This is a genomic window from Hydrogenophaga sp., assembly GCF_051860785.1.
In the GTDB taxonomy this organism is placed as follows: Bacteria; Pseudomonadota; Gammaproteobacteria; order Burkholderiales; family Burkholderiaceae_C; genus Hydrogenophaga.
The window spans coordinates 163797-218672 of sequence record NZ_JBIMLB010000006.1; the positions used below are offsets into that span (position 1 = coordinate 163797).

A 54876-nucleotide genomic window follows, 5' to 3' on the forward strand; every position below is an offset into this window, starting at 1 on the left:
GTGGCCCGTCCTGCACGGCCTGCACCTCGGTGCGGTGGCCATCGTGGAACACCTCCATGCGGGGCGTGCGGCGCGCGTCGGCAACGGGCTCGCCCTCGGTGCCGCGCAGCAGAAGCGCATGCGCGCCGGTGAGCGTCCAGGTGTCGGCCATGGACGTGGCGTATTCGGGGTGCGTGTAGCTGCCGACGATGAAGGCACGGCCCGCGCAAGGGTTCATGAGCTTGACCAGGCTGTGCGCCGGGTTGCGCAAGCCCACCGCGCGGCGCACGTCGAGCAGCCGCTTGAGGCTGGCCAGGTGCACCTCGGTCGGCACGAAGACGAGTTCGCCGGCTGGCAGCGCGGCCAGGTGCAGGGAGGGCGCGATGCCGAGTTCGGCGAACACCGCTTCGGCCGGTACGCGCTTGTCTTCGGTGGCGGTGCCGTGCACCAGCACCGATGCACCCCGACGGGCCAGCAACAGGCCGAGCAACGGCGTGAGCACCGGCAGCTTGCGAGCGCCGTTGTAGCTGGGCAGGACGACGGTGGGGTGGCCTGCGTCGGGCAGGCGCAGCAGGCGCGCATGGACAGCATCGAGAAAGCCGGCCATTTCCTCGGGCGTTTCCCCCTTGATGCGCATGGCCAGGCAGAAGCCACCCACCTCCAGATCGCTCACCGCGCCATCCAGCACCTGACCCAGCAGGTCGGCCGCCTGCTCGCGCGTGAGCGAGCGGGCGCCTTCCTTGCCGCGGCCAATGTCCTTGATGTAGTGGCTGATACCCATGGTGGCGATGTTTCGCGAATTGTCCGGCAAGTTTGATGACTTCGCGTTATATGGTGGTTGCCAGGGGTGCGGTCTCGCGCACCAGGCGTTTGAGTTCGGGCACGCACGAGCCGCAGTGGGTGCCGCAGTGCAGGCTTTCCTGCAGGGCAGCCAGCCGCTCGGCCTCGTTCCCCTCGCAGGTTTGCAGGCGGCTCTGGATCGTGTCCTCGGTCACGTTGAAGCAGGTGCAGACCTGCCTGCCTTTGGCCGCGATCGCCACCGGGGCCTTGGCACCGGGCATGAGCAGCAGGCGGCCGTAGGCGCCGGCGGGCAGCTCGTCCTGCAGCAAGGGCTTGATCCAGACCTCCGCCCGCGTGTCGCCCGCGAGCACGAAACCTTCGAGCCGCGTGGCATCGCCCTGGCGAACCAGGCGTGCGGTGCGGCGCTGGCCCAGGCGGCGGTCGGCGTAGCGCAGCGCGTCGGTGGTGTTCAGGCCGAGCAGCGCTTCGATGCGCTCGATCAGCAAGGGTTCGGGCGCCTCGTGCGCAGCAGCGCGGAACAGCACGCCGGTTCGCTCTCGTCCAAATGGCACACAGGAAGCGAAAGGAAACCGCGCCATCAGCACACGCAGGCCTTCGCGCGCATCCAGCGCCTGCGCTTCAGGCAGCCAGGCCACGGCCAGCAGCGCCCAGGGCAGTTCGACCTTGAGCACCTTCACCGCCGCGTGCTTGAGCTCGGGCTGCTTCGAGGTGGGGCAGAACGCCGAGGTGGTGATCGCGTTCACACCGGCCAGCACCTCGCCGGTGCTGCTCTGGCCGCTGAGGAATTCAGAACCCCAGTGCATGGCGATGAAGGCCTGCGACAGTCCGATCTCGGGCGATGCCTGCACCGGCACCACTATGGAGCCGCGCTTGCTGGTCACGTACACCAGATCGCCGTCGTGCAGGCCACGGCGTTCCATGTCCTGCGGGTTCAATTGCACGGCGGGTTCGGCCACGTGGCCGAACAGGCGGCCCAGCGTGCCGGTGCGCGTCATGCCGTGCCACTGGTCGCGCAGGCGGCCAGTGGTGAGCGAGAAGGGGTAGCGCGATTCGCGCGGCTCGGCCAGCGGCACGAAGGGCAGGGCGGCGAAGCGGGCGCGGCCATCCGGCGTGGGGAAGACGCTGTCTTCGTACAGGCGTTCCTTGCCCTGGACATCGCCTGGCCTGATGGGCCATTGCTGCGGGCCTTGCTGTTGCAGCATGGCGTAGGAGAGGCCGGTGATGTCGAGGTCGCGACCCCTGGTGCATTCGCGGTGTTCGAGCCAGAGACTCTCCGCGTCCGGATACGGAAACAACGTGGCCTCGCCAGGGCGCAGGCGGGTTTCCAGGCGCTGCGCGAAATCGACCACGATCCGCCAGTCGTGACGCGCCTGCCCGGGCGCCGGCACGGCCGGGCGCACGCGGCTGATGCGGCGCTCGCTGTTGGTCACGGTGCCGTCTTTCTCGCCCCAGGTGGTGGCGGGCAGCAGCAGGTCGGCGTAGTCGCAGGTGGCGGCGGTGGCATAAGCCTCCTGCACCACCACGAACTCGGCGCGTTGCAGCGCGCGGCGTACGGTGGCCTGGTCGGGCATGGACTGGGCCGGGTTGGTGCAGGCGATCCACAGCGCCTTCACCTGACCATCGGCGGCCGCCTGGAACATCTCCACGGCGGTGAGGCCCGGGGTTGAAGGCACCGAGGGCACACCCCAGAGCGCGGCCACCTCGGCGCGGTGCTGCGGGTTGGCCAGGTCGCGGTGGGCCGACAGCAGATTGGCCAGGCCACCGACCTCGCGCCCGCCCATCGCGTTGGGCTGGCCGGTCAGGCTGAACGGGCCGGCGCCGGGCTTGCCGATCTGGCCGGTGGCGAGGTGCAGGTTGATCAGCGTGGCGTTCTTCGCCGTGCCGCTGCTGCTCTGGTTCAGGCCCTGGCAGTACAGGCTGAGCGTGGCCGGTGATGTGGCGAACCACCGTGCGGCGGTGAAGAGGTCTTCTTTCCTGAGACCGCAGACCTGCGCCACACGCTCGGGCGTGCATTCGCGAACCAGTGATTTGAGCGCGTCGAAGCCGGTGGTGTGTGCGGCGATGTAGTCGGCATCCAGCCAGCCTTCCCACAGCATGATGTGCAACAGACCGTGGAAGAGCATCACGTCGCTGCCTGGCTGCAGCGGCAGGTACAGGTCGGCGAAACCGGCGGTGTCGGTGCGGCGCGGGTCGGCCACGATCACCTTCATCGCCGGGTTCCTTTCCTTCGCTTCCTCGATGCGACGGAACAGCACGGGGTGGGCGAAGGCGGCGTTGCTGCCGACGATGAACAGGCACTGGGCGTGGTTCACGTCGTCGTAGCAGGTGGGTGGCGCGTCGGCGCCCAGCGTGAGCTTGTAGCCGGCCACCGCGCTGCTCATGCACAGGCGCGAGTTGGTGTCGACGTTGTTGGTGCCGATCAGGCCCTTGGCCAGCTTGTTGAAGGCGTAGTAGTCCTCGGTGAGCAACTGGCCGCTGATGTAGAAGCCCACCGCGTCCGGGCCGTGCTGCTCGATGACCGAGGCGAAACGGTCGGTGGCGAGGTCGAGTGCGGCGTCCCAGGACACAGCCTGCGTTGGCGTACCGCGCTGCTGGCGCTGCATGGGTTGCAGCAGGCGCGTCTGTTGCGAGATCGCTGGCGAGGCGGTGAGGTGCAGCGTCTGGCCTTTGGTGCACAGCCGGCCGAAATTCGCCGGATGCTGCGGGTCGCCTCGCACGCCGGTGATCTGGCTGCCCTGGCTTTCGATCAGCACCCCGCAACCCACGCCACAGTAGGGGCAGGTGGAACGGGTGGTGATCGGGTTCATGCGGGCTCGGTGCGTCTTGCAGGACCTGCGACAGGGCGGGTGAGGTCGGTCGCGAGATGTTCCAGTTCTTCGGCATCGAGGTGCACCACGCCTTCTTCCACCATCACCGCGAACCTTGGTGCACAGCCCTCATCGGGTTCCTTCGCACATCCACTGTCCAGACCGATCGTCCAGTTGTGCAGCGGGCAGGCCACGTGCGTGCCGAAAACAATGCCCTGGCTCAGCGGGCCGCCCTTGTGCGGGCAGCGGTCGAGCAGGGCAAACACTTCGTTGCGGTCGTTGCGGAACACGGCCACGTCCAGTCCGAACTCCCGTTTCACGCAGCGGGAGCCGAGCACCGGTATGTCGTCCACCCGTGCGATGGGGATCCATTCGCTCATGCCAGGCCCCCTTCCAGCGCCACGGCCTGGATCGGAATGAACTGGCGCGTGTCTACCGACGCCTTCTGGTGCTCGAACCAGGGGTCGGGTTCTCCGTCGAGCGCGAATTGCAACTGATCCCACAGCGCCTTGCGACCTTCGTGGTCATCCAGGATCTTCTTCTTCACGTAGTCCAGTCCGACACGGTTGACGTAGTGCACCGTGCGTTCCAGGTACCAGCCTTCCAGGCGGTAGAGCTGCATGAAGGCGCCGGTGTACTCCAGCACCTCTTCGGCGGTCTTGAGCTTGGTGAAGAACTCGGCTACTTCGGTCTTGATGCCGCCGTTGCCCGCGATGTACATCTCCCAGCCCGAATCCACGCCGATGATGCCCACGTCCTTGATGCCGGCCTCGGCGCAATTGCGTGGGCAGCCGCTCACCGCGAACTTCACCTTGTGCGGTGCGTACATGCGCCACATGGCGCGCTCCAGGTCCTTGCCCATCTGCGTGCTGTCCTGCGTGCCCATGCGACACCACTCGCTGCCCACGCAGGTCTTCACGGTGCGCAGGGCCTTGGCGTACGCGTGGCCGCTGGGCATGCCGATGTCCTTCCACACCGCCTGCAGGTCTTCCTTCTTCACGCCCAGCAGGTCGATGCGCTGGCCGCCGGTGACCTTCACGGTGGGGATCTTGTATTTGTCCACCGCGTCGGCAATGCGGCGCAGTTCGTCGGCCGTGGTCTCGCCGCCCCACATGCGCGGAATCACGCTGTAGGTGCCGTCCTTCTGGATGTTGGCGTGCGCGCGCTCGTTGATGTAGCGGCTTTGCGGGTCGTCCTTCGCCTCTTTCGTCCAGGTGCTGATGAGGTAGTAGTTGACGGCCGGGCGGCAGGTGGCGCAGCCGTTGGGCGTGCGCCAGCCCAGGCCCTCGAATACCGCGCCGATGCTCAGCAGCTTGCTGTCACGGATCGCGTCGCGCACGGCCTGGTGGCCGTGGTCGGTGCAGCCGCACATGGCCTTCAGTTTCGGCGTGGCGGAGTAGTCGCCGCCCGCGGTGAACATCAGGATCTGTTCGACCAGACCAGTGCAAGAACCGCAGGAAGCGCTGGCCTTGGTGTGCTTGCGCACCTCTTCCAGGGTGAACAGGCCTTTGTCCTTGATGGTCTTGCAGATGCTGCCCTTGGTGACGCCGTTGCAGCCGCAGACCTCGTCGCTGTCGGCCATGGCGGCGGCCTTGCTGTGGCCCTGGTGCCCGACGTCGCCGATGTTCGATTCGCCGAACATCAGGCGGTCGCGGATGTCGGCCACGCTGCGGCCATCGCGCAGCAGCTTGAAGTACCAGCTGCCGTCCACGGTGTCGCCGTAAAGGCAGGCACCCACCAGCTTGTCACCCTGGATCACCAGCTTCTTGTAGACACCGCCGGAGGGGTCGCTCATCACGATCTCTTCGGTATCGGTGCCGCCCATGAAGTTGCCAGCGGAGAACAGGTCGATGCCGGTGACCTTGAGTTTGGTCGAGGTGAGTGAGCCGCTGTAGCGGCCGATGCCGAACTCGGCCAGGTGCGTGGCCAGCACCTTGCCCTGTTCGAAGATAGGCGCCACCAGACCATAGGCAATGCCACGGTGTGCTGCGCACTCGCCGACTGCGTAGATGCGCGGGTCGGTCACGGTCTGCAGCGTGTCGCTGACCACGATGCCCTTGTTCACGTGCAGGTGCATGGACTCGGCCAGCGCGGTGTTGGGTCGGATGCCCACGGCCATCACCACCAGATCGGCCGGCAGTTCGGTGCCGTCCTTGAAGCGGATGGCCTTCACGCGCCCTTCGTCATTGCCCACCAGTTCCTGCGTCTGTGCGCCGATGAGAAATCTCATGCCACGCTGCTCCAGCGACTGCTGCAGCAGCTTGCCCGCCACGTCGTCGAGCTGCCGCTCCATGAGCCAGGGTGCTACGTGCACCACGCTGACCGTCATGCCACGCTTCATCAGGCCGTTGGCCGCTTCCAGCCCCAGCAGACCGCCGCCGATCACGATGGCGTGCCGGTATTGCGTGGCGGCGTCGATCATGGCCTGGGTGTCGGCAATGTCGCGGTAGGCCAGCACACCTTGGAGATCCTTGCCCGGGATGGGCAGCATGAAGGGGTTGGAGCCGGTGGCCATGATGAGGCGGTCGTAGGATGCCTCGATCACGCCACCGTGGCCATCGCTGGCACGCACGATGCGTTTCACCCTGTCCACTTCGGTCACGGTCTTGCCTGCGTGCAGGGTGATGCCGTGCTCCGTGTACCAGGCCCAGTCGTTGAGCACGATCTCGTCCAGCGTCTGCTCACCGGCGAGCACGGGCGAGAGCAGGATGCGGTTGTAGTTCGGGTGCGGCTCAGCACCGAAGACGGTGATGTCGTACAGGTCGGGTGCGATCTTCAGCAGCTCTTCGAGTGTGCGAACGCCGGCCATGCCGTTGCCGATCATCACGAGTTGATTTTTTTTCATCGCGGCGACTCCAGGACAGGAAATTCAGGGTGGGGATGCGTCGGCGCTGCGTGCTCCAGCGCACAGATGCAAGCAGCGGCAAAGCGCAATGTCCGTGTCACCAGAGTGAAAAAGGTCGGGTACGCGGCGTTTGTTACAACAAAAAAGAGAGCAGGCTTTCGATATTTCGCCGCGTGTTTGGTATGGTCCCGCACACGCGCAAGCACTTCACCCCTATCTTTTTTCTGATTTGCACACTCTTCATGTTCGACAACATTCGCGCGGACTACCGCGCCCATGGAAGCAAACTGGGCGCTCAAGGCTTCTGGGTGATGACCATCTACCGGCTCGGACGATGGCGTTACACCTTGCGGCACGTGTTGTTGCGCAAGTTCTTTTCCCTGGTCTACCGGGTGCTCTACAAGATCGTGCAGATGGTCACGGGCATCGAGTTGCCGTGCGAAGTGAAGATCGGACGCAACTTCGTGATCGACCATTTCGGCGGCATCGTGGTGAGCGGGTACACCCAGTTCGGTGACAACTGCCGCATCCGGACCGGGGTGGTGGTGGGCCTGGCCCGTGTGGAAGATCCCTGCGCGCCGGTGTTCGGCAACAACGTGGACATCGGCGCGGGCGCCAAGGTGCTCGGCCGCATCGTCATCGGAGACAACGTGAACATCGGTGCCAATTCGGTGGTGACCACCGATGTCCCCTCCAACTCGATCGCTGTCGGCGTGCCGGCACGGGTGATGCCGCGCAAACCGCGCGATGCCGCCATCTCCCCGACAGGCACGGCGCTCAACGAAGAGGGCTACGAGCCCGAAGCGCGGAGAGCGTGAGTCTCGCTCGCTGCGGGGCTGTGGAAGCATGGAAGCGTGGGGGGCCAAGGGGACCTCAGGCTTTCAGTGCCAAGGCAACCGGTGCCAGGCGCGCGCTGGCGATCGGCTCTACCTTGCGCTGCTTTTCGTAGAGGAAGGTCAGGATTTCCTGGCGGCAGTGGTTGTAGGCTGGGTTCTCGGCCAGGGCGATGCGATTGCGCGGGCGTTCCAGCGGCACGTCGAGGATCTGGCCAATCGTGGCCGAAGGCCCGTTGGTCATCATCACCACGCGGTCCGACAGCAACACCGCTTCGTCCACATCGTGCGTGATCATCATCACCGTGTTGCCCAGTTCACCCTGGATGCGGATCACTTCGTCCTGCAGGTGCGCCCGCGTCAGGGCGTCCAGTGCACCGAAGGGTTCGTCGAGCAGCAGCACCTTGGGCTCCATGGCCAGCGCCCGGGCAATGCCCACCCGTTGCTTCATGCCGCCTGAGATTTCCGAGGGCAGGTGGTGCAGCGCGTGTGACATGTTCACCATGTTCAGGTTGTGCAGGATCCAGTCCTTGCGTTCGGCCGCTGTCTTGCTGCCGCCGAAGATCTTGACCACGGCGATCTCCACGTTCTGGTAGACCGTGAGCCAGGGCAGCAGCGAATGGTTCTGGAACACCACGGCGCGATCCGGGCCTGGTGCATTGACTTCGCGTCCGTCGACGATGACACCGCCCGTGGTGGCCCGAAGCAGGCCCGCAACGATGTTCAGCACGGTGGATTTGCCGCAGCCCGAGTGACCGATCAGCGAGATGAATTCGCCGCGCTGGACGTCGAGGTCGATGCCGCGAAGCACCGGATTGACCACGCCGTTGTTGCCGGTGAAGGTCATGTCGACGCGCGAGAGCGTGAGGTAGGCGTTGCTCATGGTGTATTCCCTTGGGGATGGTTCAGCTGGCCGATGTGCCGCGGGTGACGGCGCGGCCGATCCAGGCGACGATGCGATCGAGCATGAACCCGATGACACCGACGTAGATGAGCGCCAGGATGATGTCGCTGATGCGCGAGGAGTTCCAGGCGTCCCAGATGAAGAAACCGATGCCCACGCCGCCGATCAGCATCTCGGCCGCGATGATGGCCAGCCACGACAGGCCCACACCGATGCGCAGTCCGGAGAAGATGAACGGAGCTGCCGCTGGGAGCATGATCTTGATGAAGTACTCGATGCCGTTGAGGCGGATCACGCGGGCGACGTTGCGGTAGTCCTCCGGGATGTTGCGGATGCCGATGGAGGTGTTGATGATGATCGGCCAGATCGAGGTGATGAAGATCACGAAGATGGCCGAGGGGTTGCCGTCCTGGAAGCCCGCCAGCGAGATCGGAAGCCACGCCAGAGGCGGCACGGTGCGCAACACCTGGAACAGGGGATCGAGACCGCGCAGCGCCCAGGTGGACTGGCCCACCAGCACACCCAGGCTCACACCAGCCACCACCGCCAGCGAATAGCCGTAGGCCACGCGCTGCAGGCTGGCCAGCAACTGCCAGGCCACGCCCACATCGTTGCCCCCGTTGTCGTAGAACGGGTGGATGATGAGTTCCCAGGTGTCTTCCACCACCTTGCTCGGGGGGGGCAGCGCCGCTCCCGACCGAGACCCGAGCAATTCCCAGATGATCAGCAGCATGCCGATGACCAGCAGCGGTGGCAGCACATGGGTCATGAAGCTGCTCGAGGCAGACTTCAGCCAGGTGGGCATGAGCGTGGGTGCCGCAGGCGTTGCCAGGCGGATCGGCTCGATGGTGTCGGTGGAATTCATGGCGGCGGCTCCGGTGGTCGGTGGCAGTCAGGGTCGCGCGTCAGGCGCTCTTGATGTACTTGATGCTCAGGCTGTCGAGGTACTTCTGCGGGTTGGCGGGGTCGAACACCTTGCCGTCGAAGAACTTCTCCACACCACGCGAGGTGGAGGTGGGGATGTCCTTGGCGGCCACGCCGAGTTCCCTGGCAGCGGCGCGCCAGAGGTCCTCACGGTTCACCTTCGCCACCAGGGCCTTCATGTCCGTGTTCGCGGGCAGATAGCCCCAGCGGATGTTCTCGGTCAGGAACCACATGTCGTGGCTCTGGAACGGATAGCTCGCGTGGTCTTTCCAGAAGCGCATCTGGAACTTGCTGTTGGCTTCCACGCGGCCCGTGCCGTAGTCGAAGTCGCCTTTCACGCGGTCGATCACATCGGCCACCGGCGCGTTGATCCAGCGTCGACGCGAGCAGATCTCGGCCACCTCGGCGCGGTTCGCTGGATCCTCGCACCACATCTGCGCCTCCATCACGGCCTTGAGCAGTGCTTTCGTGGCAACGGGATTGGCCTGCACGTAGTCGGCACGCATGGCAAACGCCTTCTCGGGATGGTTCATCCAGAGCTCACTGGTGGTGAGCGCGGTGTAGCCGATCTTCTGGTTGATGAGCTGGCGATTCCAGGGCTCGCACACGCAGAACGTGTCCATGCTGCCCACCTTCATGTTGGCCACCATCTGCGCGGGTGGGACCACGATGGTGGTGATGTCCTTGTTGGGATCCACGCCGCCAGCGGCCATCCAGTAGCGGATCCACATGTCGTGCGTGCCACCAGGAAACGTCATGGCGGCATTCACCGGTTTGCCCGTCTTCAGGCGCTTGGCCAGCAGGGCCTTGCCGAATTCCCGGGTGTCCAGCCCCACCTTCATGTCCTTGTATTCGTCACCCACCGAGATGCACTGCCCGCCCAGGTTCAGGCGCGCAAGGATGTTCATGGGCACCGGCACGTTGTTGGCCGTGACCGCGCCGGTGCTGATGAGGTAAGGCATGGGCGTGAGGATGTGCGCACCGTCGATGCCGCCCTTGCCCGAACCCAGCACCAGGTTGTCGCGCGTCGTGCCCCAGGACGATTGCTTGAGCACTTCGACCTCGGTCATGCCGTGCTTCTTGAAGAAGCCCTTCTCGTCGGCCACGAACAGAGGGGCCGCATCGGTGAGGGCGATGAAGCCCAGTTTGGCCGCTCGCGTTTCGGGTGCGCCTGCAGCTTGCGCCTGGGCTCGGCTGGCCCACAGGCCGCCGGCCACGGCGGCGACCCCCAGCGCCGACGCCTTCTGCAGCACGGCACGGCGCGAGGGGGACAGGGTGTTCGACGATGTCTTCATGAGCAACTCCTTGAAAGAACGGGAAAGGCAAAGAAAAAGCGAGACACAAAGCAAAACGGCGCCCATTGCAGAACCAGCCGAAGCCGGAAATGCAATGGACGCCGTTGTCCGTGTCTGGGAAGACGTTGAGAAAACCCACCGCCATTGGTCGGCTTTCTCTTTCAACTCAATAAAGCAGGTCCCGTGCCAGTTGGGCCTTTGCCGCGCCGCATGGGGTGCGCCCAGGCACGCTTCTGATTGATTTCATTGGAAAAATCAGCGCGATCGTGCGGAGAAGGCCGACGCGCGAAGACGCAGGCCGGAATTTTGCGGGCTTCAATCTGGTGCGCAGGAGCGTGCAGGCACACATTTTGTGCGCCGCAGCACCGCGCGGTGGTCATGTCTGGCGCTGCGGCAGCACGTCGGCCATGGCCAGCACCGCCTCGGCCACCTCGATCAACCGGCGGTTCTGGTTCATGGCCATCTGGCGCATGGTCTTGTGCGCTTCTTCTTCCGTGAGCTGGCGGTGGGCCATCAGCAGACCCTTGGCGCGCTCGATCAGCTTGCGCTCGTTGAGGCTGGCGCGCACGGTGTCGAGTTCTTCGCCCATGGTCTGCAGTCGGCGGGCCTGTTCCTGCACCAGATCCAGGATCGAACGCTCCAGCTGGAGGCCGTAGCCCGAGGCCGCCGGCGCGGGTGGTATTTCGATGCTCGCGTCGCGGAAGAAGGAGAGGGTGTCCACCTCGTGCGGGGGCTGAGGATTCAACGCGTGAAATGACTCGAGTTCTCGCGTGGCGGCGGCCGTCTTGTCTTCGCACGCGCGCAGGAGATCGAGCGCCAGGCGGTCTTCCACCGATTTCATTCGGTCGATGCGGCGCGTGCAGCAGTCGAACCACGCCTGGCTGAGCTGGGCGTTGAGTGGCGATCCGTTGGCGGCGGTGCACAGCACCCGGCGCAGGCGCTCGAGCTCGGCCAGCATCGCGCTGGCCTGGCTGTTGACCCAGAGGTCGGCCACCTGTGGCGTGGCAAATTCGCTGAACACCTGCAAACAGCGTTCTTGCGACTCGATGAAGTGCAACAGGCGCTGCTGCTCGATCATCTCGGCACGGCCCGAGGCAAAAAGCGCCGAACCCGCCGCCCGCTCCTGGCCCGCGAACTCCTTGCCCTGCATGAAATTGAACAGGGCCACCAGCAGGCGCGATATCTCCGGGTCGCTGGCGCTGTCGGCGGCTTCGAACACCACCGCCAGCAAGCCCGAAATGAGCCGCACGTAGGCGTCGGTGGACTGGCGCATGGTCCATGCCAGGGTATCGACCCGTTCACGCAGTCCCGTCAGGGCGTCCAGACCATGAAGCACATAGGCGATGCGGCTGAAGAGCCGCGCACCGTGCCCCAGCCGCGCGGTTTCGGTGTCCAGGCTGTCAAAGCAGGCGCGCAGTTCGGCCTCGATCTGGCGGCACTCCTGAATCTGCTGCGCGCGCATGCTGGCGAACATCGTGCCCTGCGAGCCGAGGTAGAGGTTGGACAGCCCCCGTTCGCGCTGCAGCCCATGCACCAGGCGCCCGGTCACATTCACCAGCGCGCTGGTGAGCGCGAGCTGCCGCAGCTCGGCGATTTCGCAGCGCTTGGCGGCGACGAGGAAGTTCAGGCCCGTTTTCATTCTTTCGTGGGGGATTCCGAGTACCGAAGCACTACTGAGCAACAACCATGCCGCCCGTACACTTGGCGCCATGCTTGTCCTGGGAATCGAATCGTCTTGTGACGAAACCGGCGTGGCGCTGGTCGATGCCAGCGGCAGCGCCACACCGCGCCTGCTGGGCCACGCCCTGCACAGCCAGATCGACATGCACCAGGCCTATGGCGGCGTGGTGCCCGAACTGGCCAGCCGCGACCACATCCGCCGCGTGCTGCCACTGACCGACGCCGTGCTGGCACAGGCCGGGCTGCCGCTCGCTTCGATCGACGCCGTGGCCTACACCCGGGGTCCGGGACTGGCCGGCGCGCTGCTGGTGGGCTCGGGCGTGGCGTGCGCACTGGGCTTCGCGCTGGACAGACCGGTGCTTGGCGTCCACCACCTCGAAGGCCATCTGCTCTCGCCGTTCCTGAGCACCGACCCACCCGAATTCCCGTTCGTGGCGCTGCTGGTCTCCGGTGGCCACAGCCAGCTCATGCGCGTGGACGGTGTGGGGCGCTACGAACTGCTGGGCGAAACCATCGACGACGCGGCCGGTGAGGCTTTCGACAAATCGGCCAAGCTGCTCGGCCTGGGCTACCCCGGCGGGCCGGCCCTGGCCCGGCTCGCCTTGCAGGGTGACCCGCAGGCCTACAAACTCCCCAGACCGCTGCTGCACAGTGGCGACCTGGACTTCTCGTTCGCCGGCCTCAAGACCGCGGTGCTCACCCAGGTGAAAAAGCTGGCGCACGCGCGGCCCGAAGGCCCCGCCACCACCCACCTGGCCGATCCGCTGACCCTGCAGCAGAAGGCCGACGTGGCCGCCAGTGTGCAGGCGGCCATCGTCGAGGTGCTGGTGAAAAAGTCCATGGCCGCGGTGCGCCACAGTGGCCTGCGCCGCCTGGTGGTGGCCGGTGGCGTGGGCGCCAATGCGCTTCTGCGCGAGCAGTTGAACGCCGCCTGCCAGAAGGCCGGCGTGCGCGTGCACTACCCTGAACTGCACCTGTGCACCGACAACGGCGCCATGATTGCGCTGGCCGCCGGCATGCGGGTGCAGGCGGGGCTGGCGTGGGAAGAGGGCGCCGCGTCGACGGGCTACCAGTTCGACGTGAAGCCACGCTGGCCCCTGGCCGATCTCCGGTTGGACAGAGCGTCATAATTATGAATTAGACTCCTGATTCTGTCGCCTATGTGACTCATCTGATGGGTTGCGGCCGTCCGGCCCAGGCACCAACTGGAGCAGTTTTCCGAATGAAATCCATGTCATCCCTTCGCCGCCGTTCCCTTGCCGCCTTGTTGCTGGGCGGCCTGGTCACCACGCTCGCCACTGCTCAAGCTCCCGCGCCTGCCATGGGCGCACCGATCCGCATCGCCATGATCGAGGGCCTGTCGGGGCCCATCGCCAACACCGGCGAGGCCGTGTTCCGCAACCTCGTCTGGGCCACCGAACGGGTCAACGCCCGCGGCGGCGTGAAGTTGCCCGGCGGCCATCGGCCTCTGGTCATCGAACGTTTCGACAGCAAGGGCCAGGCCGAGGAAGCCCTCTCGTCCTTGCGCGCCGCCACCGACCGCGGCATCACCCTCATCACGCAGGGCAATTCCTCGGCGGCGGCCAGCGCCCTGATCGAGGCCATCGCCAAGCACAACGAGCGCGAACCCGCGCGCCAGATGCTGTTCCTGAACTACTCGGCGGTGGACCCGGTGCTCACCAACGAGAAGTGCAACTACTGGCACTTCCGCTTCGATGCCCACGCCGACATGCGCGTGAGCGCGCTCATGAGCGTGTTGCGCGAAGACAAGGCGCTCAAGAGCATCTACCTGATAGGGCAGGACTACAGCTTCGGCCAGGCGGTGCTGCGCGAAGCGCGCACCCAGCTCGCCACGCAGCGGCCCGACGTGACTATCGTCGGCGACGAACTCCATCCCATGGCGCGCGTGAAGGACTTCCTGCCCTACGCTTCCAAGATCAAGGCCAGCGGAGCGCAGGCGGTGCTCACTGGCAACTGGGGCAACGACCTCACCCTGCTGGTGAAGGCCGCACGCGAAGTGGGCTTTGAAGGCAGCTTCTACACGTTCTATGGCAACGCGCTGGGCGCGCCGGCGGCCATGGGCGAAGCCGGCATCGGCAAGGTGATCGCCGTGGCCGACTGGTTTCCCAACGTGCCCACGCCCGAGTCCGAAGCCTTCTACCAGTCGTTCCGCCAACGCTTCCCCAATCCGGCCGACGACTACGTGCACATGCGCATGCAACTCATGATCGAATCGCTGGCCCAGGCCATCGAGCGTGCCGGTGCCGCCGGTGCGGAGATCAACGCCGCGAACATCGCCGCCCAGCTGGAAAAGGCGGAAGTGACGCTGGCTGGCCAGACGGCACGCATGCGCGCGAGCGATCATCAGTTCCAGCAGCGCCTGGCCGTGGCGGTGATGGACCGCCAGGGCGCGCCCGGCGTGAAGTTCGACGTCGAAGGTTCGGGTTATGGTTTTCGCGTCATCCGCAATCTCACTCCGCAACAGGCAGAACAACCGCACCGATGCAACATGATCCGACCCGGGTGAAACCACCCTCACATCTTCCGCATCCACGCCAGGTCGTCGCCGATCTGGAGGCCTCACGCATCCGTGAAGTGGCCAACGAAGGCCTTGGCCGCGAAGGCGTGCTGAAGTTCTGGTTTGGGGAAAGTGACGAAGTCACGCCCGCCTTCATCCGCGAAGCCGCCATCGCTTCGTTGCAGGCCGGCGAGACCTTTTACGCGCACAACCTGGGCCTGCCCGAATTGCGCGACGCGCTGGCGGCGTACACCGATGGTCTGCATCCGGGGCGTGGCGTGGCGCACTGGCAGGAACGCCTCGCGGTCACTTCCGGCGGTGTCAACGGGCTCATGCTGGCCTCGCAGGCGATCGTGGAAGCGGGCGATGAAGTGGTGGTGGTCACGCCGGCCTGGCCCAATCTGGTGGCGCAGCCGCTCATCATGGGTGCGCGCGTGAAGTCGGTGCCCCTGAAAGTGCTCGCCAGCGGCCCGCGAGCCGGCGCCTGGGCGCTCGACATGGACGCGCTGCTGGCCGCCATCACCCCGGCCACGCGCATGCTGATCGTCAATGCGCCCAACAACCCCACGGGCTGGACACTCACGGCGGCCGAGCAGCGCAGCATCCTCGCGCATTGCCGGCGCACCGGCACCTGGATCCTGGCCGACGAGGTGTACGAGCGCCTGTATTTCGCGGGCGACACGCCCAACGGCGCGGCCAGCAGCTTCCTCGATGTCGCCGAACCTGAAGACCGGGTGATCGTCGCCCACAGCTTCTCCAAGAGCTTCCTCATGACCGGCTGGCGCCTGGGCTGGCTGGTGCTGCCTGCCGCGCTCACCGCTGCCGTGGGCAAGCTCATCGAATACAACACCTCGTGCGCGCCGGTCTTCGTGCAGCGCGCCGCCACGCAGGCACTGCTGCGCGGTGCCGAGGTCACGCCGGCCCTGGTGAACCACCTCAAGGCCTGTCGCGACACGCTGGTGCCCTTGCTGCGCGGATTGCCGGGCGTGACCCTGGCGGAGCCGCTGGGCGGCATGTACGCGTTTTTCCGGCTGGAAGGGCAGGCCGATTGCCTGGACACCGCCAAACGCCTGGTCCGCGAGGCCGGCCTGGGCCTGGCCCCGGGCAGCGCCTTCAGCCCCGAGGCGGCGGGCTGGTTGCGCTGGTGCTTCGCCAGCCGCGACCGGGAGCGCCTGACGCAGGGCGTCGACCGGCTGAGCCAGTGGCTCCTGGCACAGCCCCGCTGACGCCTTCTGGTCTATAATCGCCGGTTGCTGTCTTCACGGACGGCATTCACGCCCGCTGCGGCCCATGGTTCCGGGAAAGCACTGAAAGGTGCCGGAAAGCCTGCCAGCTGCGACGGGACGCAAGTCAAAACCAAGGAATTTCATGATTGCCCAATCCATCAAGGCCGAGGTCGTTTCGGCCAACGCACGCGCTGCCAACGACACCGGCAGCCCCGAAGTGCAGGTTGCCCTGCTGACCGCTCGCATCAACGAGCTGACCCCCCATTTCAAGACCCATGCCAAGGATCACCACGGTCGCCGTGGCCTGCTGCGCATGGTGAGCCGCCGCCGCAAGCTGCTCGATTACCTCAAGTCCAAGGACGCTGATCGCTACCTGGCCCTGATCCAGAAACTGGGCCTGCGCAAGTAATTGGGCCGGCTGTGACACGCAAAACGCCTGAGTTGGTTCGCCGGCTTGGGCGTTTTTTGCTTGTCGCCCGCCATTTTTGATTCCGGAGCATCGACAACAGAGCGAAGCTGTGTCATTCCAGGCGGTTTGTGAGCGCATGCAGCGCCCACAGCCCATCTGGAATGGCATCGTGTTCTGGGTTGTGTTTCCGGGTTTTTGTGCAGCCACACGCTGCACGTTGAGCCTTCCGCCGCTGGCGGTGGCATTTAACGGAGAGACAACATGAGCATGTTCAACAAAGTCACCAAGACCTTCCAGTGGGGCCCCCACACCGTCACCATGGAAACCGGCGAAATCGCCCGCCAGTCCACCGGCGCCGTGCTGGTCAACATCGACGACACCGTGGTGCTCGCCACCGTGGTGGCCAAGACCGAAGCCAAGGCAGGCCAGGACTTCTTCCCCCTGACGGTCGACTACACCGAGAAATCGTACGCAGCTGGCAAGATTCCGGGCAGCTTCTTCAAGCGCGAAGGCCGCCCCAGCGAACTCGAAACGCTGACCTGCCGCCTGATCGACCGCCCGATCCGCCCGCTGTTCCCGGAAGGCTTCTACAACGAAGTGCAGGTGATCGTGCACGTCGTCAGCCTGAACCCCGAAGTGCAGGCCGACATCGCTGCCATGATCGCGACCTCTGCCGCTCTGTCCGTGAGCGGCATCCCGTTCAACGGCCCCATCGGTGCGGCCCGCGTGGGCTACATCAACGGCCAGTACGTGCTCAACCCGGGCCAGACGCAATTGAAGGACAGCCAGCTCGATCTGGTGGTCGCCGGCACCGAAGCCGCCGTGCTGATGGTGGAATCCGAAGCCGACCAGCTCTCCGAAGAAATCATGCTGGGCGCCGTGGTGTTCGGTCACGAGCAAGGCAACATCGCCATCGCCGCCATCAACGACCTGGTGCGCGACGCCGGCAAGCCGGCCTGGGACTGGCAGCCGCCCGCCAAGGACGAGCCGCTGATCGCCAAGATCGACGGCCTGGCCAAGGCCAAGCTCGAAGCCGCCTACCAGATCCGCAACAAGCAGGCCCGCACCCAGGCTTGCCGCACCGCCTACGCCGATGTGATGGCCGCCTTGAAGGCCGAAGGCGTGGAGTTCGACAGCGTGGCCGTCGAAGCCCTGCTGTTCGAGATCGAAGCGAAGATCGTGCGTGGCCAGATCCTGGCCGGCGAGCCCCGCATCGACGGCCGCGACACGCGCACCGTGCGCGCCATCGAGATCCGCAACGGCCTGCTGCCGCGCACCCACGGTTCGGCCCTGTTCACCCGTGGTGAAACCCAGGCGCTGGTGGTGGCCACGCTCGGCACCGACCGCGACGCGCAGCGCATCGACGCGCTGGCGGGCGAGTTCGAAGACCGCTTCATGCTCCACTACAACATGCCTCCCTTCGCCACCGGCGAAGCCGGCCGCTTCGGTACCCCCAAGCGCCGCGAGATCGGCCACGGCCGTCTGGCCAAGCGCGCGCTGATCGCCGCCTTGCCCAGCAAGGAAGACTTCCCCTACACGATGCGTGTGGTCTCGGAAATCACCGAGTCCAACGGCTCCTCGTCGATGGCTTCCGTTTGTGGCGGCTGCCTGGCACTGATGGACGCTGGCGTGCCCATGAAGGCGCACGTGGCGGGCATCGCCATGGGCCTGATCAAGGACGGCAACCGTTTCGCCGTGCTGACCGACATCCTGGGTGATGAAGATCATCTGGGCGACATGGACTTCAAGGTGGCCGGCACCACCAACGGCATCTCGGCGCTGCAGATGGACATCAAGATCCAGGGCATCACCAAGGAAATCATGCAGGTCGCGCTGGCCCAGGCCAAGGAAGCCCGCATGCACATCCTGGGCAAGATGCAGGAAGCCATGGGCGAAGCCAAGACCGAAGTGTCCAACTTCGCGCCCAAGCTCTTCACCATGAAGATCAACCCCGAGAAGATCCGTGACGTGATCGGCAAGGGCGGCTCCGTCATCCGTGCGCTGACCGAAGAAACCGGCACGCAGATCAACATCGACGAAGACGGCACCATCACCATCGCCTCGACCGACTCGGCCAAGGCCGACGAAGCCAAGCGCCGCATCGAGCAGATCACGGCCGAAGTGGAAGTGGGCAAGGTCTACGAAGGCCCGGTCACCAAGATCCTGGACTTCGGTGCCCTGATCAACCTGCTGCCCGGCAAGGACGGCCTGCTGCACATCAGCCAGATCGCCCACGAGCGCGTCGAGAAGGTCACCGACTACCTGAGCGAAGGCCAGGTGGTTCGCGTGAAGGTGCTCGAAACGGACGAGAAGGGCCGCGTCAAGCTGTCCATGAAGGCCCTGGCCGAACGCAGCACCGGCGAACAAGCGCAACCGCAGTCCTGATGTCGCGGGTGGAGCCGGTGATGCAAGTCGTTGAAATCAGCGCTTACGGCGCACCCGAAGTCCTGCGCCTGGCCGAACGGCCGGTGCCGGTGGCGGGTGTCGGCGAACTGCTGATCCGCGTGAGCGCCTCGGGCGTGAACCGGCCCGACGTGCTGCAACGCACCGGCAACTATCCCGTGCCGCCAGGCGCTTCCGACATTCCCGGCCTCGAGGTGGCGGGCGTGATCGAATCGGGCGACCTCGCTGCCATGGTCGAGGCTGGGTTGAAGGTGGGTGACCGCGTGTGTGCACTGGTCGCGGGTGGTGGCTATGCGCAGTGGTGCGTCGCACCCGTGGGTCAATGCCTGCCCGTGCCGGCGGGGCTGGACGACGCCGCCGCCGCTTCGCTGCCCGAAACGTTCTTCACCGTCTGGAGCAATGTGTTCGACCGTGGGCGCCTGCAAGCTGGCGAGACCCTGTTGATCCAGGGTGGTACCAGCGGCATCGGTGTGACCGCGATCCAGATGGCCAAGGCCCTGGGCGCCCGCGTGATTGCCACGGCGGGCAGCGACGAAAAATGCGCCGCCTGCCTGCAACTCGGCGCGGATCACGCGATCAACTACCGGACGCAGGACTTCGTTGAAGAGGTTGCACGGCTGACCAGCAGGAAGGGCGTTGACGTCATTCTCGACATGGTGGCTGGTGCTTACGTGGCCCGCGAGATCGAATGCCTGGCCGAGGACGGCCGGCTGGTGATCATTGCGGTGCAAGGTGGCGTGAAATCTGAAATCCATGCCGGCCTGGTGCTGCGCCGACGCCTCACCATCACCGGTTCGACGCTGCGCCCGCGACCGGTGGCATTCAAGGCGGCGATTGCGCAGTCCTTGCGCAAGAACGTCTGGCCTTTGCTGGCCGACGGTCGTATCCGGCCGGTGATCCACCAGGTGTTCAAGGCTGGGGACGCCGCTGCGGCGCACACATTGATGGAATCCAACCAGCATGTCGGCAAGCTGGTGCTGAACTGGTCCTGACCCTGGATGCAGAGAGACAAAAGCGCATGAAAAAACTGATTGCAGGCAACTGGAAGATGAACGGCTCGCTGGCTGCCAACGAGGCGCTGGTCAAGGCCATGCTCGATGGCCTCGGTGCCGTGGCGCCGGCAGCCGACATGGCCTTGTGCGCCAGTTCGCCTTACCTGGTGCAGTTGCAGGGGTTGCTCCAGGGCAGTCCGATCGCGTGGGGCGCGCAGGATGTGTCTGCCCATGAACAGGGCGCCTACACCGGCGAGGTTTCGGCCGCCATGCTGCGCGACTTCGGTTGCCGCTACGCGATTGTGGGCCACTCCGAACGCCGGCAATACCACGCTGAGAGCGACGTGACCGTGGCCAACAAGGCGCAGCGCGCCCTGTCGGCGGGCATCACGCCCATCGTCTGCGTGGGTGAAACCCTGGCCGAGCGCGAAGCGGGGCAGACCGACCTCGTGGTCAAGCGCCAGCTGGCCGCCGTCATCCATGTGGTCGCACATTGCACCAGCGAGATTGTGGTGGCCTATGAACCCGTGTGGGCCATCGGCACCGGCAAGACCGCCACGCCTGAGCAGGCCCAGCAGGTGCACGCCGTGCTGCGCGCGCAGATTGCGGCAGCCACGCAGCACCCCGAGCGCGTGCACATCCTCTATGGCGGCAGCATGAATGCGGCGAATGCCGCCAGCCTGCTGGCACAACCCGATATCGACGGTGGACTGATTGGCGGCGCTTCGCTGAAAGCGGCCGACTTCCTCCAGATCGTGGGCGCAGCCCGTTAACCTTTTTCGTGTCTCGAGGACACGACCCACACAGTTTCCCCGGAGTAAAAAATGAACATCGTGTTGACCCTCTTGCTGGCGGTGCAGATCCTGTCGGCCCTGGCCATGATCGGCCTCATCCTCATGCAGCACGGCAAGGGTGCCGATGCGGGGGCTGCCTTTGGTGGTGGCGGCGCAGGATCGGCCAGCCTGTTCGGCGCATCGGGTGGTGCCAATTTCCTTTCGCGCTCCACCGCCGTGCTCGCCGCCGTGTTCCTGGGCTGCACATTGGGCCTGGCGTACTTCGGCAACCTGCGCACAGTTCCCACCGGTTCGGGCAGTGTGCTCGAAGGCGTGGTCGCTCCCGCGCAGCCTGCGGGTGCTGCACAGCAGATCCCGGGCAGCACGCCCGGTCTCGCGCCGGTTCCTGCACCTGCAGCATCCGGTGCGGCACCCCAGCCTGCCGCCGAAGGCGCGGCTCAGATTCCAGCCAAGTGAAACCGATGGTGACGCGTGCGCGATGAGCGGCGCGCGCCACCGAAAATCCCCTGCTGCGCTGCAAAAAGAGCAGTCGTTTCAGGGTAAACTCCATGGGTTGTCAGCAAGGCTCGCACTGTTCCTCGCGAGCCTGACAATGCAGACCCAGCCGACGTGGTGAAATTGGTAGACACGCTATCTTGAGGGGGTAGTGGCGAAAGCTGTGCGAGTTCGAGTCTCGCCGTCGGCACCAATCTTTGGCAACACGGTCCCACGCCGTGTCAGCGGAATCGACCAAGATGAGTCTCGAACAATACCTTCCCGTGCTTCTGTTCATCTTGGTGGGTATTGCCGTCGGGATCATCCCGCAGGTGCTTGGCTACATCCTGGGCCCCAACCTGCCGGACGCCGAGAAGAATTCCCCTTACGAATGCGGCTTCGAGGCCTTTGAAGACGCGCGCATGAAGTTCGACGTGCGCTATTACCTCGTCGCCATCCTTTTCATCCTGTTCGACCTGGAAATCGCGTTCCTCATCCCTTGGGCCGTGGCGTTTTCCGACATCGGTGCCACCGGTTTCCTCGCGGGCGTGGTCTTCCTCGTCATCCTCACCGTGGGTTTCGCCTACGAGTGGAAAAAGGGTGCGCTGGATTGGGAATGAACTCGATACATACAGGCGAATGCACCGGAGCGTTTCATGATTGAAGGCGTATTCAAGGAAGGTTTCGTCACCACCAGCTACGACTCGGTGGTGAACTGGGCCAAGACCGGCTCGCTGTGGCCCATGACCTTCGGTCTGGCCTGCTGCGCGGTCGAGATGATGCACGCGGCTGCGGCGCGCTACGACATCGGCCGCTTCGGCTCCGAGGTGTTTCGCGCCAGCCCGCGCCAGTCCGATCTGATGATCGTGGCCGGCACGCTGTGCAACAAGATGGCGCCCGCCCTGCGCAAGGTATACGACCAGATGGCCGAACCGCGCTGGGTGCTCTCCATGGGTTCTTGCGCCAACGGTGGCGGCTATTACCACTACAGCTATTCCGTGGTGCGCGGTTGCGACCGCATCGTGCCGGTGGATGTGTATGTGCCCGGCTGCCCGCCGACCGCCGAAGCGCTGCTGTACGGAATCATCCAGTTGCAGCAGAAGATCCGCCGCACCCAAACCATCGCCCGTGCCTGAGCGTTGCCGGCATTCGCTGTACGCCAGGGCATTGAAAGAACGTTCATGACCGACACCGCCATGACTCCCCACGCCGTTGAACCCGAAGCGCTGCAGGGCGCGTTGGGCAAGCTGCTCGGCGATCGCGCCCAGTCTCTGACCGTGGTGCGGGGAGAGCTCACGCTGACCGTGCGCGCCGCCGATTACTTCGCGGTGATGCAGACGCTTCGCGATGCGCCTGAGGCGCGCTTCGAGCAGCTCATCGACCTTTGCGGCATGGACTACCAGACCTATGGCGATGGTCGCTGGGAAGGCCAGCGCTTCGCGGCCGTGGTGCACCTGCTTTCGGTCGAGCACAACCACCGTGTGCGCGTGCGCGTGTTCTGCCCGGAAGACGATTTTCCGGTGCTCGATTCCGTCACGCCGTTGTGGGCAGCCGCCAACTGGTACGAGCGCGAGGCATTCGATCTCTACGGCATCGTGTTCGATGGTCATGATGATCTGCGCCGCATCCTCACCGACTACGGCTTCATCGGTCATCCCTTCCGCAAGGACTTCCCGCTGTCGGGCCACGTCGAAATGCGCTACGACGCCGAGCGCCAGCGCGTGATCTACGAGCCGGTGACGATCGAGCCACGCGAAATCACGCCGCGCATCATTCGCGAAGACAACTACGGCGGTCTGCACTGAACACAGCCATGGCAGAAATCAAGAACTACACCCTGAACTTCGGTCCGCAGCACCCGGCCGCGCACGGCGTGCTGCGTCTCGTGCTGGAGCTCGACGGCGAGGTCGTGCAGCGCGCCGACCCGCACATCGGTCTGTTGCACCGCGCCACCGAGAAGCTGGCCGAGCACAAGACCTACATCCAGTCGCTGCCGTACATGGACCGCCTGGACTACGTGTCCATGATGTGCAACGAGCACGCCTACTGCCTGGCCATCGAGAAGCTGCTCGGCATCGATGTCCCGGTGCGCGCGCAGTACATCCGTGTGATGTTCTCCGAGATCACGCGCATGCTCAACCACCTCATGTGGCTGGGCTCGCATGGCAACGATTGCGGCAGCTCCACCATCCTCATCTACGCGTTCCGCGAACGCGAGGACCTGTTCGACATGTACGAGGCGGTGTCGGGCGCGCGCATGCACGCGGCCTACTTCCGCCCCGGCGGCGTGTACCGCGATCTGCCCGACACCATGCCGCAGTATCGCGCGAGCAAGGTGCGCAACGCGCGTGGCGTGGCACAGCTCAACGAGAACCGTCAGGGCTCCCTGCTCGACTTCATCGAGGACTTCACGAAACGCTTCCCGACGTACCTCGCTGAATACCATACGCTGTTGACTGACAACCGCATCTGGAAGCAGCGCACGGTGGGAATCGGCGTGGTCACGCCCGAGCGTGCGCTCAACCTGGGCATGACCGGTCCCATGCTGCGCGGCTCCGGCATCGCCTGGGATCTGCGCAAGAAGCAGCCTTACGACGTCTACGACCAGGTCGCTTTCGACATTCCTGTGGGCAAGACCGGTGACTGCTACGACCGCTACCTTGTCCGCATGGAAGAGATGAAGCAGTCCAACGACATCATCCAGCAGTGCGTGAAGTGGCTGCGCGCCAACCCGGGCCCCGTGATCACCGACAACCACAAGGTGGCGGCTCCGGCGCGCGAGGCCATGAAGGCCAACATGGAAGAGCTGATCCACCATTTCAAGCTCTTCACCGAAGGTTTCCACGTGCCCGAAGGCGAGGCCTACGCGGCGGTCGAACACCCCAAGGGCGAGTTCGGTATCTACCTGGTGAGCGACGGCGCCAACAAGCCCTACCGTCTGAAGATCCGCGCCCCTGGTTTCGCGCACCTGGCCACCATGGACGAGATGGCGCGTGGCCACATGCTGGCCGACGCCGTGGCCATCATCGGCACCATGGACATCGTTTTCGGAGAGATCGATCGATGAGCACCGATACGCCCGTGTCCTTTTCAGAAGCCACGATCCAGCGCTTCGACCGCGAAGTCGCCAAGTACCCCGACGAGCAACGTCAGTCGGCCGTGATGGCTTGCCTGGCCGTCATCCAGCAGGAGCAGGGCCACGTGAGCCTCGCTGCCGAGGCGGCGCTGGCCGACTACCTGCGCATGGAGACGATCGCCGTGCACGAGGTGACGACCTTCTACAACATGTACAACCAGCAGCCGGTGGGCAAGTTCAAGCTCAACGTCTGCACCAACCTGCCATGCCAGCTGCGCGATGGCGCCCATGCCTTGCACCATCTCGAGCACAGGCTGGGTATCAGCATGGGCGAGACCACGGCCGATGGCATGTTCACGCTGCAACAAAGCGAATGCCTGGGCGCCTGCGCCGACTCGCCGGTGATGCTGGTCAACGACCGCCACATGTGCAGCTTCATGAGCAACGACAAGCTCGACCAGCTCATCGATGGCCTCAAATCGTCGATGCAGGCTTCGGAAGGACAGTCATGAACGCCGAGCAGATCCTCTCGCAGTTTCGCGCCACCGGCCTGCAGACCTGTTTCCATGGTCGGCACATCAATCCGCAGATCTACGCCGATCTCGACGGCAGCAACTGGTCGCTGAAAGACTACGTGGCGCGTGGCGGCTACCAGGCGCTGCGCAAGGTGCTGGGCCAGGACGGCTCGCCTCCCGTGGGTGATCCGCCGGTGGTCGGCCTGACGCAGGACCAGGTCATCGCGACCCTGAAGGAATCCGCATTGCGCGGCCGGGGTGGAGCGGGCTTTCCGACCGGCCTGAAGTGGAGCTTCATGCCGCGCCAGTTCCCGGGCCAGAAGTACCTGGTGTGCAACTCGGATGAGGGCGAACCCGGCACCTGCAAGGACCGCGACATCCTGATGTACAACCCGCACATCGTCATCGAGGGCATGGCGATTGCAGCCTACGCGATGGGTATCAGCGTGGGCTACAACTACATCCACGGCGAGATCTTCGAAGCCTACGACCGCTTCGAAGCCGCGCTCGAAGAGGCGCGCGCCGCGGGATACCTTGGTGACGGCATCATGGGCAGCGGGTTCAACTTCCAGTTGCACGCCGCGCATGGCTTTGGCGCCTACATCTGCGGCGAAGAGACCGCGCTGCTCGAATCGCTCGAAGGCAAGAAGGGCCAGCCGCGATTCAAGCCACCGTTCCCGGCCAGCTTCGGCCTCTACGGCAAGCCGACCACCATCAACAACACCGAAACCTTTGCGGCGGTCCCGTGGATCATCCGCAACGGCGGCGCGGCCTACCTCGCCTGCGGCAAGCCCAACAACGGTGGCACCAAGATCTATTCCGTCAGTGGCGACGTGGAACTGCCCGGCAACTACGAAGTGCCGCTGGGCACGCCATTCAGCAAGCTGCTCGAGCTCGCCGGTGGCGTGCGCAAGGGCCGCACGCTCAAGGCCGTGATCCCCGGCGGTTCGTCGGCTCCGGTGCTGCCTGCGCACATCATGATGGAGTGCACGATGGACTACGACTCCATCGCCAAGGCCGGTTCCATGCTGGGCTCGGGCGCGGTGATCGTGATGGACGATTCGCGCTGCATGGTCGAGTCGCTCAAGCGCCTGTCCTACTTCTACATGCACGAATCCTGCGGCCAGTGCACGCCCTGCCGTGAAGGTACCGGCTGGCTGTGGCGCATGGTCGACCGCATCGACCGTGGCCTGGGCAAGCCGGCCGACATGGCGCTGCTCGACAACGTGGCCGAGAACATCATGGGCCGCACCATCTGCGCCCTGGGCGACGCGGCGGCCATGCCGGTGCGCGCCATGATCAAACACTTCCGGCATGAGTTCGAGGCCAAGATCACGGCTGCTCAGACGCCCGCCAAGGCCGCTTAAGAGAAGACATTCCCATGGTTGAAATCGAACTCGACGGCAAGAAGGTGGAAGTGCCCCCGGGCAGCATGGTCATGCATGCGGCCGAAAAGGCGGGCACCTACATCCCGCATTTCTGCTACCACAAGAAACTGTCCATCGCGGCCAATTGCCGCATGTGCCTGGTCGACGTGGAGAAGGCGCCCAAGCCCATGCCGGCCTGCGCCACACCGGTCACGCAGGGCATGATCGTTCGCACCAAGAGCGACAAGGCGATCAAGGCGCAGCAGTCGGTGATGGAGTTCCTGCTGATCAACCATCCGCTGGACTGCCCCATCTGCGACCAGGGTGGCGAATGCCAGCTGCAGGATCTGGCCGTGGGCTATGGCGGTTCGGGTTCGCGCTACGAAGAAGAAAAGCGCGTGGTCTTCCACAAGGACGTGGGCCCACTCATCTCCATGGAGGAAATGAGCCGCTGCATCCACTGCACCCGCTGCGTTCGCTTTGGTCAGGAAGTGGCCGGCGTGATGGAGCTCGGCATGATCCACCGTGGCGAGCATTCGGAAATCACCACCGTGCTCGGCGAGACCGTGGATTCCGAACTCTCGGGCAACATGATCGACATCTGCCCGGTGGGTGCGCTGACCAGCAAGCCTTTCCGCTACAGCGCCCGCACCTGGGAGCTCTCGCGCCGCAAGAGCGTGAGTCCGCACGATGCCACCGGCGCCAACCTGATCGTGCAGGTGAAGAACCACCGCGTCATGCGCGTGCTGCCACTGGAAAATGAAGCCGTCAACGAATGCTGGATCGCCGACCGCGACCGCTTCTCCTACGAAGCCCTCAACGGCGAAGACCGGCTGACCTCGCCCATGCTCAAGCAGGGGGGCGAGTGGAAAACGGTGGACTGGCAGACCGCGCTCGAATACGTGGCCAACGGCCTCAAGCAGGTCAAGGCCGAGCACGGCGCCGGTGCCATCGGCTTGCTGGCCAGTCCCCACAGCACGCTGGAAGAACTGGCACTGGCCGGCGCCCTGGTGCGCGGCCTGGGCAGCCAGAACATCGACGCGCGCCTGCGCCATGCCGACTTTGCCAACGCCGCGCCTGCGAACTCGGCGCGCTGGCTGGGCATGCCCATTGCCTCGTTGTCCACGCTCCAACGCGTGCTGGTGGTTGGCTCGAACCTGCGCAAGGACCATCCGCTGTTCGCGCAGCGCATCCGCCAGGCTCAGCGCAAGGGTGCGCAGGTGAGCGTGCTGAACGCGGGGGCGCAGGACTGGGCCATGCCGCTGAAGAACACGGTGCTGGCCGACAGCGCGGACTGGGTGTCGGCACTGGCGGGCATCGCTGCTGCCGTGGCCGCCGAATCCGGCGCGTCCGCTCCCGTGAATGCCGAGGTGACCGATGACCATCGCGCGGTGGCGAAGTCGCTGCTGGGCGGCGAGCGCAAGGCGGTCCTGCTGGGCAATGCCGCCGCTCACCACGAGAAAGCTTCGAGCCTGCTGGCACTGGCAAACTGGATCGCGCAGCAGACCGGTGCCACCGTGGGCTACCTCACCGAGGCGGCCAACACCGTGGGCGCGCAACTGGTGGGTGCGCTGCCGGGGCAGGGCGGTCTGAACGCCGGCCGCATGCTCGCTGGTGGCCTCAAGGTCGCGATCCTGCTGAACACCGAGCCGGCGCACGACGCCGCCGCAGGCGCATCGGGCCTGGGCAAGGCCGGCATGGTCGTCACCCTCAGCCCGTTCAAGACCAACATGGACGTGAGCGACGTGCTGTTGCCGATCGCGCCGTTCACCGAAACCTCGGGCTCCTTCGTCAACGCTGAAGGCCGCTTGCAAAGTTTCCACGCCGTGGTGCGGCCCCTGGGTGAAACGCGTCCGGCCTGGAAGGTCCTGCGCGTGCTGGGCAATCTGCTGGACCTCCCGGGATTCGACGCCGATTCCTCGCAGGCCGTGCTGGCGAGCGCCTTGCCTGGCGTGGCCTCGGGCGCGCTGGTGGATGCCGCCCGCTTGAACAACGCCAGCAGCGCCGCCATCGACTCCGTGCCAGCCGCCGCAGAACCCTGCGTGGCCTCCATCTACCAACTCGACGGCCTGGTGCGCCGCGCCACCTCGCTGCAACTCACCGCCGATGCGCGGGCCGCCCTTGCCGTGGAAGGAGCCACCGCGTGATCGATGCCTTTTACAACGGCGGCCTGGGCCTGATTGCCGCCCCCTGGTGGACCACCGCCGCCTGGCCCGTGATCTGGAACCTGATCAAGATCGTGGCTGTGCTCGCGCCGCTGATGGGCGCCGTCGCTTACCTCACGCTGTGGGAGCGCAAGCTGCTGGGCTGGATCCAGGTGCGCCACGGACCCAACCGCGTGGGCCCCATGGGCCTGCTGCAGCCGATCGCCGATGCGGTCAAGCTGCTGACCAAGGAGCTGATCCGTCCTAGCGCCGCCAGCAACGGCCTGTTCCGCCTGGGCCCGGTCATGGCCATCATGCCGGCGCTGGCCGCCTGGGTGGCGATTCCTTTCGGTCCCGAGGCGATCATCGCCAACGTGAACGCCGGCCTGCTGGTGATCCTGGCCATCACCTCCATCGAGGTCTACGGCGTGATCATCGCCGGCTGGGCTTCCAACTCCAAATACGCCTTCCTGGGCGCACTGCGCGCCTCGGCCCAGATGGTGAGCTACGAAATCGCCATCGGCTTCTGCTTCCTGGTGGTGGTGATGACCGCGGGCAGCCTGCACCTGGGTGAGATCGTGGCTTCGCAGTCGCGTGGCATGGCCGCCGACGTGGGCCTGAATTTCCTCTCGTGGAACTGGCTGCCGTTGCTGCCGATCTTCGTGGTCTATGTGATCTCCGGCGTGGCCGAGACCAACCGCCACCCGTTTGACGTGGTGGAGGGCGAGGCCGAGATCGTGGCCGGCCACATGGTCGAGTACTCGGGCATGGGCTTCGCCATCTTCTTCCTGGCCGAATACGCCAGCATGTGGCTGGTCTCCGTGCTGGCCGTGCTCATGTTCCTGGGTGGCTGGCTCTCGCCGATCGACCACGCCTTGTTCAACTGGGTCCCCGGCTGGATCTGGCTGGGCATCAAGACCTGTGTCGTGGTTTCCATGTTCATCTGGATCCGCGCCACCTTCCCGCGCTTCCGATACGACCAGATCATGCGTCTGGGCTGGAAGATCTTCATTCCCGTCACGCTCATCTACCTGCTGCTGGTCGGCGCGTTGATGCAGACCTCGTGGAACCTCTGGAAATAAGAGGGCGAATGACCATGTCCACCACCACCGCCCACCCCGTCGCCGCACCCGCTGTCGTGGCGCCGTTCTCGTTCCGCGATTTCCTCAACAGCTTCCTGCTCGTGGAACTGTTCAAGGGCATGGCCCTGACTGGCCGCTACGCCTTCAAGCGCAAGATCACGGTGCAGTTCCCCGAAGAGAAGACGCCGCTGTCGCCCCGTTTCCGTGGTTTGCACGCGCTGCGCCGCTACGAAAACGGTGAAGAGCGCTGCATCGCCTGCAAGCTCTGCGAAGCCGTCTGCCCGGCGATGGCCATCACCATCGAATCCGATGTGCGGGACGATGGTTCGCGCCGCACCACGCGCTACGACATCGACCTGACCAAGTGCATCTTCTGCGGCTTCTGCGAGGAAAGCTGTCCGGTCGATTCCATCGTCGAGACGCACATCTTCGAGTACCACGGCGAGAAGCGCGGCGATCTCTATTTCACGAAGGAAATGCTGCTGGCCGTGGGCGACCGCTACGAGACCGAAATTGCCGCTGCCCGCGCCGCCGATGCGCCCTACCGCTGATCTTCGCTGACCCCCGGCACCCGATTTCAAGACCCACGCCATGGATTACCAGACCGGCTTCTTCTACCTCTTCGCGGCGGTGCTGCTGTTCGCAGCCTACCGCGTGGTCACCGCGCGCAACCCGGTGCACGCCGTGCTGTACCTCATGCTGGCGTTCTCGCAGGCCGCTGCGCTGTGGCTGCTGCTCAAGGCCGAGTTCCTCGGCATCACGCTGGTGCTTGTCTACCTGGGTGCGGTGATGGTGCTGTTCCTGTTCGTGGTGATGATGCTCGACATCAACATCGACTCGGTGCGCAAGGGCTTCTGGAAGAACTTCCCGCTCGCCGCCATCCTGGGTGGGCTCGTGGCGGCCGAACTCATGGTCGTGCTGTGGGCCGGTTTCCCCACGCTGTCCGAAAGTCCCGATGCCGCCGGTTTCGGCGTGAACGCGGCCAACTACTCCAACACCCGTGAACTCGGCCTGATGCTCTACACCGAGTACCTCTACCCAGTGGAAGTGGCCGCCGTGATCCTGCTGGTGGCGATGATCGCCGCCATCGCGCTCACGCTGCGCCAGCGCAAGGACAGCAAGGCCATCAACCCCGCCCTGCAGGTGCACGTGCGCGCCAGCGACCGGCTGGTGGTGGTGCCGATGGCCGCCACCCAGAAGGCGCCACCCGCCGCCGCAGACAACGCCGCCACCGAGGAGGGCAAGGCATGACGCTCACCAGCCTGACCCTGGGTCACTTCCTTTCGCTCGGCGCGATCCTGTTCGCGCTCTCCGTCGTCGGCATCTTCCTCAACCGCAAGAACCTCATCGTCCTGCTCATGGCGATCGAGCTGATGCTGCTTGCCGTCAACATGAACTTCGTGGCCTTCTCCCACTACCTGGGCGACATGCATGGCCAGGTGTTCGTGTTCTTCATCCTGACCGTGGCCGCCGCCGAGTCGGCCATCGGCCTGGCCATTCTGGTGCTGCTGTTCCGCAACAAGTCGTCGATCAGCGTCGAAGAACTCAACACCCTCAAGGGTTGAGGCCAGGGCCAATCCATACGCGAACTCAGGCAAGAAACCCATGAGCACCACCCTCTCCGCAAGCACCCTGCTCGCCGTCCCCCTGGCCCCGCTGGTGGGTGCCGCACTGGCCGGCATCCTGGGCACCACCTTCGGTGGCAACGTCATCGGTCGTCGCGCCTCGCACACCCTCACCATCCTGGGCGTGCTGATCGCCTTCATCCTCTCCGCTTCCACCCTCAAGAGCGTGGCGATCGATGGTGCCCGCTTCAACGAAACGCTCTACACCTGGATGGTGGTGGGCGGCCTGAAGATGGAGATCGGCTTCCTGGTCGATGGCCTCACCGCCATGATGATGGTGGTGGTCACCTTCGTCTCGCTCATGGTGCACCTCTACACCATCGGCTACATGGAAGAGGACGAAGGCTACAACCGCTTCTTCGCCTACATCTCGCTGTTCACCTTCTCCATGCTCATGCTGGTCATGAGCAACAACCTGCTGCAGTTGTTCTTCGGCTGGGAAGCGGTGGGCCTGGTGTCGTACCTGCTGATCGGTTTCTGGTTCAACAAGCCGACCGCGATCTTCGCCAACATGAAGGCCTTCCTGGTCAACCGCGTGGGCGATTTCGGTTTCATCCTCGGTATCGGCCTCATCGTGGCCTATGCCGGCACCATGAACTACACCGAGGTGTTTGCCAAGGCCCCTGAGCTCGGCAAGCTGGGCTTCCCCGGCACCGACTGGCTGCTGATCACCGTGATCTGCGTCTGCCTGTTCATCGGCGCCATGGGCAAGAGCGCGCAGTTCCCGTTGCACGTGTGGCTGCCCGACTCCATGGAGGGTCCCACGCCCATCTCTGCGCTGATCCACGCGGCCACCATGGTGACCGCAGGCATCTTCATGGTCGCGCGCATGTCGCCGCTGTTCGAACTCTCGGACACCGCGCTCAACTTCATCATGATCATCGGCGCCATCACGGCGCTGTTCATGGGCTTCCTGGGCATCATCCAGAACGACATCAAGCGCGTGGTGGCGTACTCCACGCTGTCCCAGCTCGGCTACATGACGGTCGCCCTCGGCGCCTCGGCCTACTCGGTGGCGGTGTTCCACCTCATGACCCACGCCTTCTTCAAGGCGCTGCTGTTCCTCGCGGCCGGCTCGGTCATCATGGGCCTGCACCACAACCAGGATATCCGCTGGATGGGCGGCGTGCGCAAGTACATGCCCATCACCTGGATCACCTCGCTGCTGGGCACCCTGGCCCTGATCGGCACACCGCTGTTCGCCGGCTTCTACTCCAAGGACAGCATCATCGAGGCGGTGCACTTCAGCAACCTGCCGGCCTCGGGCTTTGCCTACTTCGCGGTGCTGGCTGGCGTGTTCGTCACGTCGTTCTATTCCTTCCGCCTGTACTTCCTGGTCTTTCACGGCAAGGAACGCTACGACCAGAACCCCGATGCCCACCATGACGACCATGGGCATCACGACGACCATGGCCACGGGCACGGCGATGGCAAGCCACACGAGTCGCCCTGGGTGGTAACCGTGCCCTTGCTGCTGCTGGCCATTCCTTCCGTGGTCATCGGCTTCATGACGATCCAGCCGATGCTGTTCGGCGAATTCCTGAAGGACGCGATCTTCATCAACGCCGAGGCCCACCCGGCCATGACGAAGTTCGCCGAGATCTTCCATGGCCCCTTGTCCATGGCTGCTCACGGCTTCTTCACACCGCCCCTGTACCTGGCCCTGGCTGGCGCGGTGAGTGCCTGGTACATGTACCTCATCAATCCGAAGGTGCCTGCCGCCATCGGCCGCGCCTTGCGCCCGATCGTGGTGGTGCTGGAGAACAAGTACTACATGGACTGGTTCAACGAAAACGTGCTGGCCAAGGCGGCGCGCGGGCTCGGCATCGGCCTGTGGAAGGGCGGCGATCGCGGCGTGATCGAAGGTGGCGTGGTCAACGCCAGCTGGAAGCTGGTGGGCCTGGTCTCCGCGGTGGTGCGCCGTGCACAGACCGGCTACCTCTACCACTACGCGCTCCTGATGATCGTGGGCGTGTTGCTGTTCATGACGTATTTCGTGTGGCTCGCCAAATAAGAAGAGGAAGAAAAAGATGGGTTTGCTGAGCCTTGCAATCTGGACACCGATCTTCTTCGGCGTCGTGCTGCTCGCCCTGGGCCGCGACGAACAGGCCCCCATGGTGCGCTGGGTCGCCCTGATCGGGGCCATCGCCGGCCTGGTCGTCACGGTGCCGCTCTACAGCGGTTTCCAGCTCGGCACGGCAGCCATGCAGTTCGTGGAGCGCGGCGTCTGGATCGAGCGCTTCAACGTGAACTACCACCTCGGCGTGGACGGCATCTCGCTGTGGCTGGTGCTGCTCACCGCCTTCATCAACGTGGTGGTCGTCGTGGCCAGCTGGGAGTCGATCACTTCGCGCGTGAACCAGTACATGGGTGCGTTCCTGATCCTCTCCGGCCTGATGATCGGTGTGTTCAGCGCGCAGGACGCCATGCTGTTCTACGTCTTCTTCGAAGCCACGCTGATCCCGATGTACCTCATCATCGGCATCTGGGGTGGCCCGAACAAGATCTACGCGGCGTTCAAGTTCTTCCTCTACACGCTGATGGGCTCGCTGCTCATGCTGGTGGCGCTCATCTACCTGTACACGCAGGCCGGTGGCAGCTTCGCGCTCGCCGACTGGTACAAGCTGCCGCTGGGCGGCACCGAACAGACGCTGCTGTTCTTTGCGTTCTTCGCCGCCTTCGCGGTCAAGGTGCCGATGTGGCCGGTGCACACCTGGCTGCCCGATGTGCACGTGGAAGCCCCCACCGGTGGCTCGGCCGTGCTGGCCGCCATCATGCTCAAGCTGGGTGCCTACGGCTTCCTGCGCTTCTCGCTGCCCATCCTGCCCGACGCCTCGCACGAATGGGCCTGGCTCATGATCACGCTGTCGCTGATCGCGGTGATCTACGTCGGCCTGGTCGCCATGGTTCAGCAGGACATGAAGAAGCTGGTGGCCTATTCGTCGGTGGCCCACATGGGCTTCGTCACGCTCGGCTTCTTCGTCTTCAGCGACCTGGGCGTTTCGGGCGCCATCGTGCAGATGATCGCGCACGGCTTTGTCTCGGCCGCCATGTTCCTGGGCATCGGCGTGCTGTACGACCGCGTGCATTCCCGCGAGATCGCCGACTACGGCGGCGTGGTCAACACCATGCCCAAATTCGCAGCGTTTGCGCTGCTGTTCACCATGGCCAATTGCGGTCTGCCGGGCACGGCGGGTTTTGTGGGCGAGTGGATGGTGATCCTCGCCGCCGTCAAGGCCAACTTCTGGATCGGGCTGCTGGCCGCGTCTGCGCTGATCTTCGGCGCCGCGTATTCGCTGTGGATGTACAAGCGCGTCTACCTTGGCGCCGTTGGCAACGACAACGTGAAGGCGCTGGTCGACATCAACGCGCGCGAATTCCTCGTGCTCGGGGTGCTGGCACTGGCGGTTCTCTACATGGGTGTGTATCCCAAGCCTTTCACCGATGTGATGGACGCCTCCGTGGCCGAGCTGCTGCGCCACGTGGCCATTTCCAAACTGAACTGAGCCCGCCGGCCAAGCCATACAAGAGAACGCTCACATGATTGACAAGCTCAGCTGGGTTGCGGCCTACCCTGAAATTCTTCTGCTGACCATGGCCTGCGTGATCGCACTGGTCGACCTGGCGGTGAAGACGCCACTGCGCGGCGTGACCTACTTTCTGACGCTGCTGACGCTGGCCGTCATCGCGGTGCTGCTCGGCATGTCCGCCAGCACTGGCAAGACCGTCTACGGCTTCGGCGGCATGATCGTCAGCGACCCCATGGGCAACTGGCTCAAGTGTTTTGCCTCCATCGCCATGATGGTCACGCTGGTGTACGGGCGCGGCTATGCGGGCCAGCGCGACATGCTGCGCGGTGGCGAGCTGTTCAGCCTGGGCATGCTTGCGCTGCTGGGCATGTTCGTCATGATCTCGGGCCACAACTTCCTGGTGATCTACCTCGGCCTGGAACTGCTGACGCTTTCCAGCTACGCCCTGGTCGCGCTGCGCCGCGACGATGCGCAGGCCACCGAAGCGGCCATGAAGTACTTCGTGCTGGGTGCGCTGGCCAGCGGCTTCCTGCTGTACGGCCTGTCCATGGTCTACGGTGCCACGGGTTCGCTGAACCTGACCGAGGTGATGCTGACCATCGCCGGTGGCGACGACATGCTCAAGGGTTCGCCGCAGGTGCTCACGCTCGGCCTCGTGTTCGTGGTCGCCGGCCTGGCGTTCAAGCTCGGCGTGGTGCCTTTCCACATGTGGGTGCCCGACGTCTACCACGGTGCGCCCACGGCCATCACCCTCATGATCGGCGGTGCACCCAAGCTGGCGGCATTCGCCATCGTCATCCGCCTGCTGGTCGAAGGCCTGCAACCGCTGGCGGTGGACTGGCAGCAGATGCTGGCCGTGCTGGCGGTCATGTCGCTGCTGGTGGGCAACCTGGCTGCCATCGCGCAGACCAACCTCAAGCGCATGCTGGCTTTCTCCACCATCGCGCAGATGGGCTTCATGCTGCTGGGTCTTCTGGCTGGCGTGGTGCAAGGCGCCGACGGTGTGGACACCGGCAACATGGTCAACGCCTACGGATCGTCCATGTTCTACGTCATCACCTACGTGCTCACCACACTGGGCACCTTCGGCGTGATCCTGCTGCTCTCGCGCAGCGGCTTCGAGTCGGAGAACGTGAGCGATCTGGCCGGTCTGAACCAGCGCAGCCCGCTGTATGCCGGCGTCATGGCCGTCTGCATGTTCTCGCTGGCCGGTGTGCCGCCGCTGGTGGGCTTCTACGCCAAGCTCGCGGTGCTGCAGGCCTTGCTGGCTTCTTCGGGCGCGTTCTACGTCGGCCTGGCGGTGTTCGCCGTGATCATGTCGCTGATCGGCGCCTTCTACTACCTGCGTCTGGTCAAGGTGATGTATTTCGATGCGCCCACCCAGACCGCCGGCATCGAAGCCGGTGCCGATGCACGCTCGGTGCTCTCGCTCAACGGCGCCCTGGTGCTGGTCCTCGGCATCCTGCCGGGCGGCCTCATGACACTCTGTGCCCAGGCCGTGGGCGAGCTCCTTCGCTGAGTCGAGCGCGTGCGCGGCGATGAACTCGCCGGCGCGTGCCAGCTCACACGTTCATGACGCACACCCTTTCCGTATCGCTCGTGTTGCTGGCTGCATTCATTGCGGCCAACCTGCCGTTCATCAACGAGCGCTGGCTCGCCGTGTGGCCGCGTCGTGCACCCAAGACACTCTGGATGCGCGTGGCCGAGCTGGTGGTCTTGTATTTCCTGGTGGGCGCGCTGGGCCTGGCTCTGGAGCAGAGGGCCGGGCAGATTGCGCCGCAAGGCTGGGAGTTCTACGCCACCACCGGTTCACTGTTCCTCACACTGGCCTTTCCCGGTTTCGTGTACCGCTACCTCTATCGCCGGCGCGGATGAAATCCAACGACGACCAGCACCTGCGCGAGACACCGCTGGCGCGCACCGAACTCCTGAAGGGGCACTTCCTGCACGTGGTGCGCGATACGGTTCGCCTGCCCAATGGCGACGAAGCGACCCGCGAATTCGTGATGCATCCCGGTGCGGTGATGATCATTGGCCTGCTTGACGATGGGCGCGTGGTGCTGGAACGCCAGTTCCGCCACCCCATGCAGGCGGTGATGATCGAGCTCCCCGCCGGCAAGCTTGACGCAGGCGAGGAAAGCCTGCTCTGCGCGCAGCGCGAGCTGCTGGAGGAAACCGGCTACCGCGCCACCGAATGGGCATTTGCCGGCCGGCTCGCGCCCACCATTGCCTATTCCGATGAGCTCATCGACATCTGGTTTGCGCGTGGCCTCACGCTGGGCGAGCGCAGGCTCGACGAAGGGGAGTTCCTGGATGTGTTTACCGCCACGCCGGCTGAACTGCAAGCCTGGTGCTTCACCGGTGAAGTGATCGACTGCAAGACCCTGATCGGTTCCATGTGGCTGCAGAATGTGCTGCGTGGCGAATGGGCATTGTCGTGGCGTGGCGCGGACGCGCCACCCGATGCCGCAGAATCTGCGCCATGAAGGTCCTCAACCTCCAATGCGCACACCAGCACGAGTTCGAAGGCTGGTTCGGTTCTGAAGACGACTTCACGAGCCAGCTCGCCCGTGGTCTGGTGACGTGTCCGCTGTGCGGCGATGCGCACATCGAGAAAAAGCTCTCGGCACCGCGCCTGAACCTGCGCACGACGCGCGGCGAGGACAGCGCCTCTTCGACGACTGCGGTGGCGCTCAGCAACCACGCCGCCCCCAACCCCGAACTGGCCGAGCTTCAGGCGCGCATGCTCGCAGCGCTGCGCGAGGTGGTGTCGAACACCGAGGACGTGGGCGAACGCTTCGCCGAAGAAGCCCGCGCCATGCACCATGGCGAGAAGGAACACCGCCAGATCCGGGGGCAGGCCAGCGCGCAGGAAGCGATGGAGCTGATCGAGGAGGGCATCGAGGTCATGCCGCTGCCGATGCTGCCCGGTATCAAAGACAGGTTGCAGTAGGGAGCACCCCCCTGCGCCGCTGGCGCGGCTTCCCCCCTCTCTGGCGCGCCTGCGGCGCTTGGAGGGGGGACGATGCCTGTGGCCCGGCGAAGCCGGTTCCACGGCATCTCTGGACGCAGGCACGCGCTCCGGAGAGAGGGTGTGTTCTCAAGAGACAGCGAGGGTCCGGCTCCGCCGGCCCAAGCTGTCGTCCCCCCTCCAAGCGCCGACAGGCGCGCCAGAGAGGGGGGAAGCCGCGCAGCGGCGCAGGGGGGTGTTACGGATACAGACCTCGGAGGTCGCGCGCGTGCAGGATGCGCTTGCAGGCCACGATGAAGGTGGCCGTGCGCAGGCTCACCTTGTTCTCGTCGGCCACCTGCCACACGGCGGCGAACGCGTCCTTCATGATCTTGACCAGGCGCGCGTTGATCTCGTCCTCGCTCCAGAAGAAGCTGGAGAAGTCCTGCACCCATTCGAAGTAGCTCACCGTCACGCCGCCGGCGTTGGCGATCACGTCGGGCAGCACCAGCACGTTGCGCTCGTGCAGGATGTCGTCTGCCTGTGGGGTGGTGGGACCGTTGGCGCCTTCAATGACCATGCGGGCCTGGATGCGGCCGGCATTGGCTTCGGTGATCTGCGATTCCAGCGCAGCCGGGATGAGGATGTCGCACGGCACACCCCAGAAGGCGTCGTTGGCGATCACTTCGGCACCGGCGAAACCGGCCACTGAGCCCACCTGCGCCACGTGAGCGAGCAGGGCCGGCACGTCCAGGCCGGCTTCGCGGTAGATGGTGCCACCGTGATCCTGCACCGCCACCACCCTGGCGCCGGCCTCGGCGAACAGCTTGCCTGCCACGCCACCCACGTTGCCGAAGCCTTGCACGGCCACGCGCGCGGTGGACACGTCCAGCCCGATGCGGCGGGCGGCCTCCACGCCCACGGTGAAGACGCCGCGCCCGGTGGCTTCGCGCCGGCCGAGCGAGCCGCCCAGGTCCACCGGCTTGCCGGTCACCACGCCGGTGGCGGTCGAGCCCTCGTTCATGGAGTAGGTGTCCATCATCCACGCCATCACCTGCTCATTGGTGTTCACGTCCGGCGCCGGGATGTCCTTGGTGGGGCCGATGATGATGCCGATCTCGCTGGTGTAGCGGCGCGTGACGCGCTCGAGCTCGCCGATGGTGAGCTGGCGCGGATCCACGCGGATGCCGCCCTTGGCGCCGCCGTAAGGCACGTTGACCGCCGCGTTCTTGATCGACATCCAGGCCGAGAGCGCCATCACTTCGGAGAGCGTCACGTCCTGGTGGAAACGCACGCCGCCCTTGCCAGGCCCGCGCGAGGTGTTGTGCTGCACGCGGTAGCCCTCGAAGTGCGCCACCGAACCGTTGTCCAGGTGGATCGGCACGTCGACGATCAGCGTGCGCTTGGGGCGCTTGAGGGTGTCGACCCAGCGGGCCAGCGAGCCCAGGTAAGGCGTGACGCGGTCCACCTGCTGGAGATAGACGCCCCAGGGACCGAGGTGTTTCGGATCCAGGTAGGAGGGCAGGGCCTGCGTAAAAACGGCCGGGGCGCTGCTGGCGCCACCGGCCTGGGGATGCGATGCTTGTGACATGTTGCGGGATTCCTTTTTGGGGTGTGTTGGCGCATGCGATGAGCCAGTCCGCAAGCTTACGGAGCCGCCCCCGAACTGTCCAAGGCCGGGATGCCATTTGGTCATGCACTTCATGCATGACCCTGGCGGTCCGCCCCTAAGCGTTGAATTGCAAGGCCGCCAACCCCGCGTACACGCCGCCCTGAGCAACGAGTTCCGCGTGCGTACCCTGTTCCACCAGCTTTCCGTGGTCCAGCACCACGATGTGGTCGGCCTGCTGCACGGTCGCCAGCCGGTGGGCGATCACCAGCGTGGTGCGGTCCTTCATGGCCGACTCCAGCGCGGCCTGCACCATGCGCTCGCTCTGCGCATCCAGCGCACTGGTGGCTTCGTCGAGCAGCAGCAATGGCGGGTTCTTCAGCATGGCGCGTGCAATGGCGATGCGCTGACGCTGACCGCCCGAGAGGCGCACGCCGCGTTCGCCCAGGAACGTGTCGTAGCCCTCGGGCAACTGGTCGATGAACTCATCGGCGAACGCCGCTCTGGCGGCCGCGCGCACCTCGTCGTCGCTGGCGCCTGGCTTGCCGTAGCGGATGTTCTCCATCGCGCTGCTGGAGAAGATCACCGGGTCCTGCGGCACGATGCCCACGCGTGCGCGCAGCTCGTGCAGGCTCATCTCATCGATCGCCACGCCGTCCAGGCGGATGCTGCCGCGCGCTGGGTCGTAGTAGCGCAGCAGCAGGCCGAACACCGTGCTCTTGCCTGCGCCGCTGGGTCCCACCAGTGCCACGGTCTGACCCGGGCGCACCGACAGGCTGAAATCGGACAGTGCCGCCTGGGCCGGGCGCGATGGGTAGTGGAAGTTGATGTGGTCGAACTCCAGCGCGCTGCCACCCACCGGTTGTGGCGCCTGCAGCGGGCGTGCTGGCGACTGCACGGGGGACTCCATCGCCAGCAGCTCCATCAGGCGCTCGCTCGCGCCCGCCGCGCGCAGCAGGTCGCCATACACCTCGCCCAGCACCGCCACCGCGCTGGCGAGAATGATCACGTACAGCACCGTCTGTCCCAGGTGCCCCGGGCTGATGGTGCCGGCCAGCACCGCCTGCGTGCCCTGGTACAGGCCCCACAGCAGCAGGCCCGCTGTGCTGATGATGATGAATGCCACCAGCACGGAGCGCGCCCGTGTGCGGCGTATCGCCGTCTCGAAGGCAAACTGCGTGGACGCGGCGAAGCGCGTGGCCTCGCGGTCTTCGGCCGTGTAGCTCTGCACGATGGGAATCGCGTTGAGCACCTCGGCGGCGATCGCGCTGGAGTCGGCCACGCGGTCCTGGCTGGCGCGCGAGAGCTTGCGCACGCGCCGGCCAAACCACATGCTCGGCAGCACCACCAGCACCAGGATCAGCAGCACCTGCGTCATCACGTACGGGTTGGTCCACACCAGCATCACCAGCGCGCCGATGCCCATGACCCCGTTGCGCAAGCCCATGGAGAGCGAAGAACCCACCACCGTCTGCACCAGCGTGGTGTCGGTGGTCAGGCGCGAAAGCACTTCACCCGTCTGCGTGGTCTCGAAGAACTGCGGACTCTGCCGCAGCACATGGCTGTACACCGCGTTGCGCAGGTCGGCGGTGACGCGCTCGCCCAGCCAGCTCACCAGATAGAAGCGAACGGCCGAGAAGATGCCGAGCGCCACCGCCACGCCGAACAGCGCCGCGAAGTGCCCGCGCAGGGCCATGGCCTGCTCGCCGCGCCCGGCCGGTGCCAGGCCGCTGTCAATCAGGTAGCGAAGTGCCAGTGGAAATGCCAGCGTGGCCACGGCCGCGAGCACCAGGAACAGCAGCGCCAGCGCGACCTGCAACCGGTAGGGGCGGATGAAAGGGCGAAGTCCGCCCAGCGAGGTGGGGGAGGAGCCTTTGGGGCGGTCGGCGGGTGTGTTGTCGGGCATGGCGAGAGTGTGCCGGGTTTCGGTGCTGCACGGATTCAGCCGCCAAGCACCCCCAGCGCGAACGGCAGGCTCACCACGCCCAGCAGCGTCGACAGCGTGACGAGGCTGGCCACATAGGGACCGTTGTAGCCCATGCGCGCGGCCAGCACATAGCAGCTCGATGCCGTGGGCACGGCAGAGAACATGAGCAGGATGGTGGTCTGCGTCGGGTCCAGGCGGAACAATTTCGCCAGACCGAAGGCGAAGAGCGGCATGCCCAGGTGTTTCACCGCCAGCACCAGACCGCCCAGCAGTTTGGCACTCGCCAGCATGCCGAACTGCATGCCGGCACCCGCCGCCATGAGGCCCAGAGCCAGCGAGGCCTGGCCGATGCGGTTCACCGTGGGTTCGAGCCACACCGGCATCTGGAAACCCAGCAGATTGGCCACCAGGCCCGACAGGGTGCCGATGATCAGTGGGTTGCGCGCCAGTTCGCGCACGAACCCCTTGTTGGCGTGCCGCGCCATGGGCCACACCGCGCCCACGTTGAACAGCGGCACGCACACGCCGATCAGCACCGCGATCATCAGCAGGCCCGGCGCGCCAGCCACCTTGTCGGCCAGCGCCAGGGCAATGAAGGAGTTGAAGCGGAAGCCCACCTGCGCGCTCGCCGCGTGCAAGCGCACGTCGAGCCGCTGGCCGATCCAGGGCCAGTGCGGCAGCGAATAGGACAAGGCGATGCCGCACACGCCGAGCGTGATGCCCGCGCCCATGAGGCTGGACGCCTGACCCAGATCGAGCGGACTCTTGACAATGCTGTGGAACAGCAGCACCGGGAACAGGAAGTAGTAAACCAGGCTCTCAACCTGCTCCCAGACCTTGCGGTTGAGGGCGGTGAAGCGACAGACCAGATAGCCGCAAAGGATGAGCGAGAAGTCGGGGAAGAGGAGTTGTGCAAAATTCACCGCGCGAGCATAGCGCGCCGGGCATGGGATTTGCGGGTAATTACTTATGTAGTCACCCCATGGTCATGCCTTCCCATGCCGACTACAGTGCAGGGCGCTTTTCATTTTTCACAGCAAGGAGTACACGTTATGGTTTCTCGTCGTCAGATGGTTGCACTTGGCCTCGCCACCGCTTCGGTGGCTGGCGTCGGCACCGCCTGGGCCCAGGCCTACCCCAACAAGGTCATTCGCCTGCAAGTGCCGTTCGCGCCCGGTGGCACCACCGACATCATTGCGCGTGTCATGTCCGAGCCCCTGGCCAAGAGCCTGGGCCAGAGCGTGGTGGTCGAGAACAAGGCCGGCGGCGGCGGCGTGATCGGCGCCACCGAACTGGCCCGCTCGCCGGCCGACGGCTACATCATCGGCATGGCCACGGTGTCCACCACGGCAGCCAACCCGGCGATCAACGACAAGATCCCCTACAACACGCTGACCGACTTCACGCCCATCATCAACATCGCGGCCACGCCCAACGTGATCGCGGTGCACCCCAGCTTCCCGGCCAAGGACTACAAGGCCTTCGTGGCCGAACTCAAGAAGAACCCGGGCAAGTACACCTACGCCAGCTCCGGCACCGGCGGCATCGGCCACCTGCAGACCGAGCTGTTCAAGAGCCTCACGGGCATCTTCATGACGCACATTCCCTACCGGGGTGCAGGTCCGGCCCTGAACGACACCGTGGGTGGTCAGGTGCCCATCATCTTTGACAACCTGCCTTCCGCGCTGCCCTTCATCAAGTCCGGCCGCCTGGTGCCGCTGGTGGTGGCCGCACCCCAGCGTCTGGCGGTGCTGCCCGACGTGCCCACCTTCAAGGAAGTGGGCCTGGAGGCCGTGAACCGCATGGCCTACTACGGCCTCATCGGTCCCAAGGGCCTGCCGCAGGACGTGGTGGACAAGCTCGCCAACGCCACCAAGCAGGCGCTGAACGACCCCGCCGTGCGCAAGCGCGTGGAAGACACCGGCTCGCTCATCGTGGCCAACACGCCCGCCGAGTTCACCGCCCAGATCAAGGCCGAGTTCGAGGTCTACAAGGAAGTGGTCGTCAAGCAGAAGCTCAAGCTGGACTGATGAACCCACAGGAAGCCCTGGCAACGGCCAGCGAAGGCCTTGCCGGGGCTTTTGTCGACAGCCTCTGGCTGGAAGAGGGCCTGTCCAGGAACACCCTCGACGCCTACCGGCGCGACCTCGTGCTGCTCGGGCAGTGGCTGGCGCAGCACGGCAAGACCCTGCCCCAGACCACCGAGGCCGATCTCAACGCCTATTTCAGCGAACGCCACGCCCAGACCCGCGCCACAACGGCCAACCGGCGGCTCACGGTGTTCAAGCGCTACTTCCGCTGGGCGCTGCGCGAACGGCAGATCACCACCGATCCCACCCTGCGGCTGTCACCCGCACGCCAGCCGCTGCGTGTGCCCAAGACGCTCTCGGAAGCGCAGGTGGAAGCCCTGTTGAACGCGCCCGACGTGGGCACGCCGCTGGGCCTGCGCGACCGCTGCATGCTCGAACTCATCTACGCCAGTGGCCTGCGCGTGAGCGAGCTCGTCACGCTCAAGACCTGGCACGTGGGCATGAACGAACACGTGTTGCGCATCACCGGCAAGGGCAACAAGGAACGCCTTGTGCCCTTCGGCGAGGTGGCTGGCCAGTGGTTGCAGCGCTACCTGGCGCAAGGCCGGGGAGAGATATTGGGCGGCTTGCAGAGCGAAGACCTGTTCGTCACCGCACGCGGCTCGCGCGCGGGCGAAGCCATGACGCGCGCCATGTTCTGGCAACTGGTGAAGAAGTACGCCGCGCAGGCCGGCATCACCTCGCCGCTGTCACCCCACACGCTGCGCCATGCGTTTGCCACCCACCTGCTCAACCACGGCGCCGATCTGCGCGCGGTGCAGATGTTGCTGGGCCACGCCGACATCTCCACCACCACGATCTACACGCACGTAGCGCGCGAACGCCTCAAGACCATCGTGGCGCAGCACCATCCGCGGGGTTAGCCGCAGGCCGTAGCGCAGGCCTTACTTCTTTCCCCAGAGCTGCTCGAGGCGTGCGTCTCTTCCGCAACTCGTGCGGTAGTACTTGTACCGAATGGGATTCTTGAGGTAGTAGTCCTGGTGGTAGTCCTCTGCCGCGTAGAACGGGCCGGCCGCCACGATCTCGGTGACGATGGGTTCCTTGAATGGCTTGGACTTTTCCAGCGCCGCGAGCGACTTCCTGGCCGCGGCCATCTGCGCCGCATCGTGCGTGAAGATGGCCGTTCGGTAGGGGCTGCCCACATCGCAGAACTGGCGGTCCTTCGTGGTGGGGTCGATGGTGCGCCAGAACTTTTCCACCAGCGCCTCGTAGCTCATTTTCGCGGGGTCGAACACGATCTCGACAGCCTCCGCGTGCCCGGTGCTCTTGTTCGATACCTGCTGGTAGGTGGGGTTGGCCACGGTGCCGCCGATGTAGCCCGAGGTGGTGGAGATCACGCCCGGCACCTTGTCGAAGTCGGCCTCCACGCACCAGAAACAGCCACCCGCAAAGGTGGCCTTGGCGGTAGTGGCCTGTGCATGGGCCGGCGCGGCCAGCACCCAGGCCAGAGGCAGCAGAACCGCTGCGAGCCAGCGATGCGCCTTCACGCGGCCGCTGGCGCAAAACGCAGCGCCACCCCGTTGTTGCAATAGCGCTTGCCACTGGGCCTGGGGCCGTCGTTGAACACATGACCTTGGTGGCCATCGCATCGGATGCAGTGGTATTCGGTGCGCGGCAGGATCATCTTGTAGTCCGTCTTGGTGCCCAGCGCATTCGGCAGTGGTGTGTGAAAACTCGGCCAGCCGGTGCCGCTTTCGTACTTCGTTTCAGACGAGAACAGGGGCAGATCGCAACCCGCGCAGTGGTAGGTGCCCTTGCGCTTCTCGGCGTTCAGCGCGCTGCTGCCGGGACGTTCTGTGCCTTCCTCACGCAATACGTCGAACTGTGCCGGGCTCAGGCGCTTCTTCCATTCGGCGGCGGAGAGCTTCCACGGGTCGGACGCGGCCAGCGCGCTGGCCACGGGGGCAACGGCCTGGGAACCCAGGCCGAGGAGCGAGAGCAGTTTCATGGTGTGGCGGCGGTTCATGGTGGGTAGAGGTCTCATTTGGATGAGTCGGGCCGAAATGAAAAACCTTACAGCGGCTTGAGCACCATGCCCACCACCAGGCCCGTGGCGGTGACCGTGATAGCGCCTGGTTGCATGCCCATGTTGTCCAGCGGAGCCAGGTCCTTGGGTTCCAGGCGGTGCAGCACCACCTCTTTCAGCAATTCGTCGCCCAGCGTGGGTGCGTAGGTGTTGAGCAGCGCCACCACGCTGGGTTGCAGGCTCGGGAAGTTCAGCTTCGACAGGCGCAACTGGTGCGCACGCAAGGTGCGGTCGCTGGCCTCATAGCGCAGGCCGAAGTCCACCTCGAAACTGCCCTGGTGGCTGCGGTTGAGCGCCGGGCCCGCCGCTTCCACCGGCATCTCGGCCCGCAAGCGGTTTTCAGCAGGCAGCATGGTCAGCTTTGGCGTCTGCACCTCCAGGTTCAGCAGCCCCTGCACCGGATAACGCCGGGGAAACCGCTGCCCAATCGCTTCCTGCATCTGGGCGGTGGAAACGCGGTAGCCGGCGGGTTGGGCGTTGGGTGAGTCGGCTTCCGCGGCCAGCAACACGCCGGGCGCCAAGGTGAGCGCGGTCCCGAAACCCAGGGTGTGGATGAGGAGAGTTCTGCGTTGCATAGGCCGGTTGGAGGGCATTCTGCGCCGCAGGTTCTGCTTCAGGCGTCTGAAGGCGTCTCTATTTGTAGAACGCTTCCACCGTGCCCTTGAGCTTGATCGTGAGCGGGTTGCCCTTGCGGTCCAGGGTCTTGCCGGCGGGCACCTTGACCCAGCCTTCACTCACGCAGTATTCCGTCACATCGAATCGCTCCTTGCCGTTGAAGCGGATGCCGATGTCGTGTTCGAAGATCTCGGCCACGTGGTGCGGGCTGCGGGGGTCGATGGCCAGGTGGTCGGGCAGGGGCGGGCGGTTGGGGCTGGTGGTGTGGATAGGGTCGCTCATGGCCGGCATTGTCCTCCAGCTTCAACCGCCGAGTCCGGCAAACACGTTCTGCACGTCTTCGTTCGCGTCCAGCGCGGCCAGAAAGGCTTCCACTTCTTCCAGGTGCTCCGCGCTCAGGCTGGCGGGGTCCACCGGGTTCTTCGGCCTGTAGCCCAGCTTGGAAGACAGCACCGTGAAGCCCTGCGCCGGCAGGGCGCGGCTCACCAGGTCGAGGTCCGTCGGATCGGTCAGGAACACGGTCACACCCTCTTCATCGCCCGCATGAAAATCCTGCGCCCCGGCCTCGATGGCGGCCAGTTCCGCATCGGCATCCTTGGCCGAGGGTTCGGCTTCGATCATGCCCACGTGGTCGAAGTCCCACGACACCGAGCCCGAAGTGCCCAGCTGCCCCTTGCGGAACAGCACCCGCATGTCGGATGCCGCGCGGTTCACGTTGTCCGTGAGGCACTCCACCATCACCGGCACGCGGTGGGGCGCAAACCCTTCGTAGATCACATGGTCGAAATGCACGGTCTCGCCCGTGAGCCCGGCACCCTTCTTGATGGCGCGGTCCAGCGTTTCCTTGGGCATGGACACCTTGCGCGCCTGCTCCACCACCAACCGCAGGCGCGAATTGGCCGCCGGATCCGCGCCGTGGCGCGCCGCGATCATGATGTCCTTGGCGAGCTTGCCGAACAGCCGACCCTTGGCGTTCGCGGCGAGGTCCTTGTGCTTGGCTTTCCATTGGGCGCCCATGGCTGTTCCTGGTGGTCTGTGTGGGCTGCAAGCATAGCGCTAGCATGTTCCCTTGCATGTTTTCGAGAAAAGGAGCTCACCCATGGAAACGCATGAACTGCACCGCGGACGCCTGATCGACCACATCCAGCTCGTGGTGCGCGATCTGGCCGCCAGCAAGGCCTTCTACAGCGCTGTCTTCAAGACCCTGAACATTCCCCTGGCCGGTGAAGGCGAGGACTTCTTCTGGGCCGACGAACTCTTCATCTCCACCGCCAGCAGCCAAGCCGCCCACGGCGAACTCACCGGCCGCCACCACCTGGCCTTCCAGGCCGAAGACAAGGCCATGGTCGATGCTTTTCACAAAGCCGCGCTCGCCGCCGGTGGCAAGGACAACGGCGCACCCGGCATCCGCAAATACCACCCCGGCTACTACGCCGCCTTCGTGATCGACCCGGACGGCAACAACATCGAAGCCGTGTACCACGGGGAGGCGACGCGGAGCGCGACCTCGGTTAAGGTGACTTTCTGAAAACGTTGTGATTTCCGCTGTCCATCCGCATCCTTCTCGGCGCCATGCAAAGCACAACTGCATCTGAACTCCAGCTCATCCTCGTCATCACGGCACCACCGCCCGGGGTGGTGTTCGCCGTGCAGAGCGGCCGTGTCGACGTGCTGCCCCCGTTCATGTCGACGCCAGAGTCCCTGTCGTTCGCCATCACCCTGAGCCTCGGCCCATCGCTGCCGGACGGATCGTTCAACTTCCGTGGCCCGTTTGCGCAAGGCACGCCGGCTGACCGCTTCGTCTATGTGAATTCAGGCACCTATGCGGGCCAGGTGGGCTGCCCATGGGAACGCCGGGCCAAGATCAAGCTGGCGGGCATTCCCCGGCACCTGGTGGAGACTGCAGCGGGCGACGCCAACTCCGCCATCGAAGGGCATGTTCACGGCACGGCAAAAGACGGCGGACCGGTGTGCGCCAGCGTTCCGCCTCTTTCGATCAACTGGCGCCTCGTCACCCGTTTTCAGCGGGCTGATTGACCTGTGCCTTTCATCGCCCGGCATGTCGATTTGAGGTGTTGTCGTTCGTCGAGGAGGTAGGTCGCCCAGAGGCGGGCACCGATCGTTAACCCAACAGGAGTGAAAAGAATGTCCTACATCGACGGTTTCGTGATTGCAGTTCCCACCGCCAACAAGCAGAAGTTCATCGAGCACGCTCGCCAGTTCGACCCGCTCTTCATCGAGCTCGGCGCTCTCCGCGTGATCGAGGGTTGGGGCGATGACGTGCCCGACGGCAAGGTCACCGATTTCCGCCGCGCCGTGCAGGCCAAGGCCGATGAGACCGTGGCCTTCTCGTGGGTCGAATGGCCCGACAAGGCCACGCGCGACGCGGCCATGAAGAAGATGATGGAAGACCCTCGCATGGACCCGTCCAATCCAGCCAATCTGCCCATGCCCTTCGACGGCAAACGCATGATCTTCGGTGGCTTTGAACAGGTGGTCGAAGTGAAGGCTTGACCTTCACGAAGCCAGAAGGGGTGGCCTCATCCCGGCTCGAATTCGTCACCTTCGGCACCGAGCCACGCCCCATCCTGGTCGACGGGCACCTGCATGGCAAGGTGCACATGCACCTCACGCTGGGCTGACGGCCAGGCCCTGCGCCAGCGCCTCGAACACCACACGGATGCGCCGCGAGGTGCGCAGTTCGCGGTGCGTCACCAGCCAGATCGGAAAGCGCACCGGCGCCACGTCGTCGAGCACGCGGACGATGCCGGGGGTGCCGTGGGCGATGTCGTCCATCATGGCGCCGATGCCCATGCCGTGGCGCACCAGCGACCAGCTCGCCATCGAATGCTCCGCGTAGCAACTGAAGTTGGCCTCGGTCAATGGCAGGCCGTGTTGACGCAGGTAACCCAGGTACTGGCCCGAGCGGTCCGCGCCCACAAAGGCATGTTGCGCGGCTTCTTCGGCGTTGCGTGGATGGCCGTGGGTCTTCACCCAGTCTTCTGAAGCGAAGAAGCTTGCCGTGGCCTCGCGGATGTGGCGAGCGATCAGCTCCGGTTGTTCGGGCTTCACATGGCGGATGGCGATGTCCGCCTCACGGCGCAGCAGGTCGCTGATGGCGTTCGACGAGATCACCTCGATGGCAATGCCCGGTTCCTGCTCGCGCAGCCTGTGCAGTAGCGGGGGCAGCAGGTGCGCGGCCACCGCGTCGGTGGCCGAGACCGAGACCACACCGCCCACGGCTTGGGAGCGGCCGGTGGCGGCCAGCCGCAGCGCTTCGGCCGCCACGCTCATGGCGCGCGCGTGTTCCAGCAAGTCGAGCCCCGTGGGCGTGAGCGCCATGGCCTTGCCCACGCGCTCGAACAGCGTCACGCCCATGCGTTGCTCGATGGCCGCCACCTGGCGGCTCAGCGTGGGCTGCGTCAGGCCCAGCTTGCGTGCGGCCGCCGACAACGAGCCGGTTTCCGCCGTCTCCAGAAAGGCCTTCAGTTGGTTCCAGTCGAGGTTGTCCATGCATAAACGTATATGTTCGCTGCAATTTACCGCAATTCCCTGCGAAGACTTGCATGGATAGCATCCTCCCCCATGCCTTATTCCACCATCGCCCCCGTCGCCCGCAAATCCCGCTTCTGGGACCGCATCGCCGTGAAGTACGCCGCCGACCCGATTGCCGACCCGGCGGGTTACGAAGCCACGCTGGAACGGGTGCAGGGTCTGCTGACGCCGGACATGAACGTACTGGAAATCGGTTGCGGCACCGGCACCACCGCCTTGCGCCTGGCGCCCCACACCCGGCGCCTGCTGGCCACCGACATCTCGCCCGCCATGATCGCCATCGCGCGCCAGAAGCTGGCCGACCAGCCCTGTCCCGAGCTCAGCTTTGCCGTGGCCGACGCCGACGAGCCGCTGGACGGGGAGGGCGGGTTCGACGCGGTGCTGGCCTTCAATCTGCTGCATCTGGTCGACGACCTCCACGGCGCGCTCCAGTTCGCCATGCGCGCCTTGCGCCCGGGCGGCCTGCTGATCTCCAAGACGGCGTGCCTCCTCGAAATGAATCCGCTGATTCCTCACCTCGCCCTGCCGGTGATGCGCGCCATCGGCAAGGCGCCCCACGTGTTGTGCTTCGACGCCAAAGCCTTGAAGGCGGCCATCGTCCGCCAGGGCATGGTCATCGAATCGGTCGAGCGCCACGGCACGCGGGGCAAGGATTTCCGCGTGTTCATCGTCGCCCGCAAGGCAGCCCAGGCATGAAACTCATCCAAACCTTCCTCTTGCTCGCCGCCGTGGCGATGCCCTTCGCCGCGAGCGCGGCCGACCTGCAGGTGACCGTGGTCGATGGCCCGCCCGTGCCGGCCACGCTGTATCTGGCCCTGTTCGACAGCGCCGAGGCCATGGCCAACAACCAGGCGCTGGCCTTGCAGAAAGTGGAACTGCGTGACGGCGCCGCGCAAACCGTATTCACCGGCTTGCCCGCGGGGCGCTATGCCATCAAGTCCTTCGCCGACGAAAACGGCAACGCAAGGCTGGACACCAACATCGTCGGCCTGCCCACCGAGCGGTACGGGTTCTCCAACAACGCCCGGGGCAGGATGGGCCCGCCCAGCTTCGACGCCGCCGCCGTGCCACTGGACGCCGACAGCGCCAGCATCAGCTTCCGGCTGCGCTGAAGCAAAGGCCTTCCATGCACCGTCGAGATGTGTTGCTGCGGCTCATGGCCGCCGCTGCAGGCGCGCCTGTGCTGGCGCCGTCGGCCGCACACGCCAGCCCGCGCTGGCTCCTCGCCTTTGCCACGCCGCCGGCCGACATTGCGTTGACCCGGGCCAGGGTGCGAGGGCGCTTTCCCGATGCCGTGGCCGGCACGCTCTACCGCAACGGCCCGGCAGGCCACGACCTGGGTGGCGAGCGCTACCGCCATTGGTTTGATGGCGACGGCATGGTGCAGCGCTTCGTGATCGCGGGCACCGAAGTGCATCACCAGGGTCGGTACGTGGCGACGCCCAAGCGCGTCGCCGAAGTCCAGGCCGGTCGCCGAATCACCGAAGGCTTCGGCACCGTGTTCAAAAACCGCGAAGCGGCGGCATCGCCCGACAGCATGAACGCCGCCAACATCAGCGTGCTGCCCCTGGGCGACGAACTGCTGGCGCTGTGGGAGGGCGGCTCCGCCACCCGGCTGGACCGGCACACACTGCAGACACACGGCATCAAGACCTGGCGGGCCGACCTGGAAGGCGCGCCCTTCTCGGCGCACCCCCGCGTCGAGCCGGACGGCACGGTCTGGAATTTCGGCGTCAGCGCCCACCACGGCCTGCTGTTGCTCTACGAGATCGGGCCCGACGGCGCACTGAAGCGCGCCGACGCCTTGCCCGTGCGCGACCTGCCCATGGTTCACGACTTTGCCGTCACGGCCCGTTACCTGGTGTTTCTGCTGGCACCCCTGGTGTACGACGCGCAGCGCCGCGAGGCCGGAGCAAGCTTCCTCGATGCCCACGTGTGGCAGCCCAACCAGGGCATGCGCGCGCTCGTCATCGACAGGAACGACTGGAAGCAGCAACGCCAGTTCGAACTGCCCACCGGCTTTCTCTTCCACATCGGCAACGCGTGGGAAGAAGACACGCCCGCCGGCACGGTGATCCACCTGGACTACGCGCGCTCGGCCGACGCACGCGCCTTGCTGGTGGACGCACGCGAGGTGATGCAAGGCCGACTGGCCGGCACACCCGGCCCGCGCCTCACGGTGCTGCAGCTTCACCTGCGCAGCGGCCAGGCCACGCAGACGGATCTGGGTATCGAGGCCGAGTTTCCCTGCATCGACCGCCGCCTCGTGGGTCAACGGCATCGCCAGGTTGTCCACGCCACATCCGCCGTGGGCGGCCTGCCCCTATGGAACGCCATCGCGTGCACCCAGGTGGAGACGGGTGCTTTGCAGCGCTTTCGATATGCACCCGGCGCCATCGTGGAGGAGCACCTCTATGTGCCTGATGGCTCCTCACCAGGTTGGGTGCTCGGCACCGTGCTGGACCAGGCCAGCCAGCGCACCTTGTTGTCGTGCTTCGCGGCCGACGCACTGGCCAGCGGACCTGTGGCGCAGGCCTCGCTGCCGTATGCGCTGCCACTGGGGCTTCATGGAGCGTTTGTGGCATGCGGCGAGCAGAACCCCTTGTCTTGACACCCCGGAAAGCTGTTGACGCATCTTCGTTGGATGCGGGTAAACCCGGGCGCGCGCTGCCGTGTTGACCTTTTATACTGATTCCTCTAAACAGAATGACATTCCGTTTAACGGAATAATGAAAGAGGAAGATGGTTCAGGCATATAGCGGTGAGCAGTTGGAAAAAGGCGACTTCCCGAGGGCGGACCTCGCGGCTGAAGAAAAGGCGCGGTTTGTGGTCCGCAATGGAGACACCTATCTCCTGTGTGGTCAATCGGAAGACGGGGTGATGCACTTTCCCGCAGGTCCGCACGCGTCAGCGATTGAGGTGGGTCCCCGGGGCATGCTCTACAGCCATTCCACCGTTCACGTGTCGGCGTCGCGCGAGACGCCCTACACCATTGGCTATGTCGATTTCCCTAACGGCTTGCGCGTGCTGGCCAGCGTGCGTGGTGCCGACGCAGGCCTTGGCTGCGACGTGCCCGTCCGCCTGGAAAATGCCGGCGGCAAGTGGTTCGTGGTGCCAGTGGCGCAGGAGGTCAAACCATGAGCCGGGCCTACATCATCAGCGCCGCGATGATTCCGATGGGGAAGCATCGCGACTCCAGCTACAGCGGTCTGGCCGTCCCACCTGTGGTGAGGGCGCTCAAGGAATCTGGTCTCCGCAAAGACGATATCGAGGCCGTGTACTGCGGTCACGCCTTCGGGGGCATGCTCACCGGACAGCGCATCGTCAAGGAAATCGGCATGGGAGGCATTCCCGTCATCAACGTGGACAACGCGTGTTCTGGCGGTGCATCTGCACTCCATCTGGCGTGGAAGAGTGTGGCGAGTGGCGAGCACGCGGCAGCGTTGGTGATTGGTGTGGACAAGCTGACTCAATTCGGCGGAGGCACGCTGCCGCTCGTGGCCGAAGACCCGGAAGTTCAGGAAGGGATGGTCATGCCCGCGCTGTACGCGATGCGGGCGCGCCGCTTCCTGCATGAACGCGGTGAAAAGGTCAGCCTGCTGGCGCAGGTGAGCGTCAAGGCCCGCCGCCACGGAGCGATGAATCCTTTTGCCCAGTTTCGAAAAGAGACCACGGTCGACGAAGTTCTTGCTTCACGTGTCATCTGTGACCCTTTGACGCTCCTGCAGTGCTGCCCCACGGGCGACGGAGCCGCAGCAGTCATTGTGGTGAATGACCAGGTGCGGCGCCGTCTGGGCGCCCGAGCCGTGGAGATCACCGGTTCCGTGCTGCATTCAGGAACGCCCACCACCGGATTCCGCAACATGCTGCGCCCGGAAATCACCCGCGATTCCGCTCGGGATGCTTATGAGCAAGCCGGGCTTGGCCCGAAGGACGTGGACGTGGTCGAACTCCACGACGCCTTCACGATTGCGGAGCTCGTCTACTACGAGGCGTTGGGCCTGTGCCAGGAAGGCGACGCCGCCGGGTTCCTCACTTCGGGAAAGAGCACCTACGACGGCGAGGTGGTGGTCAACCCAAGCGGCGGGCTGCTGTCCAAGGGTCACCCGGTCGGATGCAGCGGTGTCGCTCAAGCCGTCGAGATGTACTGGCAGCTCACTGGGCAGGCCGGCGCGAGGCAGGTGCCCGGCGCCAAGGTCGGCATGACCCATGTCACCGGCGGTGGTATCGCCAGCCTCGACCATGGCGCGTGCGCCGTGCACATCCTGAAAGCGAGCGACTGAACATGGCCGACTTGAACGAGGGCGCCGGCACCGGCACGGTCAGCCGGGCGATGCATTTGCTGACGTTCCTGGCCGACTCGTCGGGTCCCGTGACTGTCAAGCAAGTCGTTGAGTATCTGAAGGTCCCCCCATCCACGGCGCACCGTCTGCTGAACCTGCTGGCCACGGAGGGATTCGTGGAGATTGCGGGCAACGGTCTTTATGGTGTCGGCTCACGCTTCTACAGGGTGGCTGCGTTGGTCAGCCGAAACATGACGCCCGTTTCAATCGCCCAACCCATCATCGAGCAACTGGCAGCGAAGTACAACGAGACCGTGCTGATGGGCCAGTACCTGGCGGCCGAGCGCGCCATGATGTTTTCGGTGCGCGCCGACGGCAGCCAGAAGCTGACTTACCAGATCGACCTTCATCGACCGCTGTCGCTGTATTGGGGTGCCTCGGGCAAGTCGATTCTGGCGTTTCTTCCAGAAGAGGTCATCGAAGCCGTTCTGAGCAACGAGGGCCATTCGCCCGCAACGGGAGAGCCCCCGCCCACGCTGGAGGAGGGGCTGTCCGCGCTGCGCGCCGTGCGTGAGCGCGGTTGGGCTGTCAGTGACAGTCAAAAGCTCCCCGGAGCCCGTGGTGTTGCCGCACCCATCTTCGGGCCCTCGGGCGTCATGGGCTGCCTGTGTCTCACATCGCCACGAGAGCGACTCCCGAAAACCGGTGTGGAAGCCATCGGCCTGGACGTCATGCAGAAAGCCAGAGAAATTTCCTCCCTGTTGGGGGCGCGCCCATGACCGCCGCCACGTCTCAGCCGCTGGGCGATGTCCGCGTCCTGGACCTGACGACATTTCTGTCAGGTCCCTATTGCACGCAGGTGATGGGCGACCTGGGGGCGGAAGTGGTCAAGGTGGAGGCGCCTGAGGGGGACTCCAGTCGCCACATTCCTCCGCACTTCGTGAACGAAGACAGCGCGTACTTCCTCGGCATCAACCGCAACAAGAAAAGCATCGCTGTCGACCTCAAGACGGAAAGAGGGCGTCGGCTCCTGAAGGACCTGATTGCGAAAGCGGACGTCGTGGTCGAGAACTACCGGCCAGGCGTCGCACAGCGCATCGGTCTGGACATCCAGGCGCTTCGCGAAGCGCACCCTCGGCTCATCTGGGCGTCCATCAGCGGCTTTGGTCAGGACGGGCCCGACAGGGGTAAGCCCGCCTACGACATGATTGTCCAGGCCCTGTCGGGCGTCATGAGCCTCACGGGGGAACCGGGGCGCCCGGCCGTGCGACTGGGTATTCCTGCGGGCGACACGGTCGCGGGCCTTTACGCCTGCATCGCCATCGGTGCGGCGCTGTACCGGAGAAACACCACTGGCCATGGCGAAACCATTGATGTGGCCATGCTGGACTGCCAGCTGGCCATGCTCGCATACCAGAGCACGTACTCGCTCGTTGCCGGCACGACGCCCGGTCCACAGGGGGCGCGACACGACTCCATCCCGACCTACCGATCGTTCATGGCCCGGGACGGCCGCGAGCTCGTGGTCACCGCCAACACCGAAAAGATGTGGCAGGGCCTTTGCCGGTCACTGGGCCTGACAGAGCTTATCGAAGACA

Annotated in this window: 56 protein-coding genes and 1 tRNA gene (2 of these 57 running past the window's edge); 40 read left to right on the plus strand and 17 right to left on the minus strand. The window is 65.2% G+C overall.

All coding sequences use genetic code 11. The features are described 5' to 3' along the window. The 4 genes in view from ybiB to nirB are tightly spaced (at most 46 nt apart) and all read right to left on the minus strand, a layout consistent with a single transcriptional unit that may run on beyond the window. Positions 1–760 carry the 5' portion of a DNA-binding protein YbiB gene (gene ybiB, locus ACTIF6_RS10750; protein ID WP_439588034.1) on the minus strand. 170 nt of this gene lie to the left of the window's left edge, so 760 of the gene's 930 nt are visible here — the first part of the coding sequence; the start codon lies at positions 758–760; the stop codon falls past the left edge of the window. 46 nt (positions 761–806) lie between these two features. Then, complete coding sequence (locus tag ACTIF6_RS10755) at positions 807–3587, minus strand: nitrate reductase (RefSeq protein ID WP_439587970.1); 2781 nt, start codon at positions 3585–3587, stop codon at positions 807–809. Continuing rightward, complete coding sequence (nirD, locus tag ACTIF6_RS10760) at positions 3584–3967, minus strand: nitrite reductase small subunit NirD (RefSeq protein ID WP_439587971.1); 384 nt, start codon at positions 3965–3967, stop codon at positions 3584–3586. Before nirD ends, ACTIF6_RS10755 begins: the two co-directional genes overlap by 4 nt. Further along, entirely contained in the window at positions 3964–6432 is a 2469-nt protein-coding gene (gene nirB, locus ACTIF6_RS10765) for a nitrite reductase large subunit NirB (protein WP_439587972.1), read from the minus strand. Before nirB ends, nirD begins: the two co-directional genes overlap by 4 nt. Positions 6433–6674: 242 nt before the next feature. Between nirB and ACTIF6_RS10770 the strand changes: the two genes are divergently transcribed. After that, positions 6675–7250, plus strand: a complete 576-nt coding sequence (locus ACTIF6_RS10770; RefSeq protein ID WP_439587973.1) for a serine O-acetyltransferase — start codon at positions 6675–6677, stop codon at positions 7248–7250. Between the two features lie 55 nt (positions 7251–7305). Here ACTIF6_RS10770 and ACTIF6_RS10775 read toward each other — a convergent pair whose 3' ends face one another. The 4 genes from ACTIF6_RS10775 to ACTIF6_RS10790 form a co-directional block, all read right to left on the minus strand. Next, positions 7306–8148 carry an ABC transporter ATP-binding protein gene (locus tag ACTIF6_RS10775; RefSeq protein WP_439587974.1) on the minus strand — a complete coding sequence of 281 codons (843 nt, stop codon included), beginning with the start codon at positions 8146–8148 and terminating at the stop codon, positions 7306–7308. A gap of 22 nt (positions 8149–8170) precedes the next feature. Continuing rightward, the gene (gene ntrB / locus ACTIF6_RS10780) at positions 8171–9034 is read right to left on the minus strand and encodes a nitrate ABC transporter permease (RefSeq protein WP_439587975.1); all 864 of its coding nucleotides are present in this window, start codon (positions 9032–9034) and stop codon (positions 8171–8173) included. Between the two features lie 40 nt (positions 9035–9074). Next, the gene (locus tag ACTIF6_RS10785; RefSeq protein ID WP_439587976.1) at positions 9075–10388 is read right to left on the minus strand and encodes a CmpA/NrtA family ABC transporter substrate-binding protein; all 1314 of its coding nucleotides are present in this window, start codon (positions 10386–10388) and stop codon (positions 9075–9077) included. A gap of 376 nt (positions 10389–10764) precedes the next feature. Continuing rightward, the gene (locus ACTIF6_RS10790) at positions 10765–12027 is read right to left on the minus strand and encodes a nitrate- and nitrite sensing domain-containing protein (protein ID WP_439587977.1); all 1263 of its coding nucleotides are present in this window, start codon (positions 12025–12027) and stop codon (positions 10765–10767) included. A 70-nt stretch (positions 12028–12097) separates the two neighbouring features. Between ACTIF6_RS10790 and tsaD the strand changes: the two genes are divergently transcribed. From tsaD to ACTIF6_RS10920, 26 genes are all read left to right on the plus strand, one after another. Further along, complete coding sequence (gene tsaD, locus ACTIF6_RS10795; protein WP_439587978.1) at positions 12098–13198, plus strand: tRNA (adenosine(37)-N6)-threonylcarbamoyltransferase complex transferase subunit TsaD; 1101 nt, start codon at positions 12098–12100, stop codon at positions 13196–13198. Positions 13199–13299: 101 nt separating this feature from the next. Next, a complete protein-coding gene (locus ACTIF6_RS10800) occupies positions 13300–14595 on the plus strand; it encodes a branched-chain amino acid ABC transporter substrate-binding protein (RefSeq protein ID WP_439587979.1) in 1296 nt (431 codons plus the stop codon). After that, positions 14571–15812, plus strand: coding sequence for a pyridoxal phosphate-dependent aminotransferase (locus ACTIF6_RS10805; protein WP_439587980.1), 1242 nt, complete (start codon positions 14571–14573; stop codon positions 15810–15812). Before ACTIF6_RS10800 ends, ACTIF6_RS10805 begins: the two co-directional genes overlap by 25 nt. A gap of 142 nt (positions 15813–15954) precedes the next feature. After that, on the plus strand, positions 15955–16221 hold the full coding sequence (gene rpsO, locus ACTIF6_RS10810; RefSeq protein ID WP_086124425.1) for a 30S ribosomal protein S15: 267 nt from the start codon (positions 15955–15957) through the stop codon (positions 16219–16221). Between the two features lie 261 nt (positions 16222–16482). Then, complete coding sequence (gene pnp, locus ACTIF6_RS10815) at positions 16483–18606, plus strand: polyribonucleotide nucleotidyltransferase (protein WP_439587981.1); 2124 nt, start codon at positions 16483–16485, stop codon at positions 18604–18606. A 20-nt stretch (positions 18607–18626) separates the two neighbouring features. Further along, on the plus strand, positions 18627–19616 hold the full coding sequence (locus ACTIF6_RS10820) for an NAD(P)H-quinone oxidoreductase (RefSeq protein WP_439587982.1): 990 nt from the start codon (positions 18627–18629) through the stop codon (positions 19614–19616). Positions 19617–19642: 26 nt separating this feature from the next. Further along, positions 19643–20389, plus strand: coding sequence for a triose-phosphate isomerase (gene tpiA, locus ACTIF6_RS10825; RefSeq protein WP_439587983.1), 747 nt, complete (start codon positions 19643–19645; stop codon positions 20387–20389). Positions 20390–20440: 51 nt separating this feature from the next. Next, a complete protein-coding gene (gene secG / locus ACTIF6_RS10830; RefSeq protein WP_439587984.1) occupies positions 20441–20866 on the plus strand; it encodes a preprotein translocase subunit SecG in 426 nt (141 codons plus the stop codon). 147 nt (positions 20867–21013) lie between these two features. Continuing rightward, positions 21014–21098: transfer RNA gene (locus tag ACTIF6_RS10835), tRNA-Leu, on the plus strand. 46 nt (positions 21099–21144) lie between these two features. Beyond that, the gene (locus tag ACTIF6_RS10840; protein WP_439587985.1) at positions 21145–21504 is read left to right on the plus strand and encodes an NADH-quinone oxidoreductase subunit A; all 360 of its coding nucleotides are present in this window, start codon (positions 21145–21147) and stop codon (positions 21502–21504) included. A gap of 36 nt (positions 21505–21540) precedes the next feature. After that, complete coding sequence (locus ACTIF6_RS10845; protein WP_056273769.1) at positions 21541–22020, plus strand: NuoB/complex I 20 kDa subunit family protein; 480 nt, start codon at positions 21541–21543, stop codon at positions 22018–22020. Positions 22021–22080: 60 nt separating this feature from the next. Continuing rightward, positions 22081–22689: an NADH-quinone oxidoreductase subunit C gene (locus ACTIF6_RS10850; protein WP_439588035.1), complete on the plus strand. Its 609-nt coding sequence runs from the start codon at positions 22081–22083 to the stop codon at positions 22687–22689. Between the two features lie 8 nt (positions 22690–22697). After that, positions 22698–23951 (plus strand): NADH-quinone oxidoreductase subunit D, encoded by a 1254-nt coding sequence (locus ACTIF6_RS10855; protein WP_439587986.1) that lies wholly within the window; start codon positions 22698–22700, stop codon positions 23949–23951. Continuing rightward, the gene (nuoE, locus tag ACTIF6_RS10860) at positions 23948–24472 is read left to right on the plus strand and encodes an NADH-quinone oxidoreductase subunit NuoE (protein ID WP_439587987.1); all 525 of its coding nucleotides are present in this window, start codon (positions 23948–23950) and stop codon (positions 24470–24472) included. Before ACTIF6_RS10855 ends, nuoE begins: the two co-directional genes overlap by 4 nt. Next, positions 24469–25842, plus strand: coding sequence for an NADH-quinone oxidoreductase subunit NuoF (gene nuoF, locus ACTIF6_RS10865; protein ID WP_439587988.1), 1374 nt, complete (start codon positions 24469–24471; stop codon positions 25840–25842). Before nuoE ends, nuoF begins: the two co-directional genes overlap by 4 nt. 14 nt (positions 25843–25856) lie before the next feature. Then, entirely contained in the window at positions 25857–27989 is a 2133-nt protein-coding gene (nuoG, locus tag ACTIF6_RS10870; protein ID WP_439587989.1) for an NADH-quinone oxidoreductase subunit NuoG, read from the plus strand. Continuing rightward, positions 27986–29068, plus strand: a complete 1083-nt coding sequence (gene nuoH, locus ACTIF6_RS10875) for an NADH-quinone oxidoreductase subunit NuoH (RefSeq protein ID WP_439587990.1) — start codon at positions 27986–27988, stop codon at positions 29066–29068. The genes nuoG and nuoH overlap by 4 nt, the downstream gene beginning before the upstream one ends. An 8-nt stretch (positions 29069–29076) precedes the next feature. Next, the gene (nuoI, locus tag ACTIF6_RS10880; RefSeq protein WP_439587991.1) at positions 29077–29619 is read left to right on the plus strand and encodes an NADH-quinone oxidoreductase subunit NuoI; all 543 of its coding nucleotides are present in this window, start codon (positions 29077–29079) and stop codon (positions 29617–29619) included. 40 nt (positions 29620–29659) lie between these two features. Next, on the plus strand, positions 29660–30319 hold the full coding sequence (locus ACTIF6_RS10885; protein ID WP_439587992.1) for an NADH-quinone oxidoreductase subunit J: 660 nt from the start codon (positions 29660–29662) through the stop codon (positions 30317–30319). Next, positions 30316–30633 (plus strand): NADH-quinone oxidoreductase subunit NuoK, encoded by a 318-nt coding sequence (gene nuoK, locus ACTIF6_RS10890; protein WP_439587993.1) that lies wholly within the window; start codon positions 30316–30318, stop codon positions 30631–30633. The genes ACTIF6_RS10885 and nuoK overlap by 4 nt, the downstream gene beginning before the upstream one ends. A 40-nt stretch (positions 30634–30673) precedes the next feature. Continuing rightward, positions 30674–32707 (plus strand): NADH-quinone oxidoreductase subunit L, encoded by a 2034-nt coding sequence (gene nuoL, locus ACTIF6_RS10895; RefSeq protein WP_439587994.1) that lies wholly within the window; start codon positions 30674–30676, stop codon positions 32705–32707. 16 nt (positions 32708–32723) lie between these two features. Then, entirely contained in the window at positions 32724–34199 is a 1476-nt protein-coding gene (locus ACTIF6_RS10900) for an NADH-quinone oxidoreductase subunit M (RefSeq protein ID WP_439587995.1), read from the plus strand. Between the two features lie 34 nt (positions 34200–34233). After that, positions 34234–35742: an NADH-quinone oxidoreductase subunit NuoN gene (nuoN, locus tag ACTIF6_RS10905; RefSeq protein WP_439587996.1), complete on the plus strand. Its 1509-nt coding sequence runs from the start codon at positions 34234–34236 to the stop codon at positions 35740–35742. A 53-nt stretch (positions 35743–35795) separates the two neighbouring features. Continuing rightward, on the plus strand, positions 35796–36098 hold the full coding sequence (locus tag ACTIF6_RS10910) for a DUF2818 family protein (RefSeq protein ID WP_439587997.1): 303 nt from the start codon (positions 35796–35798) through the stop codon (positions 36096–36098). Beyond that, a complete protein-coding gene (locus ACTIF6_RS10915) occupies positions 36095–36709 on the plus strand; it encodes an NUDIX domain-containing protein (RefSeq protein WP_439587998.1) in 615 nt (204 codons plus the stop codon). Before ACTIF6_RS10910 ends, ACTIF6_RS10915 begins: the two co-directional genes overlap by 4 nt. Next, entirely contained in the window at positions 36706–37176 is a 471-nt protein-coding gene (locus ACTIF6_RS10920; protein WP_439587999.1) for a DUF1178 family protein, read from the plus strand. Before ACTIF6_RS10915 ends, ACTIF6_RS10920 begins: the two co-directional genes overlap by 4 nt. Positions 37177–37432: 256 nt before the next feature. On the opposite strand, the gene ACTIF6_RS10925 is transcribed toward ACTIF6_RS10920, so the two are convergent. The 3 genes from ACTIF6_RS10925 to ACTIF6_RS10935 form a co-directional block, all read right to left on the minus strand. Next, positions 37433–38764 carry a Glu/Leu/Phe/Val family dehydrogenase gene (locus tag ACTIF6_RS10925; RefSeq protein WP_439588000.1) on the minus strand — a complete coding sequence of 444 codons (1332 nt, stop codon included), beginning with the start codon at positions 38762–38764 and terminating at the stop codon, positions 37433–37435. 136 nt (positions 38765–38900) lie between these two features. Next, the gene (locus ACTIF6_RS10930; protein WP_439588001.1) at positions 38901–40688 is read right to left on the minus strand and encodes an ABC transporter transmembrane domain-containing protein; all 1788 of its coding nucleotides are present in this window, start codon (positions 40686–40688) and stop codon (positions 38901–38903) included. Positions 40689–40723: 35 nt separating this feature from the next. After that, positions 40724–41632, minus strand: coding sequence for an AEC family transporter (locus ACTIF6_RS10935; protein WP_439588002.1), 909 nt, complete (start codon positions 41630–41632; stop codon positions 40724–40726). 129 nt (positions 41633–41761) lie between these two features. Between ACTIF6_RS10935 and ACTIF6_RS10940 the strand changes: the two genes are divergently transcribed. Together ACTIF6_RS10940 and xerD are read left to right on the plus strand one after the other, a co-directional pair. After that, positions 41762–42739: a tripartite tricarboxylate transporter substrate binding protein BugE gene (locus ACTIF6_RS10940; RefSeq protein ID WP_439588003.1), complete on the plus strand. Its 978-nt coding sequence runs from the start codon at positions 41762–41764 to the stop codon at positions 42737–42739. Further along, positions 42739–43662, plus strand: a complete 924-nt coding sequence (gene xerD / locus ACTIF6_RS10945; RefSeq protein ID WP_439588004.1) for a site-specific tyrosine recombinase XerD — start codon at positions 42739–42741, stop codon at positions 43660–43662. Before ACTIF6_RS10940 ends, xerD begins: the two co-directional genes overlap by 1 nt. Before the next feature lie 21 nt (positions 43663–43683). On the opposite strand, the gene msrA is transcribed toward xerD, so the two are convergent. The 5 genes from msrA to ACTIF6_RS10970 are packed head-to-tail and all read right to left on the minus strand — an operon-like array spanning position 43684 to position 46457. Continuing rightward, the gene (gene msrA, locus ACTIF6_RS10950) at positions 43684–44328 is read right to left on the minus strand and encodes a peptide-methionine (S)-S-oxide reductase MsrA (RefSeq protein ID WP_439588005.1); all 645 of its coding nucleotides are present in this window, start codon (positions 44326–44328) and stop codon (positions 43684–43686) included. Continuing rightward, complete coding sequence (gene msrB, locus ACTIF6_RS10955; protein WP_439588006.1) at positions 44283–44765, minus strand: peptide-methionine (R)-S-oxide reductase MsrB; 483 nt, start codon at positions 44763–44765, stop codon at positions 44283–44285. The genes msrA and msrB overlap by 46 nt, the downstream gene beginning before the upstream one ends. A gap of 47 nt (positions 44766–44812) precedes the next feature. Further along, entirely contained in the window at positions 44813–45400 is a 588-nt protein-coding gene (locus tag ACTIF6_RS10960) for a DUF1439 domain-containing protein (RefSeq protein ID WP_439588007.1), read from the minus strand. 58 nt (positions 45401–45458) lie between these two features. Next, entirely contained in the window at positions 45459–45722 is a 264-nt protein-coding gene (locus tag ACTIF6_RS10965) for a DUF3297 family protein (protein WP_439588008.1), read from the minus strand. 21 nt (positions 45723–45743) lie between these two features. Then, entirely contained in the window at positions 45744–46457 is a 714-nt protein-coding gene (locus ACTIF6_RS10970; protein ID WP_439588009.1) for a YebC/PmpR family DNA-binding transcriptional regulator, read from the minus strand. An 82-nt stretch (positions 46458–46539) separates the two neighbouring features. On the opposite strand from ACTIF6_RS10970, the gene ACTIF6_RS10975 reads away from it, so the two are divergent. The 4 genes from ACTIF6_RS10975 (at position 46540) to ACTIF6_RS10990 (ending at position 48082) form a co-directional block, all read left to right on the plus strand. Continuing rightward, complete coding sequence (locus ACTIF6_RS10975) at positions 46540–46968, plus strand: VOC family protein (protein ID WP_439588010.1); 429 nt, start codon at positions 46540–46542, stop codon at positions 46966–46968. Between the two features lie 44 nt (positions 46969–47012). Continuing rightward, the gene (locus ACTIF6_RS10980) at positions 47013–47477 is read left to right on the plus strand and encodes a DUF5990 family protein (RefSeq protein WP_439588011.1); all 465 of its coding nucleotides are present in this window, start codon (positions 47013–47015) and stop codon (positions 47475–47477) included. Positions 47478–47585: 108 nt separating this feature from the next. After that, positions 47586–47954: a DUF1428 domain-containing protein gene (locus tag ACTIF6_RS10985; RefSeq protein ID WP_439588012.1), complete on the plus strand. Its 369-nt coding sequence runs from the start codon at positions 47586–47588 to the stop codon at positions 47952–47954. Then, positions 47951–48082: a hypothetical protein gene (locus ACTIF6_RS10990; RefSeq protein ID WP_439588013.1), complete on the plus strand. Its 132-nt coding sequence runs from the start codon at positions 47951–47953 to the stop codon at positions 48080–48082. Before ACTIF6_RS10985 ends, ACTIF6_RS10990 begins: the two co-directional genes overlap by 4 nt. Here the strand turns inward: ACTIF6_RS10990 and ACTIF6_RS10995 are convergent. Further along, positions 48069–48953, minus strand: coding sequence for a LysR family transcriptional regulator (locus ACTIF6_RS10995; RefSeq protein ID WP_439588014.1), 885 nt, complete (start codon positions 48951–48953; stop codon positions 48069–48071). The genes ACTIF6_RS10990 and ACTIF6_RS10995 overlap by 14 nt on opposite strands. A 72-nt stretch (positions 48954–49025) precedes the next feature. On the opposite strand from ACTIF6_RS10995, the gene ACTIF6_RS11000 reads away from it, so the two are divergent. From ACTIF6_RS11000 to ACTIF6_RS11030, 7 genes are all read left to right on the plus strand, one after another. Further along, on the plus strand, positions 49026–49691 hold the full coding sequence (locus tag ACTIF6_RS11000) for a class I SAM-dependent methyltransferase (RefSeq protein ID WP_439588015.1): 666 nt from the start codon (positions 49026–49028) through the stop codon (positions 49689–49691). Next, on the plus strand, positions 49688–50107 hold the full coding sequence (locus ACTIF6_RS11005; protein ID WP_439588016.1) for a DUF2141 domain-containing protein: 420 nt from the start codon (positions 49688–49690) through the stop codon (positions 50105–50107). Before ACTIF6_RS11000 ends, ACTIF6_RS11005 begins: the two co-directional genes overlap by 4 nt. Positions 50108–50121: 14 nt before the next feature. Further along, positions 50122–51606: a carotenoid oxygenase family protein gene (locus tag ACTIF6_RS11010; protein ID WP_439588017.1), complete on the plus strand. Its 1485-nt coding sequence runs from the start codon at positions 50122–50124 to the stop codon at positions 51604–51606. 269 nt (positions 51607–51875) lie between these two features. Next, positions 51876–52136 carry an OB-fold domain-containing protein gene (locus ACTIF6_RS11015; protein ID WP_439588018.1) on the plus strand — a complete coding sequence of 87 codons (261 nt, stop codon included), beginning with the start codon at positions 51876–51878 and terminating at the stop codon, positions 52134–52136. Further along, positions 52133–53278 (plus strand): thiolase family protein, encoded by a 1146-nt coding sequence (locus ACTIF6_RS11020; RefSeq protein WP_439588019.1) that lies wholly within the window; start codon positions 52133–52135, stop codon positions 53276–53278. The genes ACTIF6_RS11015 and ACTIF6_RS11020 overlap by 4 nt, the downstream gene beginning before the upstream one ends. Positions 53279–53280: 2 nt before the next feature. After that, entirely contained in the window at positions 53281–54057 is a 777-nt protein-coding gene (locus ACTIF6_RS11025; protein WP_439588020.1) for an IclR family transcriptional regulator, read from the plus strand. Continuing rightward, positions 54054–54876, plus strand: partial view of a CaiB/BaiF CoA transferase family protein gene (locus ACTIF6_RS11030; RefSeq protein ID WP_439588021.1) — the 5' portion only. It continues 413 nt past the right edge of the window; the window shows 823 of its 1236 coding nt (coding positions 1–823); the start codon lies at positions 54054–54056; the stop codon falls past the right edge of the window. Before ACTIF6_RS11025 ends, ACTIF6_RS11030 begins: the two co-directional genes overlap by 4 nt.

Bases quoted from the DNA above. Each gene is read 5' to 3' on its own strand.
- ACTIF6_RS10790 (WP_439587977.1), bottom strand. From the start codon at position 12,027: ATGAAAACGGGCCTGAACTTCCTCGTCGCCGCCAAGCGCTGCGAAATC.
- ACTIF6_RS11000 (WP_439588015.1), top strand. From the start codon at position 49,026: ATGCCTTATTCCACCATCGCCCCCGTCGCCCGCAAATCCCGCTTCTGG.
- nuoN (WP_439587996.1), top strand. From the start codon at position 34,234: ATGATTGACAAGCTCAGCTGGGTTGCGGCCTACCCTGAAATTCTTCTG.
- ACTIF6_RS10925 (WP_439588000.1), bottom strand. From the start codon at position 38,764: ATGTCACAAGCATCGCATCCCCAGGCCGGTGGCGCCAGCAGCGCCCCG.
- ACTIF6_RS11020 (WP_439588019.1), top strand. From the start codon at position 52,133: ATGAGCCGGGCCTACATCATCAGCGCCGCGATGATTCCGATGGGGAAG.
- ACTIF6_RS11010 (WP_439588017.1), top strand. From the start codon at position 50,122: ATGCACCGTCGAGATGTGTTGCTGCGGCTCATGGCCGCCGCTGCAGGC.
- tpiA (WP_439587983.1), top strand. From the start codon at position 19,643: ATGAAAAAACTGATTGCAGGCAACTGGAAGATGAACGGCTCGCTGGCT.
- nirB (WP_439587972.1), bottom strand. From the start codon at position 6,432: ATGAAAAAAAATCAACTCGTGATGATCGGCAACGGCATGGCCGGCGTT.
- ACTIF6_RS10820 (WP_439587982.1), top strand. From the start codon at position 18,627: ATGCAAGTCGTTGAAATCAGCGCTTACGGCGCACCCGAAGTCCTGCGC.
- ACTIF6_RS10755 (WP_439587970.1), bottom strand. From the start codon at position 3,587: ATGAACCCGATCACCACCCGTTCCACCTGCCCCTACTGTGGCGTGGGT.
- ACTIF6_RS10885 (WP_439587992.1), top strand. From the start codon at position 29,660: ATGGATTACCAGACCGGCTTCTTCTACCTCTTCGCGGCGGTGCTGCTG.
- ACTIF6_RS10770 (WP_439587973.1), top strand. From the start codon at position 6,675: ATGTTCGACAACATTCGCGCGGACTACCGCGCCCATGGAAGCAAACTG.
- ACTIF6_RS11015 (WP_439588018.1), top strand. From the start codon at position 51,876: ATGCACTTTCCCGCAGGTCCGCACGCGTCAGCGATTGAGGTGGGTCCC.
- rpsO (WP_086124425.1), top strand. From the start codon at position 15,955: ATGATTGCCCAATCCATCAAGGCCGAGGTCGTTTCGGCCAACGCACGC.
- ACTIF6_RS10995 (WP_439588014.1), bottom strand. From the start codon at position 48,953: ATGGACAACCTCGACTGGAACCAACTGAAGGCCTTTCTGGAGACGGCG.
- ACTIF6_RS10930 (WP_439588001.1), bottom strand. From the start codon at position 40,688: ATGCCCGACAACACACCCGCCGACCGCCCCAAAGGCTCCTCCCCCACC.
- secG (WP_439587984.1), top strand. From the start codon at position 20,441: ATGAACATCGTGTTGACCCTCTTGCTGGCGGTGCAGATCCTGTCGGCC.
- ACTIF6_RS10785 (WP_439587976.1), bottom strand. From the start codon at position 10,388: ATGAAGACATCGTCGAACACCCTGTCCCCCTCGCGCCGTGCCGTGCTG.
- ACTIF6_RS10850 (WP_439588035.1), top strand. From the start codon at position 22,081: ATGACTCCCCACGCCGTTGAACCCGAAGCGCTGCAGGGCGCGTTGGGC.
- ACTIF6_RS10975 (WP_439588010.1), top strand. From the start codon at position 46,540: ATGGAAACGCATGAACTGCACCGCGGACGCCTGATCGACCACATCCAG.
- ACTIF6_RS10855 (WP_439587986.1), top strand. From the start codon at position 22,698: ATGGCAGAAATCAAGAACTACACCCTGAACTTCGGTCCGCAGCACCCG.
- ACTIF6_RS10960 (WP_439588007.1), bottom strand. From the start codon at position 45,400: ATGCAACGCAGAACTCTCCTCATCCACACCCTGGGTTTCGGGACCGCG.
- ACTIF6_RS10800 (WP_439587979.1), top strand. From the start codon at position 13,300: ATGTCATCCCTTCGCCGCCGTTCCCTTGCCGCCTTGTTGCTGGGCGGC.
- ACTIF6_RS11005 (WP_439588016.1), top strand. From the start codon at position 49,688: ATGAAACTCATCCAAACCTTCCTCTTGCTCGCCGCCGTGGCGATGCCC.
- ACTIF6_RS10840 (WP_439587985.1), top strand. From the start codon at position 21,145: ATGAGTCTCGAACAATACCTTCCCGTGCTTCTGTTCATCTTGGTGGGT.
- nuoG (WP_439587989.1), top strand. From the start codon at position 25,857: ATGGTTGAAATCGAACTCGACGGCAAGAAGGTGGAAGTGCCCCCGGGC.
- nuoK (WP_439587993.1), top strand. From the start codon at position 30,316: ATGACGCTCACCAGCCTGACCCTGGGTCACTTCCTTTCGCTCGGCGCG.
- ACTIF6_RS10910 (WP_439587997.1), top strand. From the start codon at position 35,796: ATGACGCACACCCTTTCCGTATCGCTCGTGTTGCTGGCTGCATTCATT.
- tsaD (WP_439587978.1), top strand. From the start codon at position 12,098: ATGCTTGTCCTGGGAATCGAATCGTCTTGTGACGAAACCGGCGTGGCG.
- ntrB (WP_439587975.1), bottom strand. From the start codon at position 9,034: ATGAATTCCACCGACACCATCGAGCCGATCCGCCTGGCAACGCCTGCG.
- ACTIF6_RS10970 (WP_439588009.1), bottom strand. From the start codon at position 46,457: ATGGGCGCCCAATGGAAAGCCAAGCACAAGGACCTCGCCGCGAACGCC.
- nuoF (WP_439587988.1), top strand. From the start codon at position 24,469: ATGAACGCCGAGCAGATCCTCTCGCAGTTTCGCGCCACCGGCCTGCAG.
- nirD (WP_439587971.1), bottom strand. From the start codon at position 3,967: ATGAGCGAATGGATCCCCATCGCACGGGTGGACGACATACCGGTGCTC.
- ACTIF6_RS10805 (WP_439587980.1), top strand. From the start codon at position 14,571: ATGCAACATGATCCGACCCGGGTGAAACCACCCTCACATCTTCCGCAT.
- ACTIF6_RS10985 (WP_439588012.1), top strand. From the start codon at position 47,586: ATGTCCTACATCGACGGTTTCGTGATTGCAGTTCCCACCGCCAACAAG.
- pnp (WP_439587981.1), top strand. From the start codon at position 16,483: ATGAGCATGTTCAACAAAGTCACCAAGACCTTCCAGTGGGGCCCCCAC.
- ACTIF6_RS10920 (WP_439587999.1), top strand. From the start codon at position 36,706: ATGAAGGTCCTCAACCTCCAATGCGCACACCAGCACGAGTTCGAAGGC.
- ACTIF6_RS10775 (WP_439587974.1), bottom strand. From the start codon at position 8,148: ATGAGCAACGCCTACCTCACGCTCTCGCGCGTCGACATGACCTTCACC.
- ACTIF6_RS10965 (WP_439588008.1), bottom strand. From the start codon at position 45,722: ATGAGCGACCCTATCCACACCACCAGCCCCAACCGCCCGCCCCTGCCC.
- xerD (WP_439588004.1), top strand. From the start codon at position 42,739: ATGAACCCACAGGAAGCCCTGGCAACGGCCAGCGAAGGCCTTGCCGGG.
- ACTIF6_RS10915 (WP_439587998.1), top strand. From the start codon at position 36,095: ATGAAATCCAACGACGACCAGCACCTGCGCGAGACACCGCTGGCGCGC.
- nuoE (WP_439587987.1), top strand. From the start codon at position 23,948: ATGAGCACCGATACGCCCGTGTCCTTTTCAGAAGCCACGATCCAGCGC.
- nuoI (WP_439587991.1), top strand. From the start codon at position 29,077: ATGACCATGTCCACCACCACCGCCCACCCCGTCGCCGCACCCGCTGTC.
- ACTIF6_RS10845 (WP_056273769.1), top strand. From the start codon at position 21,541: ATGATTGAAGGCGTATTCAAGGAAGGTTTCGTCACCACCAGCTACGAC.
- nuoL (WP_439587994.1), top strand. From the start codon at position 30,674: ATGAGCACCACCCTCTCCGCAAGCACCCTGCTCGCCGTCCCCCTGGCC.
- ACTIF6_RS10980 (WP_439588011.1), top strand. From the start codon at position 47,013: ATGCAAAGCACAACTGCATCTGAACTCCAGCTCATCCTCGTCATCACG.
- msrB (WP_439588006.1), bottom strand. From the start codon at position 44,765: ATGAACCGCCGCCACACCATGAAACTGCTCTCGCTCCTCGGCCTGGGT.
- ACTIF6_RS11025 (WP_439588020.1), top strand. From the start codon at position 53,281: ATGGCCGACTTGAACGAGGGCGCCGGCACCGGCACGGTCAGCCGGGCG.
- ACTIF6_RS10940 (WP_439588003.1), top strand. From the start codon at position 41,762: ATGGTTTCTCGTCGTCAGATGGTTGCACTTGGCCTCGCCACCGCTTCG.
- ACTIF6_RS10900 (WP_439587995.1), top strand. From the start codon at position 32,724: ATGGGTTTGCTGAGCCTTGCAATCTGGACACCGATCTTCTTCGGCGTC.